A 57,671-nucleotide genomic window follows, 5' to 3' on the forward strand; every position below is an offset into this window, starting at 1 on the left:
CAACTGAGCTAGTGTCGCATCAACAACGTTTCCGTCGTTCAGGGCTGCGAATTATAAGAGCATTTTTTTGTGATGCAAGTCCTTCGTTCAAAAAAACTTTATTTTTTTACTAACAGATGAAAAAGCAAGCAAAACGCTCATTAATTACAACAATTTGGATCGCAGCCTTAACAGTTAGATCTTAAAGATCGTTTCGCGGTAGTACTTTAGCTCGGCAATCGACTCACGGATATCATCCAATGCCAGATGCGTGCCCTGCTTCGAAAAACCGTCTAACACTTCTGGTTTCCAGCGGCGAGTCAGTTCTTTTAGTGTACTCACGTCCAAATAGCGGTAATGGAAGTATTCTTCCAGCTCTGGCATATGCTTGTACAAGAAACGACGATCCTGACCAATGCTATTACCACAAATTGGAGAAACACCCTTTGGCACCCATTCCTCAAGAAACTTGATGGTCTGCACAACGGCATCTTGTTCAGAGACATCACTGTTACGAACACGTTCAACCAAGCCACTTGCAGTGTGCGTATTGGTGCACCAATCATCCATCTTCGCCAGTTCTTCTTCAGGCTGATGTACTGCTAGAACTGGGCCTTCAGCTAAAATATTTAACTCGCTATCCGTGACGATAGAGGCAATTTCGATGATTTTGTGCGTTTCAGGATCGAGGCCTGTCATCTCTAAATCCACCCAAATCAGGTTTTGATCGCTAAAGGACATGGTTACGCCGCCTATTTGTTTATCGATAAAAGAGGTACTATACCTGAAAATACTTGAAACACGATACTCACGAGTTTGAGCCGAAAGCGTGCTCAATCAACTGAGTTAACTCACATTAAGTACAAGATTGTGGCAAAAAAGAAAAAGTTAACCAAAGGTCAGGTGCGCCGCGTACGCAGCAACCAACAAAAACGCCTAAAGAAGCAAGAAGAGTCCATCCAATGGGATGAAACCATGCTAGGCGCAAGTAAACAGGGTCTCGTCATCACTCGTTTCGGTCAGCACGCTGACATCGAAGATCTAGAAACAGGTGAGGTGCAGCGCTGTAACCTTCGTCGTGGTATCGAATCACTGGTATCCGGCGATCGCGTACTTTGGCGTGAAGGGCTTGAATCAATGGCAGGTATTTCTGGCGTGGTTGAAGCCGTAGAACCTCGCACATCGATGCTAACTCGTCCTGACTACTACGATGGCTTGAAACCTGTCGCCGCTAACATCGACCAAATGGTGATCGTGTCTTCGGTTTTGCCAGAGCTTTCGCTCAACATCATTGACCGCTACTTGGTTGCATCAGAAACACTGAACATCGCACCGCTATTAGTACTCAACAAGATCGACCTACTTTCAGATGAAGATCGTGCAATGTACGAAGAGTGGCTAGAAGAATACAAACGTATTGGCTACAAAGTCCTGTTTGTGAGCAAGCTGTCAGGTGAAGGTATTGCCGAACTTGAAGAACAACTGCGTGATCGTATCAATATCTTCGTTGGTCAATCTGGCGTAGGTAAATCGAGCCTAGTAAACGCACTGATGCCAGAACTTGAGCAAGAAGTGGAAGAAGGCGAGATCTCTGAGAACTCTGGTTTGGGTCAGCATACAACTACAGCAGCTCGCTTGTACCACATCCCAACTGGTGGCGATCTGATTGACTCTCCAGGGGTACGTGAATTTGGTTTGTGGCACTTAGAAGCAGAAGAAGTGACCAAGGCGTTCGTTGAATTCCGCCCTTATCTTGGCGGTTGTAAGTTCCGCGACTGCAAACACCACGACGATCCAGGTTGTATCTTGCGTGAGGCCGTCGAAAAAGGCGAAGTGAGTGAAGTACGCTTTGAAAACTACCATCGCATCTTAGAAAGCATGAGTGAAAACAAGGCTAACCGTCAGTATTCACGCAGCAAGAAAGCAGATCTGTAGCTGAGTTGAGACTGCAACTGTGTAAGAAATCATCACCTAATACTGACAAGCAGATTAAATTTCAGTAACATCACGCGCCCTAAAGCGAGAATCTAACAGAAGTATCGGAATTAAAGATGGACAAGATTAAAGTTGGACTGCAGTACTGGATCCCACAACACGGGCTGACCCGCCTAGTGGGTAAACTGGCTTCAGCTAAGGCTGGCGGTCTAACAACAGCAATCATTCGCTGGTTTATCAAACAGTACAATGTGAACATGGATGAGGCGAAGCACTCCGATCCTAAGCACTTCAAAACCTTCAACGAATTCTTTGTGCGAGAGCTAAAAGAAGGCGCTCGTCCAATTGCAGAAGGCGAAGCAGTAATCACTCACCCTGCGGACGCATGCGTAAGCCAATTTGGCCCGATTGAAGATGGTCAGCTTATCCAAGCGAAAGGCCACAACTTCTCAGCACAAGAGCTACTAGGCGGCGATGCAAAACTGGCAGAAGAGTTCCAAGACGGCTCTTTCGCTACCTTGTACCTATCGCCTCGTGACTACCACCGTGTACACATGCCATGTAACGGTACGCTACGTCAGATGATTTACGTACCTGGTGATCTATTCTCGGTGAACCCGCTAACGGCAGAGAACGTTCCTAACCTATTCGCACGTAACGAGCGCGTAGTGTGCATCTTCGATACAGAGTTCGGCCCAATGGCACAAGTGCTGGTTGGCGCAACCATCGTTGGTAGTATCGAGCAAGTGTGGGCTGGTACCGTCACACCACCACGTGGTAGTTCAGTCTACAAGTGGGATTACCCTGCAGAAGGTGACAAAGCGGTTATCTTGAAGAAAGGCGAAGAAATGGGGCGCTTCAAGCTTGGCTCAACCGTTATCAACCTGTTTGCTAAAGATGCAATCGCATTCGATGAAAGCATGGAAAATGGCAAGCCAACCGTAATGGGCACACCTTACGCTCACCAGCAGTAAGCTTATTGCGAAAACTGATTTTAAAGCCTCCGCTCGCGGGGGCTTTTTATTGACCAAAAGCAAAATTCTGTTCAAAACTTAATCTCTGTTTTTCAAACTCATACCTGCCTCTAAGACCCTTAAAGAACAATCCATTACCCTACTGATAGGGATGATTGTTGAAAGGGGCGACTAATGCCAAAGATGAATATGAATACACTAGTAAAGCTACTGGTGTGTTTTTTAGTACCACTCGGCATTTTGATGATGCCTATAGATGCGATACCTATTGATGACCTCACTTTAATTCAGCATCGTCTACTGACAATTTTCCTTCTTGCGGCACTGCTTTGGGTTTTAGAGCCTGTTCCCGTATTTGCCACTTCGATTCTTATCATCGCTCTTGAATTGATCATGATATCGGACAAAGGCTTACATCTATTTCGCAACCCACCTCCGGGACACGATTTAGGTGAACTGATCGCGTATACAGACATCTTCTCTGCCTTTTCTTCTCCCATCATCATCCTTTTCATGGGCGGATTCGCACTCGCCATAGCGGCTTCCAAATACGAACTTGATAACAACCTTGCTCGTGTTTTGCTTAAACCATTTGGCTCTCAACCCAAGTTCATCATGTTGGGGTTAATGCTGATCACTGCTGTGTTTTCTATGTTTATGTCGAACACTGCAACTACCGTTATGATGCTGGCGTTACTTGGCCCTATTGTAGCTTCTGCACCAAAAGGTGATTTGGGGATAAAAGCGCTGGTCCTATGCATTCCTATCGCCGCCAATACAGGCGGCATCGCAACACCGATTGGTACGCCACCCAATGCAATAGCCTTGCAATATTTAACTGGAGAAAACGCCATTGATTTCCTTTCTTGGATGACAATGGGGTTACCTTTTGTATTGGTGCAACTCACCATCGCTTGGCTGCTACTGCAAAAGCTGTTTCCTTCCAGTGAACCAGAAATGAAGTTACGTCTGGACGGTACGTTTAAAAAGAGTTGGCGCGCTATTGTCGTGTATATCACGTTCGCAATGACCATCCTGTTATGGATGACAACCAAAGTGCACGGCATGAATACATATGTGGTCGCCATTATCCCACTCGCGGTGTTCACCTTAACGGGCATCATGGGCAAAGAAGAACTTAAGCTTATTAACTGGGATGTCTTGTGGTTGGTTGCCGGTGGTATCGCCATTGGTATTGCTTTAGACAAAACAGGCTTGGCAGAAGCGCTTGCCCATGCCATTGACTATGAAGCACTTTCACCATTTGCGGTAGTCGTATCTCTTTCTATCGTGTGCTGGTTAATGGCGAACTTTATGTCCAATACAGCCACAGCAAACTTGCTCATGCCAATTGCGGCTGCAATTGGGGTATCGATGCCAAGCTTAGCTTCTATTGGAGGGTTACAAGGACTGCTCGTTGTCGTCGCCTTCTCCGCATCTCTGGGTATGATTCTTCCTGTATCAACACCACCTAACTCATTGGCTTATTCGACAGGTTTAATCGAAAGCAAAGACATGGCGAAAGTTGGACTCATCATTGGCTTGATCGGTTTGCTTCTTGTTTATGGCGCCGTACTTGTTCTTACTTAATATCAATGGGGCAACACTAGAGATGTAGCGTTGCCCGTCAGTATTGCGGATGACTAAATTTGGATACAACATCACAGCAATCATTAATGAAGTAACCGTCAATATTAAATACATTTACAATCAACCTGTTGAATAAATATTCCCCTATTTATCTTAAGTTTATCCAGATCGCGTCGATAAAGTAGTCGTAGCCTTTCAGTACTAATCTGTACCTGAATCGTCTTAAGCAACCTATTGTCACCATCGGTGATGTCGATCTTTTTGTCTATTGAGAAGGTAAGACAATGAGAAGTTCCATAAAACTTAAAATTCAGATTGCAATCGCAGTCATTATTGCCATTGTTAGTGGCGTTCAAGCTTGGGTCTCCGTAAATCAGTTGCGTGATGAAACCACCTCGACACTGAGCAGAGAGATGGAAAACATCTCAGCATCAACCAATCGATACATCAGTGATTGGTTGGCGATTCGTAGTGAAATGATGCTAGCGAATGAAGATGTCATTCTCGATTCGACAGACGCAGATAGAGAGATGCTGTTAACCAAGCGAGCTGGGCAATTTCTCTCGGTTTATGCCGGTTTTTCTGATGGTTCAATTGCTTACGGTGATAAAACTGAATCGTGGCCAGCTGATTACGACCCACGAACTCGCCCTTGGTATAAAGATGCGATGGCAAAGTCTGGCTTAATCATCACAGAACCTTATCAAGATTTTGACGGCAGCATCGTTGTCAGCTTTGCCAAAGCCTTCAACCAAGGCAAGCAAGGTGTGTTAGCTGCCGATCTCGCGGTGACAGATATCATCGATGAAGTCCTAAATATTCAATTAGATAATGATGGATTTGCCTTTTTAGTCGATGGAAAAAATAACATCGTTGCTTACCAAGACGCCAAGCTAAGCCAGAAACCTTTAACGACGCTCAACCCTGAACTGAGTGCCGCTAGCATGAATAAACTGAGTCAAGACGCTCAGTTAGCGACCATCTCTTGGCCAAACCAAGGGGAAAAGCTCATTTACGTCGCCAAAGTGCCTAACACGGATTGGTCATTAGGTATTGTTGAAGATAAGCAAATGGCGTATGCCTCTGTTTCTGAGCAAGTGACGTTTACGGCTATCGCTTCTATCGTTCTTTACTTGATCATCGCAGCCATCAGCACCTACGTCATCACTCGCTTACTCAAGCCACTACAAACTCTCTCTACGGCTTTAGAGGAACTTTCTCAAGGGGAAGGTGACCTGACTCAGCGCATCAAGATTGAACGTATGGATGAGATTGGAGAACTGGCGACACACGTAAACCAATTTCTTGCTCAGATGCAAACCATGCTCAAAGGCATTGTGGAAAATAGTGAGCAGCTTTCAGCTCAAGCAAACCAAGCAAATGAACTCTCTGCAATGGCTGCTGGTCGAGTTGAACACCAGCAAAATGACGTCAACCAGATTGCAACCGCCATTCATGAAATGTCAGCAACCGCAGCAGAGGTGGCAAGCCATGCAGAACTCACTGCAAGTGCTTCTCAGAACTCGGCATCTGCATGCCAAGATGGGCAGAACGTGATCCAGAAAAACCGTGAAGCCATTGTAGAACTAGCAGAACAAGTAAGTGATGCCGCCAGCGTGATTTCAGAACTCGAGGCAAACACACAGAGCATCAACCAAATTCTATCTACTATTCAAGGTATTGCTGAACAAACAAACTTACTGGCACTTAACGCTGCCATTGAAGCTGCACGTGCCGGTGAGCAAGGCCGTGGTTTTGCTGTGGTTGCTGATGAGGTACGCGTACTTAGCCAGCGCACCCATGGTTCAACGGAAGAAATCCGCACCATGATCGAGACGTTGCAAGGTAATACCAAGCTAGCAGTAAACAGTATGCAAACCAGCACAAGTTTGGCAGACACCAGTGTGGACTATGCTCAACAAGCACACGACAGCTTGACTAGCATTACTAACTCAATTACTGAGATCAACGACATGGCAATGCAAATCGCAAGCGCCGCTGAAGAGCAGCGCGCGGTGAGTGAAGACATCAGTCGCAACACGCAAGGCATTAAAGACGATGCAGATATGATTGCCGAGCAATCACTTAAGAGCAGCGAAGGCGCACGCCAGATGTTCGACACCGCCAATACCATGCGTGAGAACATCAGTCGCTTCAAAGTGTAACCCCCCTCAAAAGCAGCTCAATGAGCTGCTTTTTTTATGCCACAAAGATACGCTTTTAGATCTTTATAGATTCGTGCATATTAAAGCCTCTCCCCTGCTCAACAAGGATGTCTCGCAATCATGGGTTATGAATGGCTGGCGTTATGCGCCACTTTCCTATGGGCTGTTTCTAGCCTAATTTCTGTTGTTCCCGCTCAGCATCTCGGTGCGTTTGCTTATAGCCGTTGGCGTATGGGTTGTACCGCAGTGATTCTCTCAACGATGGCGTGGATAACGGGTGGCTGGCTCAGTGTCTCAACAGAACACGTAACACCGATGATGGCATCCGGTCTGATTGGTATTTTTATTGGCGATACAGCGCTGTTCGCTTGCTTGAACCGCATGGGACCACGCCAAGCAGGTTTACTGTTTTCTTGTCACGCCGTATTCTCCGCCCTCCTAGGGTACTTCCTATTTAGCGAAAGCATGACGGGGATAGAGCTTATTGGTGCTGCCTTAGTGTTCAGCGGCGTAGTGATGGCAATTTTCTATGGCCGACGCGGGCAAGCCAGCAATGCACTGGAAACAATCAAGGGCAACGTTTGGATTGGTGTTGGACTGGGTTTAACTGCTGCAATCTGTCAGGCACTTGGCGGCATTATTGCCAAACCAGTAATGCAAACCAGTGTCGACCCGATTGCCGCTTCTGCAATTCGTATGATCAGTGCTTTCGTCGCACACTGCATACTCTTGGTGATTGGCGTTAAAGTTGCACGTGCAACGCAAACCATCACCTGGAAAGTATTTGGCATCACCGCATTAAACGGCTTTTTAGCGATGGCAATTGGTATGACGTTGATTCTGTACGCGCTGCGTGAAGGTAATGTGGGTATGGTGGCTCTGCTTTCTTCAACAACGCCGATCATGTTGCTGCCACTACTGTGGGTTTACACCAAGAAACGCCCCAATCGCTTTGCTTGGCTAGGGGCTGCCTTAGCGGTTATAGGTACTGGAATCCTTGTGCAGTAGTCGAGCTCAATAGCTCAAAACTGATCGAGCACAGAATTACAGACATAAAAAAGCCCGAGTCGAACTCGGGCTTTTATCATTCTGAATCGTCAGTTAATTACTTAACTAGCACTTCACCAGACATTTCTGCAGGGATTTCTAGACCTGCAAGAGAAAGCATTGTTGGTGCAAGATCAGACAGTTTACCGCCTTCTTTGAACTCAACCGCTTTGTCACCTACGTAGATTAGAGGTACTGGTAGGTTAGTGTGAGCAGTGTGAACGCCGCCAGTTTCTGGGTCGATCATCATCTCTGCGTTACCGTGGTCCGCAGTGATCAGTAGCTGACCACCCACTTCTTTGATTGCTTCAACCACTTTACCAACGCTTTCGTCTAGTGCTTCGATAGCTTGCTCAGCCGCTTCGTAAACACCAGTGTGACCAACCATATCTGCGTTCGGGTAGTTACAGATGATAGTGTCGTACTTACCAGACTTGATAGCCGCAACCATCTTCTCTGTTAGCTCTGGAGAGCTCATTTCTGGCTGCATGTCGTAAGTTGCTACTTTTGGAGAAGCAACAAGTTGACGCTCTTCGCCTTCGAATTCGTTCTCAATACCACCGTTGAAGAAGAAGGTTACGTGTGCGTATTTCTCTGTTTCAGAGATACGTAGCTGAGTTTGACCTTGCTTAGATAGCCACTCACCATAAGTGTTTTCTAGAGACGCAGGCGGGAATGCGATAGCTAGAGGGATATCAGCTGCGTATTGAGTCAGCATCACGAAGTTGATTGCTGGGAATACAGCGCGCTCGAAGCCGTCAAATGCAGGAACGAATGCACGAGTGATTTGACGTGCACGGTCAGCACGGTAGTTCATGAAGATAACTGCATCGCCATCTTGCATGATTGCGTCTTCTTGACCTTCCGCTTTGATAGCTGTTGCTTTAACGAATTCGTCGTTTTCTTCACGAGCGTAAGCCGCTTCTAGACCTGCAACTGCCGTTTCTGCTGTGAACTCAGCTTTCGCTTGAGTTAGAAGATCGTAAGCAACTTGAACGCGATCCCAGTTGTTGTCACGGTCCATTGCGTAGTAACGACCCACTAGAGAAGCAACGCGACCTTTACCTAGTTTCGCAAATAGGTCTTGGAAACGTTTTAGTGAATTTTCAGCACTACGTGGTGGCGTATCACGGCCGTCTAGGAAGCAGTGTAGGTAGATTTTCTCAGCGCCACGAGCTGCTGCCATTTCAACCGCTGCGTAGATGTGATCTTCGTGAGAGTGAACACCACCAGGAGACATAAGACCCATGATGTGTACAGCTTTCTCAGCTTTTACTGCAGAGTCGATAGCTTCAACTAGTGCCGCTGTCTCAGCGAACTCACCGTCAGCGATAGACTTAGTGATACGAGTTAGATCTTGGTATACAACGCGACCTGCACCGATGTTGGTATGACCAACTTCTGAGTTACCCATTTGGCCATCAGGTAGACCAACGTCCATACCTGAAGCAGAGATTAGAGTGTTAGGGTTGTTCGCAATCAGTGCATCCATTACTGGTGTTTTAGCATTTGCAATTGCGTTACTTGCTGTGTCTTCACGGTAACCGTAACCGTCAAGGATAACTAGAGCCAATGGCTTCTTAGCAGACATAGTGATGACCTCATCAAATTTAAGTAACTTTCGGTGTAGAGCTTCGTTGCTCCATCTAACCTTGAAACAAAACTAGCGTAATTTTACTACACTTTTTAACCAAAACTGTAGGTTAAGATCAAATAATGTTTGCGATTTATTGTTGCTATCTTACAAGTTAGCAAGCAATCCAACCTAGTCAGCAAACGTGTTCCACAAGCATAGTCACTTTCAAGACGCTTTGTACCACCACCGAAATACTTTGGTGAAAAACTTTTTGTTGTGACCCATTGTGCGCCTTTTCGACCAGAAGTGAAGTCAATTACGCCGATTGAATTGATAGGAGGAAGTGATAATAAGATTGCATGAATGACAAGTTTGGAAGAGCTCACCGGAAGCGATTAGATCTCAATTATTCGTTAGAAAATTTTAACCCTCTCGCCTAAGACGACTATCCCCGCTATACTCCTGCTTTATTTTTCCGCCAACAGTGCAAGAGCTCAAGACATGCAAGAGTACATTGATTTTTTCCAACAGAACATGATTCTATCTTTGGTTTGGGTAGGTCTTCTTGTCGCATTTATCATGAACATCGTGAAATCAGCGACGGCTGCATATAAAGAAGTGAACGTAAACCAACTGACTCACCTAATGAACCGTGAAAACGGTGTAGTAGTGGATATCCGCTCTAAAGATGAGTTCAAACAGGGTCATATCACCGACGCACTTCACATTTTACCATCAGACATCAAAGCTGGTAACTTCGGTAGCCTTGAAAACCGTAAATCAGACCCAATCATTGTGGTATGCAAAACGGGTCAAACCGCTCAAGAAAGCGCAAACCTACTAGCGAAAGCTGGCTTTGAAAATGTAAGCCTACTGAAAAATGGCCTGATTGCGTGGAGTGAAGCAAACCTACCTCTAGTACGTGGTAAGAAATAACCTTCAAGCCCTGACAGGTATAAACTGAGTAAATAGAGAGCAGTTGAAGCACTAAGTTGTGATGCCTTGCACGTAATACGCGCTTCATCTAGTCATATTAGATTTGCTCAGTTAGTCTCAAGACATATTTAAGGGTTTAGAGGTATCTAGGCCCAACAAACGATTATTTAAGGATTTAAAAATGGCTGAAGCAGCACCACAAGAAGCACAACAAAACTTCGCAATTCAACGTATCTTCCTAAAAGATGTATCTTTCGAAGCACCTAACTCTCCAGTTATCTTCCAAAAAGAGTGGAACCCAGACGTTAAACTGGATCTAGACACTCAAAGCCGTGAGCTAGGTGAAGGCGTTTACGAAGTAATCCTACGTCTAACAGTAACAGTGAAGAACGAAGAAGAAACAGCATTCCTATGTGAAGTTCAACAAGGTGGTATCTTCACTGCGGACAAGATGGAAGCAGGTCAACTAGCTCATTGCCTAGGCGCATTCTGCCCTAACATCCTATTCCCATACGCTCGTGAAACTATCTCAAGCCTAGTTGTAAAAGGTACGTTCCCTCAACTGAACCTAGCGCCAGTTAACTTCGATGCGCTATTCATGAACTACCTACAGCAGCAAGCTCAGCAAGGCGAAGGCGAAGCTCAAGCGTAATTTAAACCGTTCTTGACGCACGACGGCAACGTGGTGTGGGACAATGTAAAAAGCGAAATCAAAATGCACAAAGCGTCCATCAGAAAGATGCATTGTGCATTTTTTGTTTCTGCCTTGTAATTAGGTGCGAATCGGCGCCATTTACAGGTGGTAATTACTTGATTTGGTATTATCATTCAGAAAAAACAACGATCAGGCGGTAGCATGACACAAGCAAATACGAACAATGCCTACGGTAAAGACATTACGATGACAGTGATTGGCGCTGGCTCTTACGGTACATCTCTAGCGATTTCTCTCGCTCGTAACGGTGCAAATGTGATCCTTTGGGGTCATGAGCAAGAGCATATGGCTCGTCTTGAGGCAGATCGCGCTAACCATGAATTCTTACCAGGTATCGACTTTCCTGAAAGCTTGATTGTTGAATCCGATCTAGAGAAAGCGGTTCAAGCAAGCCGTGATCTACTCGTTGTTGTTCCAAGCCATGTATTTGGAATTGTGCTAAACAGCCTTAAACCATTCCTACGTGAAGACTCTCGTATTTGTTGGGCAACCAAAGGCCTAGAACCAGAAACCGGCCGCCTTCTAAAAGAAGTCGCATTTGATGTGATTGGCGAAAACTACTCTCTAGCCGTTTTATCGGGACCTACCTTTGCAAAAGAACTCGCAATGGGTATGCCAACCGCTATCTCAGTGGCTTCTCCCGACGCTGGCTTTGTTGCCGACCTACAAGAGAAAATCCACTGTAGTAAAACTTTCCGCGTATACGCAAACAACGACTTTATCGGCATGCAACTTGGTGGCGCGGTGAAAAACGTTATCGCGATTGGTGCAGGCATGTCCGACGGTATTGGCTTTGGTGCCAACGCTCGTACTGCATTGATCACCCGTGGCTTAGCAGAAATGAGCCGCCTTGGCGCAGCGCTTGGCGCTCAACCAGAAACCTTTATGGGGATGGCAGGACTGGGCGATCTAGTCTTAACTTGTACAGATAACCAATCACGTAACCGTCGCTTTGGTTTAGCATTGGGACAAGGCAAGGATGTCGACACCGCTCAGGAAGAAATCGGTCAGGTAGTTGAAGGCTACCGAAACACCAAAGAGGTGTGGATGCTTTCCCAACGTATGGGCGTTGAGATGCCAATTGTTGACCAAATTTATCAAGTATTGTATCAAGGAAAAGATGCACACCTGGCAGCACAAGATTTACTTGCGCGTGACAAAAAATCAGAGGGAAAGTAGCACTCTAGCTCCCCTTTTTCCTCAGGAGAGGAAGGATAATAAAGTCGTAATAACACTGTCGGGACAAGGAAGAACCACTCAGGATATTGAGAATGAAGCACTGCGAAAAACAAAAAGTTTGGAATAAGATAGTATCTGAAGCCCGTGAGATGTCAGAACAAGAGCCAATGCTGGCCAGTTTCTACCACGCAACCATCATCAAACATGATAGTTTGTGTGCGGCGTTAAGTTATATCTTAGCCAACAAGTTAAACACCGCGTCTATGCCAGCCATGGCTGTTCGGGAAGTAGTGGAAGAAGCATTTGCTGCAGACCCTACCATCACCGATGGTGCCGCTTGTGACATTTGTGCCACGGTTAATCGCGACCCAGCTGTTTCAATGTACTCAATGCCACTACTATACCTAAAGGGCTACCACGCTCTACAGGGTTACCGAGTGGCAAACTGGCTGTGGAAGCAAGGCCGTCACGCTCTTGCGACTTATCTACAAAACCAGATTTCTGTAGCATGTCAGGTGGATATTCACCCTGCAGCGCGCATTGGTAGTGGTATCATGCTAGACCATGCGACCGGCATTGTGATTGGTGAAACGGCCGTTGTCGAAAACGACGTATCTATTCTGCAAGATGTCACCCTAGGTGGTACCGGTAAAGAATGCGGTGACCGTCACCCGAAAATTCGCGAAGGCGTAATGATCGGCGCTGGAGCAAAAATTCTTGGCAACATTGAAGTGGGCGAAGGCGCAAAAATTGGCTCCTGCTCTGTCGTGCTGCAACCCGTACCACCGCATACAACAGTAGCAGGTGTTCCCGCAAAAATTGTCGGTCGTCCAAAAACGGACAAACCTTCATTAGACATGGATCAGGGCTTCAATGGCAAATCGCAGAGCTTTATTCATGGAGACGGTATTTAAACACCTCTCGACTTTTTCTTAATGTTAGTGTGGTAGGTTGTAATCAAGTGAAAGAACGTAATTCTGTTGTCACCCGCTCTGCGGTTATTTTAGCTTGCGCATTATCTGCCACACTCTCCAGCTCAACTTTTGCAGCGAGCCAGCAAGAGTTAAAGGGCGTAAAAAGCGAAATTAATCGTCAACAACAGTCACTTACCTCCCAAGAAAAAAAGCTGAATGACTTACAAAAGTCATTAAAAGATCAAGAGCTTGGTATATCAAAGCTTGAGCGAGATATTAAACAAACGAAATCGGAACTCGCAAAAGCAGATCAAAATATCAATAAATTGGAAGAGAAGATTTCTCTACAAGAAGCGCAACGCCAAGCCCAAGAAGAACAACTCAAACAGCTGATTCAAACCTACTACGTCACTGAACGAGCTAAAGCTAATGGTCACCTTTTAAATGAAGGCATTGAAGAAGACCGCATTAGTCAGTATTTCCAACACCTTGCTAAAGCTCGTTCAGAAGTCATTGATGCGATAAGCAAAATTACAGAAGAGTTGGCACACAATAGAAATCAGCTTGAGCTTGAAAAAACGCAAATTGAGAACTTGTTGAAACAACAATCTCAAAAGCGTGCGTCATTAGCCTCAACACAATCCAACCGAAAAAAAACGTTGGGGAACATTCAAAAGAACATCAAAGACGACAAGCGTTACTTGGCTGAACTGCAACGCAACGAAACCCGATTGAAAGCAGAAATAGCAAAGGCTGCCAAACGCAACGCCGTCCCGATGGATGGTATTGCTAAGCAAAGAGGCAAGCTACCGTGGCCTCTCAAAGGACGTGTTTTGCATAGCTTCGGTACCAAGCAAACAGGTCAAGTAAACTGGAAAGGCATGGTGTTATCTGCCAGCTACGGCCAGCAAGTGAAAGCGGTCTATTCAGGTACCGTGGTATTTGCCGAATACCTACGCGGTTACGGTCTAGTGGTACTTCTCGACCACGGCAAGGGTGACATGACGCTATATGGCTACAACCAAGCTCTGACTAAGAAAGAGGGCGATAAGGTTACTGCTGGCGAAGTGATAGCTCTCGCGGGGGATACCGGTGGTCAAGACAGAGCTTCACTCTACTTCGAAATCCGCCGGAACAGCGAAGCGCAAAATCCAAAATCTTGGTTAAAACGTTTATAACTACCGTTTGTCATTGCAGTTTATGAACCAATAATTAAAAACAAAGGAGCCAATCGGCTCCTTTGTTGTATTCACATTTAGAAAAACGCTAGGCGTAATACGTCTCTACTGCGTCGATAAAGGCACTGACATCACATTTACTTAACGCATTGATACCCGCTGCAGCTTCTCGGCCGCCACCAGTTGGGAACTGCCCACACACAGCCACGGCACCTTGCTTGTTATTCAACGGTGCGCGAAGAGAAACCGTGTAAGTGCCATCTGTATTTTCAGTTAATACCGCATGCGCAGAGTCTGGGGTTTGGTTTGCAAGCCAGTTGCCATAAACGCCACTGATTCGGCGTGATGCCGCGTTGTTTGGCAATTCAAACAGCTTGAGCTTAGCGCTTTCATGAGTTGCCGGAATCGCTAATGCCGCGTCCATATCTTGCTGATAAGCCGATTGCAATTGGTAGTAAGGTGAGGCTTTATCTGCAATCACATCGAATGGTGACACGTATTGCTTCAACGCTTGGTACAAATCGGCAGGATGAAAGTGGAGGTCATCAACTTTAGAGCCGTAGCCGTTGTAGTTAATCAATGTACCCAGCTCTTTTAACTGCACTTTTTGCTCTGCACTGAGTCCAACTTTATCTGCCAGCGCATCGGCTCTAGCAATCAAGTTATCGCCATAAGCGGCAGTGATTGCCCATAAATGGAAGCGACCATCTAATAATTGGTCAACAATCAAAGCAGTACAAATATTGGCATCAAGATCGATGTGCGCATCCAAATTACCATGCTGAGGTATCTCTCCCGCTTTGTGGTGATCTGCATAAAACACGTGTGCGCCTTGAGCTAAAGCTTGCTCTAGACCAGCCATGTTCTTTTCCATTGAAATGTCCAACACTGTCAGCTCATCGCCCGCTTGCACTTCCACTTTTTCCACCAGCTTGATGTCGCGCTTAACGCCCGTCACCAACTCAGCGTCGATTGGATCGGCTAAACGCAGTTGCAGTAATGCGATGATGCCGTCAGCATCGCCATTAAAAATGTCGTAGTTCATTGGACGATAATTCCTGTATCGAGAGTCATACCCAAGGGATGGTTTGGGCGTGCATGAATCCTATTGTGCGAAATGAGCACAGCAAGTCAACTCGAGGAGGGAGCTGAAAATGAGAGCTGCGCTCTAAACTTTAAGCGTAGAACCATACTCTCATTTTCTAGATTTAATAAGGAGGGAAAATAGTATTAACTGTGCAGTCGGCTCACCGCTTCTTCAAGCAGCAGTAGTTGTTCCATACCCTGCTCGGTCGCCACAGGCTTAACCACGTTAAGCATTTGCAGCATGCCCTGTTTTACCATTTGCTCGGTGATTTCGGTCTTTGGAGACATTGCCGATTGGTAAGCTAACCAACTACACGCAATAAGGTGCAGCGTGCATACCAGTGACTTCAACTGTTCTTGGTCAACATTCAGCAGCTTTAACGCCACAAACTCTTGCATGATCGCAATCAGGTTTGCTTGCAGCTTCTCTTGAACATCCATGTATTCATCATGTAACTGTTCATCTCGAGACAGAATTTCTGGTAAGTTTGCGTAGAAAAAACGGTACTTCCACATCAAAGTGAAGATCGAGTCGAGGTAGCTTTTCAGCATGGTCAGACTTTCTTGAGAACCTTGGATTGGAGTAAATCGTTCTAGTAGCTCTGCAGAATAAAGTGCAAAGATCTCGCGTACGATTTCTTGTTTATTACGGAAATGGTAGTAGAGATTGCCTGGACTAATTTCAATATGGTCAGCAATGTGATTCGTCGTAATATTGCGCTCACCATGTTGATTAAACAACTCCAGTGCGGCATAGACAATTTTGTCGCGCGTTTTCATGGTTATCGTATTCCCTCTTCATTAACCTTTCGAGTATAGCGACTTCACTTTGGTAGGTCGATAGAGGGCAAAAATACAGCAACATAGCAGACCAGTTATACGCCAACAGCGCTTCTATTTTCGGCCTGCTATGAGCAATAACACTAAGCGATTGGGAATGGGAAAGCCGTCACTTGGTCAATATGATCACAACCCAATGCCAGCATGATCAAGCGGTCAACCCCCAGGGCTACACCAGCGCAATCTGGCAAGCCAGCTTCTAATGCACCAATCAAATGGTAATCGATCGGCTGTGGTTTCAAGCCCATTTCCAGACGCTTAGCGTTATCTTGTTCAAAGCGCGCCAATTGCTCTTTCGGGTTGTCCAACTCATGGAAACCGTTCGCCAGCTCAATGCCTTTGAAGTACACCTCGAAGCGATCCGCCACTCGGTTGTCTTGCGGATTGATCTTTGCCAGCGCCGCTTGCGATGCAGGGAAGTCATAAACAAACGCCGGAACTTGCTGACCAATCTTGGCTTCGACACCAATGCTGAACAACAATTGCAGCAAAGTATCACGGTCTTCTTCAGGCTCGGCAATATCACTCAGCCCTAGTTTAGCCGCCACCGCTTTTAGCTCTTGCATTGAACCTTCTAGTGGACACACGCCGAGCACATCAATAAAGGCTTGCTGGTAAGTCATGCGCTCGGCTGCGCCGCACTTCAATACCAGTTGTAGCAGGTCATCCATTTCGTCCATCAGCTTGTGGTGATCAAAGCCGATGCGGTACCACTCCAACATGGTGAATTCAGGATTGTGGTGACGACCATTCTCTTCATTACGAAACGCTTTGTTGATTTGGTAGATACAACCACTGCCTGCCGCTAGTAAGCGCTTCATATGGAATTCAGGGCTAGTCATAAAGAACAACTTGCTGCCATCGGCATAGCCTGGGCCAACAAACTCGGTCTGGAAGGTATGCAAATGAATGTCGGTCACGGTGGCGTGACTCATGGCTGGCGTGTCGACTTCCATCACCTGTCGCTCGGCAAAGAATTGACGAATAGCGGTGATCAACGCGGCACGTTGACGAAGTTGTTCCATAGAAGCAGTAGGTTGCCAGGTCGTTTGCATAACAAGACTCTCAATACATAAGTGAGCGAGGAAAATAGCAATTTTGTCACGCTTTGCCTAGCTCGGCGAGGGGGGATTCATCTTAATTGTATTGGTCTAAATACGAATAAAACTCGATCAGAATTGAAGCAAGCATTCCACGTTCTACAGTACAAAAAACACTCACAACTTACCCTATTATCAATGAGGGTAATGTCGTGCAACACCTGTGTAACATTGAGCAGCTTTACGTTTATCCCTCAACTGTTTCGTGCCGTGATAGCAGTCACATAACCTAGAATTTCTATGCTCTCGTGTGCATTACCGGAGAAAAAACCCAAATACATCAATTTTTCTGCCATAAGGCTCCCCTACACTAACCCTACTACTTTTGAGGGATAGCCTAAAAACGGTGCCCTCACACTCACAATAACAAGCGGATTTCCGCAATCACACACTGGAGGATAACTGTGCAAACTATCACCACAGATATCGCAGTCATCGGCGCAGGCGGCGCTGGTCTTCGTACTGCTATTGCAGCGGCTGAAGCAAACCCGGACTTAGAAGTAGCGCTTATTTCTAAAGTTTACCCAATGCGCTCCCATACGGTTGCTGCAGAAGGTGGCTCAGCAGCAGTTATCAAGGATGAAGATAGCTTAGACAACCACTTCAACGACACTGTTGGCGGTGGTGACTGGCTATGTGAACAGGACGTTGTTGAATACTTTGTAGAGAACGCGACTCGCGAAATGATCCAAATGGAGCAATGGGGTTGCCCATGGAGTCGTAAAGAGAACGGTGAAGTCAACGTACGCCGCTTTGGTGGTATGAAGGTTGAACGTACTTGGTTCGCTGCAGATAAAACTGGCTTCCACATGCTTCACACGCTATTCCAGACGTCGATGAAGTACGACAACATCAAGCGCTTTGATGAGTACTTTGTTGTCGACTTGCTTGTTGATGAAGGTGAAGTACAAGGTCTGATTGCAATCCACATGTCTGAAGGTGAACTAGTTACGATTAAAGCGAAGTCTGTCGTACTAGCAACAGGTGGCGCAGGTCGCGTTTACCACTGTAACACCAACGGCGGTATCGTAACGGGCGACGGCATGGCTATGGCTTACCGTCACGGCGTTCCTCTACGTGATATGGAATTCGTTCAGTACCACCCAACAGGTCTTCCTGGCACGGGTATCCTAATGACTGAAGGTTGTCGTGGTGAAGGCGGTATCATCGTCAATAAAGACGGCTACCGTTACCTACAAGACTACGGCATGGGCCCAGAAACTCCAGTGGGTCAACCTAAGAACAAATACATGGAACTAGGTCCTCGCGACAAAGTTTCTCAAGCTTTCTGGCACGAACAACAGAAAGGCAACACCATCAAACACCCTCTTGGTGATGTGGTGCATCTAGACCTTCGCCACCTAGGTGAAGAGTACCTACAAGAGCGTCTACCGTTCATCTGTGAGCTAGCGAAAGCTTACGTGAACGTTGACCCTGCAAAAGAGCCAATTCCAATTCGTCCAACGGTTCACTACACCATGGGTGGTATTGAAACCAACGGTGAATGTGAAACTCGCATTAAAGGTCTATTCGCGGTTGGCGAATGTGCGTCTGTTGGTCTGCACGGTGCAAACCGTCTAGGTTCTAACTCGCTGGCTGAGTTCGTGGTATTTGGTCGCGTTGCGGGTGAACAAGCGGTGAAACGTGCTGCAGAATTCAAAGGCTGGAATGAAGAGTCTATCGCGACTCAGGTGAAAGCAGTTGAAGACCGCATTGCCGCTCTAATGAACCAAGAAGGTGATGAAAACTGGGCAGATATCCGTACTGAAATGGGTCACACCATGGAAGCAGGTTGTGGTATCTACCGCCAAGAAGACTTGATGCAAGCTACCATCGAGAAAATCACTGAGCTGAAAGAGCGTTACAAGAAAATCAGCATCAAAGACAAAGGCAAAGTGTTCAACACTGACCTTCTATACGCTATCGAAGTGGGTTACGGCCTAGAAGTCGCAGAAGCGATGGTTCACTCTGCAATCCTACGTAAAGAATCTCGTGGTGCGCACCAACGTCTAGACGACGGTTGTACAGAACGTGACGACGTGAACTTCCTGAAACACTCGCTTGCTTTCTTCAAAGAAGATGCAGCACCAAGCATCGACTACAGCAACGTGAAGATCACTAAATCTCAGCCTAAAGCGCGCCTATACGGTGAAGCGGCAGAAAAAGCAGCAGCAGCTGAAAAAGCCGCTGAAGCAGAAGCGAAGAGCGCAGAGGAGCAAGCATAATGTCAGCAAACCGCATTCAAAAAGTAGACATTCTGCGTTACGACCCTGAGAAGGACGCGGAACCATACAAACAAACATTCGAAGTTCCATTTGATGAAACCATGTCCGTACTTGATGCACTTGGTTACATCAAAGATCACCTAGACAAAGATCTGTCTTACCGCTGGTCTTGTCGTATGGCGATCTGTGGTTCTTGCGGCATCATGGTAAACAACGTGCCTAAGCTCGCTTGTAAGAGCTTCCTACGTGATTACCCGAATGGCGTAACTATCGAGCCACTAGCAAACTTCCCAATCGAGAAAGACTTGATCGTTGATATGACGCCGTTCATTGAGCGCCTAGAAGCCATCAAGCCTTACATCATTGGCAACGACCGCAAACCAGAAGACGGCACAAACCTACAAACACCAGAGCAAATGGCGAAATACAAGCAGTTTGCTGGCTGTATCAACTGTGGCCTGTGCTACGCCGCGTGTCCTCAGTTCGGTTTGAACCCTGAGTTCATCGGCCCTGCAGCACTGACTCTGGCACACCGTTACAACCTAGACAGCCGTGACAACGGTAAAGCCGAGCGTATGAAGCTGATCAACGGCGAAAACGGCGCTTGGGGTTGTACGTTTGTTGGTTACTGTTCTGAAGTTTGTCCGAAGAGCGTAGATCCTGCAGCGGCAGTAAACCAAGGCAAAGTGGAGTCTTCTATGGACTTCGTGATTGCGATGTTGAAACCTGATGGTTCACCAAAGAAAGTGGAGGCATAAGGATGAGCAACCGTAAACCTTACGTTCGCGAAATAAAACGCACATGGTGGAAGAACCATCCTTTCTACCGCTTCTACATGGTACGTGAAGCAACGGTGCTTCCTCTGATCCTATTCACTATCTTCCTAACAGTCGGCCTAGGCTCATTAGTGAAAGGGCCTGAAGCTTGGCAAAGTTGGTTGGAGTTCATGGCGAACCCTATCGTAGTAGCAATCAACATCGTTGCTCTACTAGGTAGCCTGGTCCACGCACAAACCTTCTTCAGCATGATGCCACAGGTAATGCCAATTCGTCTGAAAGGCAAACCAGTGGACAAGAAAATCATCGTTCTGACTCAGTGGGCAGCGGTCGCGTTCATCTCACTGATCGTTCTCATCGTGGTGTAAGGAGCTTTAGTAATGAAACCGAATTATAGTGTTAACACAGCACCAAAGCGTTCTGATGAGCCAATTTGGTGGGGTCTATTTGGTGCCGGTGGTACTTGGTTTGCGATGATCACGCCAATCACCGTACTTGTTCTTGGTATCCTAGTACCACTAGGCATCATTGATGCAGAAGCAATGAGCTACGAGCGCGTATCTGAGTTTGCGACTAGCATCATTGGTGCACTGTTCATCATCGGTACACTAGCGCTGCCAATGTGGCATGCGATGCACCGTGTACACCACGGCATGCACGACCTAAAATTCCACACTGGTGTGGTAGGTAAGATCGCATGTTACGCGTTTGCAGGCCTTATCTCTGCACTAGCCGTTATCTTTATCTTCATGATCTAAGAATCTGAAGAAAATGAAAAAAGCTGGCACCTAGCCAGCTTTTTTATTGCCTGTAACTCGTGTTTGAATGCCAAGCGCTACTCAATAAAGGTCGCGATTTCATCCAGTGACTTTTTGTGCATCGCATGCTCTGGAATGGTCGCATCTTCTTCCGGATAGCCCGTCACAATCAACATATATGGACGGTCGACATCATTGTCTCGCCCACAAATCTTGCTCAAGAAACTCATCGGCTTTGGCGTGTGAGTCAGTGTCCCGAGCCCTGCATTGTGCAGTGCTTGAAGCAAAAAGCCTGTGGCAATCCCTACTGACTCGTGCACGTAATAATTGGTTTGCTCCCCATCGTTACTCATGCCGCCCTTCTTCTGCGAAAACACCGCGATCAACCACGGTGCTTTTTCTAGATAGGGCTTGCTGGCATTGGTACCTAGAGGTTTCAGTGCATCTAGCCATTCTTGCCCTGCTCTCCCTTCATAGAAAGAACGCTCTAACTCTTCGGCGGCTTGGCGGATCTGGCCTTTCACTTCCACACTATTAATCGCAACAAAATGCCAAGGCTGATGGTTTGCCCCACTCGGAGCTGTACCTGCCGCTCGAATACAGTGCTCAATGACTTCTTTCGCCACTGGGCGGTCGGAGAAGCTACGAATCGAATGACGGCGTTGAAGTTGCTCAAGATTATGTACAGCTCTTGCTGCCATTTCTTGCGGAGGATATTCCACAAAGTCGATGAGTGGATGATGTTGTTCTTGAGTCGACATAGTGCTTCCTTGCGCTTGTTGGGTGTTGATTCACTATAGCCACAAATTTCACCCTCGCCTTTTTATCTTCATAAAATCAATGTGATATTGAGATAAAGCGCAAATATTCAGCCGTATTTCACCAACAAAAAAGAGAGGCTGATAACACGTATCAGCCTCTGCATTACTCTGATTTGTACAGCTACCAGAGCTTTTGGTCACCCATGATCTTATTGCTGTGTGACCTTCTTGGTTTGGTCCATTAAGCCCAATGCACCAAAGCCAGTAATGACATCGAGGTTAGTTTTCAGACCTGTCGCTTCCCCACCACCGATGTAGTTTTGTGGCATCTGAACTTGGAAGTTTTGCAGGTTGTTGTACAGCGAGTTCGCCACATCTCGGTTCAACTCTGCCAAGTACACTTCTCGGTTTGCACCTAGTGCTGCGTACTTAGCTTTCAAGACTTCCGCTTCTGCGCGGCCTTTTTCCAAAATCGCTTTTGCTTCGAATTCTGCTGATAAAGCATTGGCTTTTTGAATCGCTAAGTTCGCTTCTGCAATCGCTAACTCTTTCTCTTTTTCCACCTCAGCCAATCGCTTGGTTTTCTCAACCTCGACGATTTCACGCTCCGCAATTTGACGTGCAACTTCGACTTCTTTTTGCTGTGCGATGATCGCAAGCTCTTTACTACGTTGAGCATCTTGTACTTCACGGGTACGTTGAATCTCTTTACGTAACTGCTCAGTCTCTGCTTGTGCTTTGGAGGTCTCTTGCTCCTGAATCGCACGGATACGGTCTGCTACTAAACGCTTTTTATCTGCGAGCAATTGATCAAGCTGCTTCTCTGGTTGCGGGTCACCGATGGTCACCTGCGTCACTTGAATACCGTATTGCTGTAGCGGGTTATCCTGACGGATTGGTTGGCCAGTGTTGTCCACGACTGGAACCGTCTTCCAAACCAGTTGGTTAGTGCGTTGCAGTTGGTTCGCATTCGACTGATTCGCACCAACTGGAGCAAGATCTAACTCTTCCACTTCTACCTGACGACGCTCAGTCAGATAAATGCCTTCACGCAGTTGGTCTCCTAATTTGGATTTGAACTGGTTCAAGCCGCCTTGGAAAAACTCTTCTCCCGTGTATTGAGTCGCGGTAATCACCGTCACGTTACGTGCGTTCTTTACTAACAATGCATCGATTAGGTTGCTGTTGTTGCGGAACTCTTTATGCATCTTCTTAACCGCTTCTGGGTCATTGCTGAGCTTGAAGCGGAATGTCACTGGGATCTGACCAATGTAGGTATCGGCAAAGCGAACCTGCACCGCATCAAGACGTTGATAAAAATCCTCGCCCTTGCTGTTACCAAATGACACGGTGATCACTTGGTCATACTTGGTGATCTTGGACAAAAACGGCATACGAAAGTGAATGCCAGGCTCCGTGAACACGTCTAATTCACCGGTGATGTTGTTCTGGTGTACGTAGCTGTAACCTGCATCGGTCATTAGCACTGAGCTATTAATCGTTAAGCCAATTGCCAGCAGCGGGATACCAAATACGGCTGCTTTCAATCCTTTATGTAGTAACTGACGTCTCTCTTCCACTTTTAAACCTCGTCCTAAGCCTCTGCTTTCCATTTTGTTCTCCTTTTTGGATTGTCATTGAGTTAAATCGATAAAAATCAAATTGATATGCAACTCGCCGACAACGAGGACTAATGTATCAAATTGTGACATTAAGAAATAATCGAAAGATTCATGAAATAAATAAGTTTTTTACGAATAATACAAAATCATCAGAAATTTGCGGAAGATATCGATGTTTTGCACAGAGGCATCAAAGAGAGGAAAATGACGGGCAATAAAAAAGGCCGCCAAAGCGACCTTTTCCATATGATACGTTTGGGTGAAATTACTTCACACGACCTACGTATTCACCTGTACGAGTGTCAACTTTGATCACTTCGCCAATTGCGATGAATAGTGGAACACGAACAACAGCGCCAGTTGCTAGTGTAGCTGGTTTACCACCAGTACCTTGAGTATCACCTTTCAGACCTGGATCTGTATCTGTAACTTCTAGCTCAACGAAGTTTGGTGGCGTAACCGTAATTGGGTTACCGTTCCAAAGTGTGATCATGCAAGTGTTGTTTTCTACCAACCATTTAGCGTTTTCGCCAACCGCTTTCGCGTCTGCAGCGATCTGCTCGAAAGTTTCGTTGTTCATAAAGTGGTAGAATTCGCCGTCTGAATATAGATAATCTAGATCGATATCCATTACGTCTGCCACTTCACAAGTGTCACCAGACTTGAATGTTTTCTCTAGCACTTTACCAGAAAGAAGTTTACGAATTTTAACGCGGTTGAACGCTTGGCCTTTACCTGGTTTAACGTATTCGTTTTCCAGGATTACACAAGGCTCGTTATCAAGCATTAACTTAAGGCCGCCTTTAAATTCATTGGTGCTAACTGTAGCCATTTTGTCCTCTTACATTCTTAGAGCTAAATTCAATGCCGCACATAATAACCCGAAAAGTCGAATCTGTTGAGCAAAACTGGCTCAAACAGTTAGCGAATGGGATCTCTGATCCTGCAAAACTGCTAGAAATGTTGGAAATTGATCCATCGCCATGGCAAGACGGGTTTGCTGCGCGCAAGCTGTTTGCACAGCGTGTACCGCAAAGTTTTGTCGATAGGATGGAAAAAGGCAATCCTTACGATCCACTTTTACGCCAAGTATTACCTTTGAGTGCTGAGTTTGAAGTACATGACGGTTATTCCAATGACCCATTGGACGAGCAAGATAATGACATCCCCGGACTACTGCATAAATACCACAATCGCGCTTTGATGATCGTGAAAGGTGGCTGCGCCGTAAACTGCCGATATTGCTTCCGTCGCCACTTCCCTTATCAAGAGAATAAAAGTGGTAAACAAGCTTGGAGCAAATGCCTAGAATACATGGCGCAAAGGCCTGAGTTAAACGAAGTGATCTTCTCCGGCGGTGATCCACTAATGGCCAAAGACGATGAGATTCACTGGCTATTGGAGCACATCGCACAAATCCCACATATCAAACGCCTACGTATTCACAGTCGTTTGCCTGTCGTGATCCCTGCTCGTATTACTGACGAATTGTGCCAGCTACTTCGTGCTTCTCGCCTACAGATCGTCTTGGTGACTCACATCAATCACGCCAACGAAATCAACGCTGAGTTTTCTGCTCAAATAGCCAAGTTAAAGCAAGCTGGTGTGACTTTGCTTAACCAAGGTGTATTACTGAAAGGTGTCAATGACAGTGTAAAAGCACAAGTTGCCCTCAATGAAGCCTTGTTTGACAGTGGCATTTTGCCGTATTACCTGCACGTCTTGGATAAAGTACAGGGCGCTGCGCACTTCTTTGTTTCTGATGACAAAGCTAAAGAAATCATGCGCGGTGTCATTACACGTGTTTCTGGTTACTTGGTCCCTAAGCTAGCCCGAGAAATCGGCGGCCGCCCAAGTAAAACGCCACTGGATTTGCACTTAGAGTAGCGTGTTGCTCGTATAGGAATTTATCGTAACAAGTAAAAGCTTTTGTTCGATCGGACGGTCTTATCTATGCATACTCCGACAATCTTGGAGGTTAAGATGCAAGCAACTTTTGAACAATTATTCGATCTTGGCCCATTCAGCTGGCCAGCGTTAGCCTGTTGCGCCATCAACGGCTTAATGATCGGTATAGAGCGCCAAACTCGTGGTAAGCCTGTTGGTATTCGAACCGCAATTCTCGTCATCTCTGGTACTTACCTGTTTATGTCGATGGCGGTTTCACTCTCGCCAAACACTCTCGATCAAGCTCGCGTACTTGGCCAGATCATCACTGGCGTTGGCTTCTTAGGTGCAGGGGTGATGATGACGCAAGACGGCAAAATCCACGGCGTGACTTCCGCGGCAGTGATTTGGGTCTTGGCGGGGCTAGGGTTGATGATTGGCTTGGGCTACTTATCGCAATCGATCATCATTACCGTGTTGGCGCTGACCGTATTACTTGGCGTAGATAGAGCAGAAAACCGTGTTAAAGCGCTACGTCGTGGCGTACACCAGAAAATGCAGCAACGAAAAACGCCTACGCGTTTAATCAAATAAACAACACTATAAAAAAGACCCCGACATCATGCCGGGGTCTTTTTGTATCTGGTATTTATCGTAAGAGATCGCTTAATTTATTTCGCGAAGTTTACGATTGGGAAACACTTGAAGAAACCGTTGTCTGCACAGTTTAGAAGACCAATTTGAACACCGTCGATTTGGTCAGTCATGTTGAAGAAACCTAGCTGGAAGTTAGATTTTTTAGAGATACTTGCCAGACCGATATCTGCCATTGTGTAACCTTCAGAGTAGTTCACAGCACTCCAGTTCAAACCTTCAACGTTGTTGGTTACGTTTACCGCGCCTAGGTTAAGACCGGTTGTTTGGCCTTGGTTCCAGTTGAATAGACCTAGAGAAACACCTTTCATTTCTTGGTTTACTTTAGACGCGCCAAAGAAAAGGCCGAAGTTAACACCCGTTGTGCGGTCTGTTTCAGACATACCAAGTAGAGAGAAGTCGACACCTTTCACTTCGTTCACTTGACCGTGAAGAACCGCAAGACGAACACCACCAACAGAAGAGTTAGAAGGTGCGTTAGTGTTATCGATAGTCGAGAACATAACTGGCGTGCTGTCAGCAAGAGCAACAGGTGAAGCAATAGCGGCTGCAACAGCCAATGACGTCATAAGCTTTTTCATTTTCATCTCCATGGGGAATAGTTATTTTACAACATAGTGTAATGTACAAATTTTGCGCCATTTCAATTCAATAAATGTTAGCTGGAAGTCATATTTAACTCTCTGACAAATAAAGCAATTAATTCATCATAATTATTTATCTGCATTTTCCCTGACGATTTACGCACAATACCCGCACAATTGCGTATTTTTATATCAACTTACCCCATTCTATTGCTCAGAATAAGTTAAGGAACTCAATGCCATATAGGAGCTAAAAATAAAGATTAATCTCCTCAAACGCCTGCTTTTTCTTGCGCCAAAAACAGCAGATACAAAAAAGCCGAGGCATCCACCTCGGCTTATCGAACTTTATTGGTAGTCTAGCTCAACGCTCTATGGCTTTAGAACAAGGAGAGCACGCGCAGTTTACGCTAGTAAATGAGCATGCTCGACGCCGTTATCAAGCCTTAGAGCAAAGAGATAGGCTGGCTATTACATCATGCCACCCATACCACCCATACCGCCCATACCACCCATGTCAGGCATACCTGCGCCGTCTTTTTGTGGTAGGTCAGTAACCATCGCTTCAGTTGTGATCATTAGACCCGCTACTGATGCTGCGAATTGTAGTGCGCTACGAGTTACTTTAGTTGGGTCTAGGATACCCATCTCTAGCATGTCGCCGTATTCGCCTGTCGCTGCGTTGTAGCCGTAAGAACCTTCACCCGCTTTCACGTTGTTCGCTACTACTGACTCTTCGTCACCTGCGTTCTTCGTGATTTGACGGATTGGCGCTTCCATTGCACGTAGTGCAACGCGGATACCAACGTTTTGCTCTTCGTTGTCGCCTTCTAGGTCAACAATCTTAGATGCTGCACGGATTAGCGCTACACCACCACCAGCAACAACGCCTTCTTCAACCGCTGCACGAGTCGCGTGTAGTGCGTCTTCTACGCGGTCTTTCTTCTCTTTCATTTCAACTTCAGTTGCTGCACCAACTTTGATCACTGCAACACCGCCTGCTAGCTTAGCAACGCGCTCTTGTAGTTTCTCTTTGTCGTAGTCTGAAGTTGCATCTTCGATTTGCTGACGGATTTGAGCAACACGACCTTGGATCATTGCTTCTTCACCCACGCCATCGATGATGGTTGTGTTTTCTTTTGTGATTGCAACGCGCTTCGCTTGACCTAGGTCTTCTAGTGCTACTTTTTCTAGCTCTAGACCAACTTCTTCAGAAATCACGATACCGCCCGTTAGGATAGCGATGTCTTGTAGCATTGCTTTACGACGGTCACCGAAACCAGGCGCTTTTACTGCTGCAACTTTCACGATGCCGCGCATGTTGTTCACAACTAGTGTTGCTAGTGCTTCACCTTCTACGTCTTCAGCGATGATCAGTAGCGGACGAGATGCTTTTGCTACTGCTTCTAGTGCTGGAAGAAGTTCACGGATGTTCGATACTTTCTTATCGATCAGAAGGATGAATGGGTTTTCTAGATCAACAGAACCTGCTTCTTGGTTGTTGATGAAGTAAGGAGATAGGTAACCGCGGTCGAACTGCATACCTTCTACTACGTCTAGCTCGTCTTGTAGTGCTTGACCTTCTTCAACAGTGATAACACCGTCGCGGCCAACTTTTTCCATTGCTTCAGCAATGATGTTACCTACGCTTGAGTCAGAGTTCGCTGAGATAGTACCAACCTGTGCGATTGCTTTAGTGTCGTTACACTCAACAGAAAGCTCTTTTAGTTGCTCAACCGCTGCGATAACTGCTTTGTCGATACCGCGCTTAAGGTCCATTGGGTTCATACCCGCCGCAACTGCTTTTAGACCTTCGTTTACGATTGCTTGCGCTAGTACGGTTGCTGTTGTTGTACCGTCACCCGCTGCGTCGTTTGCTTTAGACGCAACTTCTTTAACCATTTGTGCGCCCATGTTCTGGAATTTGTCTTCCAGTTCAATTTCACGCGCTACTGATACACCATCTTTAGTGATTGTCGGTGCACCAAAAGATTTGTCTAGAACTACGTTACGACCTTTAGGACCCAGTGTTACTTTTACTGCGTCAGCTAGAACGTTTACGCCTTCTAGCATTTTAACTCGTGCGTCATTACCAAATTTAACGTCTTTAGCAGCCATCTTTAGTTTCCTTTTCTAAATTCTTAAATTTTGATTAGTATTTGAATCTGAGCAAAAAATTACTCAATGATTGCTATTACTCAACGATCGCCATGATGTCGTTTTCAGACATTACTAGCACTTCTTTACCGTCGATTTTTTCAGTCTTAGTGCCGTAGCCTTCAGCGAAGATAACGGTATCACCAACTTTAACGTCCAATGGCAGCACTGTGCCGTTTTCTAGGATGCGGCCTTTACCTACAGCTAGAACAACACCACGTGTCGATTTTTCCGCAGCAGAACCAGTTAGAACGATGCCACCCGCTGACTTTGATTCAACTTCTTTACGTTCTACGATAACTCGGTCATGTAATGGACGAATGTTCATCGGTCGTCTCTCCTGAAAGTTTCCATGTTTATTTGATAATTGCCCGCATAGGGCACGTGATCACTATATAAGGGGCAAACCCAACGATCCCAAGGGGTAGACGTGATTTTTTTGTGACTTAGTTAAAATAACCAACAGTCAGGCAACGGTTTGCGTGCGAAATGCTCACTCGCCGAGGCAACGGCTTTCTTGTATCCTTGCACTTCCCTCACCAGATAGACGTCAAAAATGCTGGAAAAGAACAAGCCGGACAATCAGGCCCAAGACAAACATGGTTTGCTGACCGCGCCCATTCCCGACACATTACGCAAAATGACCATCCCGATGACGATGGGCATGATCGCGATTTTGATGTTTAACTTGGTCGATACCTTTTTCATCTCGCTATTGGGTACCGAAGCGCTGGCGGCGATCAGTTATACCTTCCCAGTGACCTTTGCAGTGAACTGCATCACCATGGGGATTGGGATGGGTCTGTCGACCAATATCGGCCGCTTACTTGGCCAAGGGCAATCTTCCCAAGCCGCTCGTTTTACCAGTCATGGCTTACTGCTTGCCGTTGCTCTAGTCACTATCGCTTCGACATTGGGCTTCTTTACTATCGAACCTTTGTTTAGCTTCCTAGGCGCAAAAGAAGACTCCATCCCACTGATTGAGCAGTATATGCAGGTTTGGTATTTGACCATTCCTCTATTAGTGATTCCAATGGCGGGCAACAGCGCCATTCGAGCCACAGGTGACACCAAAACTCCAGCTAAGATCATGATGCTCGCAGGGCTTATTAACGGCATTCTCGACCCTTTGCTAATCTTTGGCTATGGCCCTTTCCCTGAGCTCGGTATTCAAGGCGCTGCGATTGCCAGTGCATTCAGTTGGTTTGGTGCGTTGTGCGGTTCTTTCTATGTACTGATCAAACGCGAAAAGCTGCTTGCCGCGCCGCAATGGTCGCTCATCAAACAAGACTGGCAGCAAACGCTCAAGATAGGCACACCCGCCGCTCTCTCGAATGCGATGACGCCACTCTCTGGCGCGATTCTGATGATGATACTTTCCAATCACGGTACCGCAGCGGTGGCAGCTTATGGCGCAGCGCAGCGTATTGAGTCAATCTTGATTCTGGTGTTGATGTCGCTGACCTCTGCACTTACCCCGTTTATGGCGCAAAACTTTGGGGCCAATAACCCTGCTCGCGCATTTTCAGGCTGGTTCCTCAGCATGCGCTTTGCGGTGGTGTTTCAAGGTTTTATCTTCTTGATGATGGTGCCTCTTAGCATTCCTCTTGCTGCACTGTTCTCCCAAGAAGCGGCAGTAAAAGACTTGCTGTGGCATTACCTATTAGTCGTGCCATTTAGCTATGGTTTCCAAGGCATTGTGATGATGTTAGTCAGTGGCTATAACGCGATGCACAAGCCGCTGCGAGCCTTCCAATGGAGCTTTATGCGCTTATTTGTCTTCACTCTGCCCGCGGCGTGGATTGGCAGTCAGCTTTATAGCATCGAAGGCTTGTTTATTGGCATTGCTCTGGGTAACACACTAGGTGGCTTACTAGGTTATCTATTTGCCCTGCGCGAGCGTCGTATGACATTAGCAGAGCACGCGAGCTCTTAGTTCCACATAACGCTAGTCTCAATCTCAGACGGATTTCAGCTCAGACAAGTTTCAGATAATAAAAAACCGCGGATAACCGCGGTTTTTTTGATTTTGACTTTATCAAGCGAGCTTAGAATAGCTCTTCAGCAACTTGGTATAGGTCGTTGCGTACTGGACGCTTCATGTTCTCGATTGCATCGATGATGTCGTGGTGAACCAGTTGCTCTTTCACGATACCAACACAACGGCCGCCGTGGCCTTCCATTAGTAGGTGAACGGCGTAGTTACCCATGCGAGATGCTAGAACACGGTCGAATGCTGTTGGACGACCACCACGCTGGATGTGACCAAGAACCGTTGCGCGAGTCTCACGACCAGTTGCCGCTTCAATCTCTTTCGCTAGTTCGTTCGCATCCATCATCAGCTCAGTTAGTGCGATGATTGCGTGCTTCTTACCTTTCGAGATACCGTCTTGGATGTTACCAATCAGCTTCTCTTTATCTAGGCCAGTTTCTGGAGTAATGATGTACTCACAGCCACCTGCGATTGCAGACATCAGAGTTAGGTCACCACAGTGACGACCCATGATTTCTACGATAGAAATACGCTGGTGAGAAGAAGACGTGTCACGTAGACGGTCGATAGCATCGATAACTGTGTTTAGTGCTGTTAGGTAACCGATTGTGTAATCTGTACCTGCGATATCGTTATCGATTGTGCCTGGTAGACCGATACATGGGTAGCCCATTTCAGTCAGTTTCTTAGCACCCATGTAAGAGCCGTCACCACCGATAACAACTAGTGCATCGATGCCGTGCTTTTTAAGGTTCTCAATCGCTTGTTCACGTACTGCTACTTCCTTGAATTCAGGGAAACGTGCAGAGCCTAAGAATGTACCACCCTTGTTGATCACATCAGAAACGCTAGAACGATCTAGCTTTTCAATGCGGTCTTCGTATAGACCTAGGTAGCCATCGTAAACACCGTAAACTTCCAATCCCTCAGATAGTGCTGTACGAACTACGCCGCGTACTGCAGCGTTCATACCAGGTGCGTCACCGCCACTTGTTAAAACACCGATCTTCTTAATCATGCTCACCCTCGATCTTTGGCAATCAATTTATTTAATTTTCTTCTAGGCCCCTTGTTACCAAGCAACCTGCATAATCCAGAACTGTGCGTTATGTTACATTTCCTCTACAGGAATACCAATGAAAACACACTTTTTTATGTAACTTTTCTACTTATGTAAGAGTATTACAGTTTCTCTTTGCAACTTCGTTGATTCACATCAGGATCACGATTCTTAATAAGTAGTGATGGAAAGATAGTCAATAAGCGCTTGGTTGTCGTCAGACTTAGCCCGATTTTTCGACCGTTACCAATCTTGCGCTTTTTGTTCTTTCTCTGGCCCAAACACCACCGACAACGGATCTTGGTGGATCAATACATCCGCTTCAGGAAACAGTTCAAGCAAATTATCTTCAACTTTATCCGCAATATGATGAGCTTCAATCAAGCGTAAATTGTCATCTAGCTCCAAATGCAGCTGGATAAATCGTGTTGGGCCTGACATACGTGTACGCAGTTGATGCACTCCCAATACGCCTTCCACTTTCAAGCATTCTTGACGAATTTGATCCAACTCTTCATCAGGCAGTTTTCTATCCAGTAAGGTCTGAATCGCCTCGCTAACCATCTTGAAGGCGCTGTATAAAATGAAGATGCCAATACCAATCGCAAATACCGCATCAGCTTGGGTGACACCAAAGTAACTCAAGCCTAATGCCACCATAATGGCACCATTCATATACAAGTCAGTTTGGTAGTGCAGAGAGTCTGCTGCGATCGCCTGACTGCCTGTCATGCGTACAACATGCTTTTGGAACATCACAAGTCCAAAGGTCACCACCATGGCGAAAAGAGAGACGTAAACACCGAGCTCTGGGGAATTGAGTTCATGCGGGCGGAAGAAACGTTCGATACCATTTAGGATCAGGAATACCGCAGAACCAGAGATAAACATGGCTTGCGCCAAAGCGGCCAACGACTCGGCTTTACCGTGACCAAAAGTGTGTTCTCTGTCAGCCGGTTGCAGGGAATAGCGCACCACAATAAGATTTACCACCGAAGCGGCGATATCCAACATCGAGTCAATTAAAGAGGCAAGTAAACTGACCGATCCCGTCACCCACCAAGTGATGACTTTAACAATCAAAAGAAGTGTCGCAACGATGGTAGCCGTCCAGGCAGCCGTCGTGACTAAGCGTGCATATTGCTGTTTCATAATCAAAGAGTTAACTCATACCGTATTTTGAGTATACCTTGAGAATCATGTAATGAGTATGAAATCGCCAAGATCAAAAAGAGGCAGCACTCTGGCTACCTCTTTAATTTTATCGATCAGCAATTAGCTTTCGTGGTGCTTTTTCATGCGTTTTTGCATCTTCTCTCCACACTCTTGTTGGCGCTCTTTCTGTAGCTCAACGTATTTTGTTTTTTGCTCAGGAGTCAGAACACTCAGCATTTGATGTTTCTTCTCTAGCATCTTAACGCGACGCTCAGTCTGCTTCTCAACCATCTCTTTTGCTAGATCGTTTGCCGCAGCTTCATCGAAGTTATCAGCCAGTAGTAGTGCTTGTACTTTGTCGTGGTGAGCTTGACGCTCTGCCATGCGAGCTTCGTGACCGTCAGCAAATTTTGCTTTCATTTCTGCTTTGTTTGCTTCACGCATTTCTTTTAATTGGTCTTTTTGTGCATCCGTCAGGTCTAGTTGACGCATGATGCCACGGTCCATACCCATGCCGCACTCACCGCGATGACCTTTGTGGTCTTTACCGCCAAATGCGAATGCACTCGCTGTACCTAGAGTTAGAGGTAGAACAACAGCCGCTAGTACTAATTTCTTTGCAGTTTTCATAATACGATTCCTTACACAGGTTAGTGATTCTTCTGAGCTGTTCTCACAGCGCTTGAGTGTAGAATACGACCTGCTAGGTAAAGCGACGTATAGAGACCGTAAAGAATCGTAAAGAGTGATTTTTACACTCATTGTTGCTCTTCATTACCATGTAATATTAAAGCGACCACGAATGATAAATAGGTACTCAAATGGCAAACATTCTTTTGATTGATGACGATACCGAGCTAACCAGCCTACTTAAGGAAGTGCTGAGCTTCGAAGGTTTTAATGTCAGCGAAGCCAACGATGGAGAAGCAGGACTCGCCGCTGTTCATGATGGGATCGACCTCATCTTACTCGATGTCATGATGCCAAAACTCAATGGAATGGAAACCTTAAAGCGCCTGCGTGAAAACTGGGAAACACCCGTGCTAATGCTGACAGCCAAAGGTGAAGAGATAGATCGTGTGATCGGTTTGGAGCTAGGGGCGGACGACTATCTGCCTAAGCCATTTAGTGACCGCGAACTACTAGCGCGTATTCGTGCCATCTTGCGTCGTACCAGCAGCACTCAGAAAAGCGGCAAAAACGGCGACTGCATTGAGTACCAAGAAATCAAACTCTACCCAGGTAAACAAGAAGCCTATTGTGAAGAGGTTCTGCTGGATTTAACCACCACAGAATTTGCCTTGCTGACTCACTTTGTACAGAACCCAGGACAAGTACTCACTAAAGAAACATTGAGTCTTGACGTACTTGGCAAGCGCCTCGCGGCCTTTGACCGCGCGATCGATATGCACGTGTCCAATCTACGTAAAAAACTGCCAGATCAAAGCAACGGTAAGCCACGCATTAAAACCCTACGTGGGCGCGGCTACATGTTGATTGAGGAGGATTAATGCGAGCACCACGCTTCAAACTGCCGAAGATAAACAGCTTGTATGGACGCATCTTTGCCATCTTTTGGTTCACTATGTTTTTGGTTCTGATGGCTGTGCTGTCATTACCCCACCTTGATCCACGGAAAGCACGCGACATTCCAAAAGAGCATTATCAACGTATGCTAGAAATACGTGACGGCATTGAGAAGAAGTATCGCAATCAAGATAACCTTGGCAAGATTCTCTTTAGCGTTGACGGACAACGAAGAAGCAAACACGATCCGCGTCCGCGCATCTTCTTTTCAGATCACGAGGGCAATGTACTAAGCACCTCGAGTCACAAAGACTTTAAGCTGCGCGCACTGCAAAACTTTGTCACCAGCATTGAAGATCAATCACAACCGAAACAAAAACTCTACGGCCGTTACATGATTGCGGGCCCTGTGCCGATCAAAATCGCCAATTCTGACCTACTGATGTACGTCGGTTTTAAGTGGAACGAGCCACCACCAATCATGCTGCGCCTGTTCGATCACCCATTGCAATTACTCCTCGCCGTCATGTTGGCGAGTACACCGTTATTGCTATGGTTAGCGTGGGCATTGAGCCAACCAGCTCGACGATTGGAAACCGCGGCACAACGCGTTGCTAAAGGTGAATTTGTCATCGACCCAAATCTGGAAAAAGGCACCACCGAGTTTCGCCAAGCAGGTACCAGCTTTAACCAAATGGTTGAGGCGGTGAATCAAATGATTTCTGGTCAGCAGCGTTTGCTCTCGGATATTTCTCACGAGCTGCGCTCTCCACTCACTCGCCTGCGTATGGCAAGTGCGTTGGCGACGCGTAAACAAGGTGAAAGCCCAGAGCTGACTCGTATTGATACCGAAGCCCAGCGCTTAGAACAGATGATTGCCGAACTGCTTGAGCTATCACGTATGCAAGTGAACAGTCACATGACGCGTGAGACTCAGCCAATTGCCAGCTTATGGGAAGAGATCATCAAAGACGCGCAGTTCGAAGCCGAACAGATGGGTAAAAGCCTCAGCTACTCTGCCTTGCCTGATCGCAGTATCTCGGGGAACCCTAAATTGTTGATGAGCGCAGTAGAGAACATCATCCGCAATGCGATTTACTACGGTAAAGACGAAGTGAAGATAGACATTCAGGATTCATTCGACACTCTCAGCATTGTGGTCGATGACAATGGTGAAGGCGTACCAGACGAAGAACTGGAAGCAATTTTCCGCCCGTTCTATCGGGTATCGACCGCGCGCGATCGCCATTCGGGAGGCACTGGCTTAGGCTTAACCATTACCGAAAGTGCTATCCGCCAGCACAGTGGCGTGATTGTCGCGAGTCGTAGTCCGCTCGGTGGTTTACGTGTCACCATTACCCTGCCATTGATCAGTGCGGGCAAATAACCCCACAAAGATCAAAGTTGATAATGATTTTCATTAACATTAAAGTAAATCCTCCATAAAGGAGGATTTACAATGTCGCACATTTTCCCAGAGCTTCCGTACGAATACGATGCGTTAGAGCCGTACATCGATGCGAAAACCATGGAAGTTCACTACAGCAAACATCATAAAACTTATTACGATAAATTCATGGCTGCCACAAAGGGTAGCGCTCTCGAGACCCAAAGCCTCGATGACATCTTCGCTTGCATTTCTCAACACAGCCCAGCAATTCGCAACAACGGTGGCGGCTATTACAACCACATCATTTACTGGAACTGCATGTCACCAGATGGTGGCGGTGAACCTCAAGGTGACCTAGCACAAGCCATCAACGACAAGTTTGGCAACTTCGAGACATTCAAAGACGAGTTCGCACAAGCAGCTATCAATACTTTTGGCTCTGGCTTCGCTTGGCTAATCGTAAAGGATGGGGAGATTCACATTACCTCCACCAGCAACCAAGACAACCCATTGATGGACGTTGCCGCACAACAAGGAGAGCCTATCCTAGCACTGGATGTATGGGAGCACGCTTACTACATCAGCTACCAAAACCGTCGCCCTGAATACATCGACGCATGGTGGAATGTAGTGAACTGGCGCGCGGTAGAAGAGAACTATGCTCACGCATTAGGTTAACTCTATTTCACGAGCGGGCGACAAGGTTCACCGAAATGCCCTCTTCTATACCCTGTCATTGTGCTGAATCTCGCTTCTCATGGTGACTTGGGTATATACTGCTCGCCTGTTTTTACCAATCTAATTCAATACCATGTTTGATATCGCTCTATACGAACCAGAAATCGCGCCGAACACCGGCAACATCATTCGCCTGTGTGCTAACTGTGGTGCGAATCTCCACCTGATTGAGCCACTAGGTTTTGATCTTGAAGAGAAGAAAGTCCGCCGCGCAGGTTTGGATTACCATGATTTGGCTCGCGTGACGCGTCATAAAGATTATCAAGCATTCTTGGCGTACTTAGAGAAAGAGAAACAAGGCAACTACCGCCTGTTTGCATGCACGACAAAAACCACTGGTCATCACGTGGATGCGAAGTACCAAGAAGGTGACGTGCTGATGTTTGGCCCAGAAACGCGTGGCTTACCAGCAGAAGTGATTGAAAGTTTGCCAATGGAGCAGCGTATCCGCATTCCAATGATGCCGGACGCACGCAGCCTAAACCTATCTAACGCCGTTGCTATCATTGCGTTTGAGGCATGGCGTCAAATGGGTTTTGAAGGCGCAATGTAAACGCACCAAACTACAGATACTAAAAAGGGCGCTGCATGCGCCCTTTTGTTTTTCTTACTGAGTGAATCAGTTGAGCTTGTTACGATCATCGTCGTCTTTACGCTCGTACTCACCTTCGAAGGTGTTGCCGTTATCCGATTGAGAATCAAATGGGTCACGACGGAATGGGTCTTGCTCAAATGGACCTTGATTTGAGAAGCCACCTTGGAAGCCGCCACCGTTCATAGTCTTCACCACCATCTTGCTCATTAGGTATTTGGCAATTGCCGCTCGCGGTGCTGGCAACAACACCAACATACCCAATGCGTCAGTCATGAAACCTGGTGTTAACAGCAATACGCCTGCAACTGCCAGCATCACACCTTCAAAAATCTGTTGAGCCGGAAGCTCACCTTGCTCTAAGCGCCCTTGCACTGACATCAATGTCTGGATGCCTTGGCTACGCACCAAAGACGCACCAACAAATGCAGTAATCAATACTAAAGCAATCGTAGGCCAGAGACCTAAGAAGCCTCCCACCTGAATAAATAGGCCGATTTCGATGATCGGGACGAAAATAAACGCCAATAATAAGATAGGAAACACATGCCCTCCTTTGTTGATTTCAGTGTAATGGCAAAAGCCTACTAAGCTCAAACGAATCGTTGTAAAAAAGCGTGTTCATACTAGGGAGAATGCGTTGTGCCAAAAACGCCCTTTGAATAAAGGTGCATATACAAAAATTGGTCGTTGAAAAGTGCTATTTTCGAACTCTTAAAATCCAACTTTGTCCAGCAAATTAGACTACCCATTAAGGGTTATTAATAACTCGTTCATACTTTGCAAAATATTGACGCATCAAAAGCGAAAAAGGTGATCTAGTTACTATTTTTATGCGCTAGGTACAGTATTATGTGCCACATAAGTCAGGACGGATTTTCCAGCCAAAAATTCTGATGAATGGATTCTAGATTGCAGAAATGGCTAATAAATAACTTTATTATCAGAATTATCATCTAAGGATCCTGTTATGGCTACTCTATCTGATGCTCCAAAAACAGCAAACCAAGCCACTCGTATCGAAGAAGATCTATTAGGTCAACGTCATGTTCCAGCTGATGCTTACTACGGCATCCACACTCTTCGCGCTATCGAAAACTTCAATATTTCAAGCACTACCATCTCTGACGTACCGGAGTTTGTACGCGGTATGGTAATGACGAAGAAAGCTGCTGCATTAGCAAACAAAGAGCTAGGTGCGATTCCAAAAGACGTTGCTAACTACATCCTAGAAGCGTGTGATTTGATCCTTGAAACAGGTAAGTGCATGGATCAGTTCCCTTCAGACGTATTCCAAGGCGGTGCGGGCACCTCAGTGAACATGAACACCAACGAAGTTATCGCGAACGTTGCACTTGAACTGATGGGCAAGGAAAAAGGCCAATATGAGTTCATCAACCCGAACGATCACGTAAACAAGAGCCAATCAACGAACTGTGCATACCCAACGGGTTTCCGTATCGCGGTTTACAACAGTGTTCATCAGTTGATGGAAGCGATCGAATACCTAAAAGGTGCATTCGAGCTTAAAGCACAAGAATTCAAAGACGTGTTGAAGATGGGCCGTACTCAGCTTCAAGACGCGGTTCCTATGACTGTGGGTCAAGAGTTCCACGCTTGGGCGGTTACGTTAAACGAAGAGATTCGTGCCCTAGACTACACATCTAAGCTACTACTAGAAATCAACCTAGGTGCTACTGCAATCGGTACTGGCCTAAACGCGCCTACGGGTTACCAAGCGCTAGCAGTAAAACACCTAGCAGAAGTAACAGGTGTTGAAGTGGTTGCCGCAGAAGACCTAATCGAAGCAACCTCTGACTGTGGTGCTTACGTAATGACGCACGGTGCACTAAAACGCCTAGCAGTGAAGCTATCGAAGATCTGTAACGACCTTCGTCTACTTTCTTCTGGTCCACGTGCAGGTCTAAACGAGCTGAACCTACCAGAAATGCAAGCAGGCTCTTCAATCATGCCAGCTAAAGTAAACCCAGTTATCCCAGAAGTAGTGAACCAAGTTTGCTTCAAAGTTCTAGGTAACGACAACACGGTTTCTTTCGCAGCAGAAGGTGGTCAGCTACAACTTAACGTAATGGAACCAGTTATCGCACAAAGCGTGTTTGAGTCTATCTCTCTACTACACAACGCGTGTGTGAACCTACGTGATAAATGTATCGATGGCATTACTGTGAACAAAGAAGTTTGTGAGAACTACGTTTACAACTCTATCGGTATCGTAACTTACCTAAACCCATACATCGGTCACCACGAGGGCGATATTGTTGGTAAGATCTGTGCAGAAACAGGTAAGAGTGTACGTGATGTGGTTCTAGAACGCGGTTTATTAACTGCTGAAGAGCTAGATGACATCTTATCAGTTGAAAACTTCATGCATCCGACTTATAAAGCGAAACGCTACGAGTAATCGCATGTTTAAGGGGTCCCAAACGGGGCCCTTTTTTAGGCTTTTATACGGTTAACCACACTTTTATTAAGCTTTTTATTACCGTAAGCCGAACAGGTTCTGATTCTCTGAACATTTACTCCTGTTCCTGAGTGTTCAAAAAATCAGAATCAATAAAAAACTAAAAGAGGTATCAATATGGTAATGGTCGAACTATTCGTGGTTCTGCTCTTCATTTATTTGGGGGCGAGAATTGGTGGTATCGGCATTGGTTTTGCTGGTGGTGCCGGGGTAATTGCGTTGTCTCTCATCCTGGGCGTTCCAACAAGCCAAGCTTACATACCTGTCGACGTAATCCTGATCATCATGTCTGTAATCACCGCTATCGCAGCAATGCAAGTCGCAGGTGGTTTGGACTGGATGGTACAGGTTGCAGAAGACTTTTTACGTAAGCATCCCGAACGCATCACTTTCTACGCGCCTATCGTGACATTCCTAATGACACTGATGGCGGGTACTGGTCATACGGCATTCTCTACCCTACCTGTAATTGCAGAAGTAGCGAAAGGTCAAGGCGTTCGTCCTTCTCGTCCACTGTCTATCGCGGTAGTGGCATCGCAAATCGCTATCACAGCATCGCCAATCTCAGCGGCAGTGGTGGCTTTCGCGGCAATGCTTCACCCGTTCGGCGTAGACTACCTAACGCTACTAGCGGTATGTATCCCAACAACCTTCATCGCTTGTATGATCGGTGCATTTGTTGCGAACTTCATGGGCTGTGAACTAAAAGACGATCCTGAATACCAACATCGTCTAGAGAACGGCCTAATCAAGCTAAGCACAGAATCTAAACGTGAGATCCTACCAACAGCGAAGAAAGCAACGTTCATCTTCCTTGGCGCGATCGCATTCGTAGTGTGTTACGCCGCGGCAATTTCCGGCTCTGTCGGTCTTATCGAGAACCCAGCGCTTGGTCGTAACGAAGCAATCATGACAGTAATGCTAGCAGCCGCAGCGGCTATCGTAATGAGCTGTAAAATCGACGCTGGTAAAATCCCAGCAGCGGCAACATTCCGCTCTGGTATGACAGCGTGTGTGTGTGTTCTTGGTGTGGCATGGCTAGGTTCTACATTCGTTAACGCGCACGTTGACGGCATCAAAGAAGTGGCTGGTGCGCTACTGTCTGACTACCCATGGATGCTAGCACTTGTTCTATTCTTCGCTTCAATGCTGCTTTACTCGCAAGGTGCAACGACTGTTGCGCTGATGCCAGCAGCACTAGCAATCGGTGTAGCACCACTTACCGCGGTTGCGTCTTTCGCAGCAGTAAGTGCGCTATTCGTACTACCAACTTACCCAACACTACTTGCTGCGGTTGAGATGGACGACACGGGCTCGACTCGCATCGGTAAGTACGTATTCAACCACCCGTTCTTCGTACCAGGTGTAGCAACTATCGCTTCAGCGGTAGCACTTGGCTTCGCATTCGGTGGTCTACTGATCTAGTAGAAACAGAGTCTTACTCGGGGAGCTTCGGCTCCCTTTTTTATTGCCTGAGACTCACGTTTTTGCTTAACAAATCTTCACTTCCATGAAACTTATTGGCTAGCCAGCAGGTCTGATTGAGTTACACTAACGGCAATTATCTAAGATGAATTGAACCTTTTATGCGTGCATTACTCTCCGTCTTACTCTTAGGGCTTATTACTTTTTCTGCGCCATCCATGGCCTTGTTTGGTAACGACCAGTTTGGTAACGACCAAAACAATGCCTTTGGCAGCAGCAACGATTCTTTTGTGCCTGTCGATCAGGCTTTCCCGTTCAACTACTACCAACAAGACGGCAAGCTGATGCTCGATTGGCAGGTACGTGAAGGCTACTACCTGTATCAAGAACGCTTGTCGATAGCAGGCGAAAATGTCGCGTTAGGCGACTTACAAATGGAGGAAGGCACACCGCATAAAGATGAGTTCTTTGGTGACGTGCATATCTACACTCAACCACTGTTTGTTAACGTGCCAATGCATAACTGGCAAGACGGCGCTCGCGTCGTGGTGCAGTACCAAGGCTGTGCCAAAGCAGGCTTCTGTTACCCACCAGAAACTCGCGTGATTCCTATCAGTGCGTTTACTTCATCGAACTCAGGCTCAACCACGTCGACGACTGCACCAAAAGCAGAGCAAGCACCAACGGTAACGCCACCAGCGGCGCAATCATCTACGTCTAGCGACACATCATCGGCTCCAGTAACACAGCAAGATAGCCTTGCCGCAAACCTAGCTGATAACTGGTGGACGCCACTTCTGTTCTTGGCGCTTGGTGTGGGCTTGGCGTTTACACCATGTGTACTGCCGATGTACCCAATCCTGACCAGTATCGTGCTTGGTAGTGGAAAACTAAGCCAACGCCGCGCACTAGGCTTGTCGTTTGTTTATGTGCAAGGCATGGCGCTGACTTACACCCTACTCGGTCTTGTGGTGGCCTCTGCGGGCATGCAGTTCCAAGCAGCGATGCAACACCCTTATGTGTTGATTGGTTTGAGTGTGTTATTCGTGGCGCTGGCACTATCTATGTTTGGCGTTTATAACCTGCAATTGCCAAGCGGCGTGCAAACGTGGTTAAACAACCTCAGCAACAAACAACAAGGTGGTAGCAGCGCAGGCGTGTTCGCCATGGGCGCGATTTCAGGTTTGGTGTGTTCACCATGTACCACGGCACCTCTGTCCGGCGCACTACTTTACGTGGCACAAAGTGGTGACTTACTCACCGGTGGTATCGCACTTTACGCACTGGCGATGGGTATGGGCATTCCACTGATTCTTGTTGCTGTATTCGGCAACAAACTTCTGCCAAAAGCAGGTGGTTGGATGGATCGCGTTAAGACCCTATTCGGCTTTGTTCTGCTGGCTGCGCCTATCTTCCTACTTGAGCGCATCATGCCAGAGGTGTGGGCAACCGCACTATGGTCAGCACTAGGTATCGCGGCTTTTGGTTGGCTATACCACATCAAAAACAGCCTAGAGTTTGGCGGTTGGAAGCAAAGCACAGTAGGCATCATCGCAGTACTAGGTCTGTTTGCTTCTGCTCAACCGGCGTTGAACTTCTGGTTTGGTGACAACACGACAACGCAAGCTCAGCAAGCAACGGTGAGCTTTACTCGCATTACTAACGTGGCAGAGCTTGAGGCAGCACTTGCTCAAGCTAAACAAGCAGGCAAACCAGTGATGCTCGACTTCTACGCTGACTGGTGTGTGGCATGTAAAGAGTTTGAGAAGTACACCTTCCATGACCCAAGTGTCGAAGCTAAGCTGCAAGACTTCGTTCTACTGCAGGCGGACGTGACCAAGAACCAAGTGCAAGACATCGAGCTGCTTAAACATATGAATGTACTTGGTTTACCAACCATTGAGTTCTGGGATGCTAACGGCGAACATGTTTCAAACGCTCGTTTAACTGGTTTTATGCAAGCCGAACCTTTCTTAAAGCACATCAACCGATTCTGATTGTGAATCATTCAAACGCCAGTGATTTTTCACTGGCGTTTTTTATTGTCTTAATAAATTCGAGAAACTTGCGTTTATATGCAATTTTTCTAATAAAAGTCGATTTGGTTCAGACTTTTAGCGGATAAACATTGTCCACATTCTTAAAGGTGGACAATAATTCCATTAACGAAATAGTCAAAAGTGTTTAACGTCATGGATTCGACCTACACCATAATCATCGCAGATGATCACCCCCTATTCCGCAATGCCTTGTTCCAATCGGTACACATGGCCGTGAGTGGGGCCAACCTTCTTGAAGCGGATACGCTAGATGCTCTACTCGCGTTGCTGGAAAAAGAAGAAGAGCCAGATTTGGTGTTATTGGACCTAAAGATGCCAGGCGCGAATGGCATGTCGGGGTTGATTCACCTTCGAGCCGAGTACCCAGATATTCCGGTGGTGGTCGTTTCTGCAAGTGAAGAGCCAAGCGTGGTCACGCAAGTGAAAAGCCATGGTGCATTCGGCTTTATTCCGAAATCCAGCGACATGCGTGAGCTGGTCAACGCCCTCAACCAGGTTCTCAATGGTGACCCATACTTCCCGGAAGGCTTGATCACCAATAACGCAGCTTGTAATGACTTGGCAGAAAAAATTGCCGCTCTTACCCCTCAGCAATACAAAGTGTTGGGCATGCTTTCCGATGGCTTACTCAACAAACAAATCGCTTACGAGCTCAATGTCTCAGAGGCCACCATCAAAGCGCACATGACGGCAATTTTCCGCAAGCTGGGCGTGAAGAACCGCACTCAAGCCGTCATCCTACTGCAGCAAATGGAACCCGAGCAGTAATGTGTTAGTAAATATATCTAATTCACATTTATATGACGCAAAAAGAACAACAGACGTTAAAATAAACAGGCTGCACTATGTAGCCTTTTCATCCCTCTGTTAAACCGCTAACTCTGGGAGGTCATACTTTGCTAAGTATTCTCGTCACTCAATTCGTTGTACTCTGGGCCGTCATTGACCCGATTGGTTCAGTCCCCGTTTATCTATCACAAACTCAACACCTCACGGCAAAACAGCGTCGTCTCGTCGCGTTAAAAGCCATCGCCATTTCGATGGGTGTGTTGCTGTTTTTTCTTATTGCCGGTCAGTTATTACTGGAAGCGATGCAAATCCCATTACCTGCCTTCCAAGCCGCTGGTGGTTTAGTGTTATTGCTGTTTGCACTATCGATGATCTTCGGTGAAAGCAAGCCAGAACAAGAACAAAAACTGGGTGAAGAAGTCAGCCACTCCGATCTTGCTGACTTAGCCGTTTACCCTCTCGCTATTCCCTCAATTGCATCACCAGGTGCCATGATGGCTATCGTGATGCTCACCGACAACAACCGTTACTCTTTTGTTGATCAGGCGACGACTGCTGGTGTCATGATGGCGGTGTTGCTGGTCACCCTCTTCTTGTTGCTGGGTGCAAACACAATTCAAAAAGTGATTGGAAACGTGGGTGCTGCCATCATCAGCCGCGTGATGGGCCTTATCCTTGCTGCCGTTGCATTGAATAATTTGCTACTTGGTATAAAAGATTTTTATGTTAATTGATAAAACTCTTAGACCTTTGGCTAATTTAACATCAAATTAACATCACACTTTTATTCCTGCTTCCTCTCAAACGCCCTAAAAACGGGCGTTTTTGCTTTTTGGCGTCCCGACTAAAGTTGAAAAGAGTTCTTGCCAACACCTTGCTAATGTACATGTTGAAACATTTTTTTAACAACAATACCAATCGTAAGGAGACGGCAATGGCATTTGAAAGCGAAGAAAGAGCCAAAGCCTACTGGGACAAGAACGTGAAGCTCATGATTACTCTAATGGTCATCTGGTTCGTAGTGTCTTTCGGCTGCGGCATTTTATTTGTCGACGTACTTAATCAATTTCAATTAGGTGGATACAAACTAGGATTCTGGTTTGCTCAACAAGGCTCCATCTATGCCTTCCTAGGTATTATTTTCTACTACGCGTGGAAAATGCGCCAAATCGACCGTGAATTCGGCGTAGATGAGTAAGGAGTAACTCAGATGGATTTGAAAACTATTACCTATCTGGTGGTTGGCGCGACGTTCGTCCTCTACATCGGTATTGCGATTTGGGCTCGTGCGGGCTCAACCAAAGAATTCTATGTAGCAGGCGGCGGTGTCAACCCTATCGCTAACGGCATGGCAACCGCAGCAGACTGGATGTCAGCGGCATCGTTCATCTCAATGGCAGGCTTGATTGCCTTCATGGGTTACGGCGGCTCGGTATTCCTGATGGGCTGGACAGGCGGTTACGTACTACTGGCACTTCTGCTTGCACCATACCTACGTAAGTTCGGTAAGTTTACTGTGCCAGAATTCGTAGGTGAGCGCTTCTACTCTAACGCAGCGCGTATCGTAGCGGTTGTGTGTCTTATCATCGCATCGGTGACTTACGTTATCGGTCAGATGAAAGGCGTGGGCGTGGCGTTTGGTCGTTTCCTAGAAGTGGATTACTCAACAGGTCTACTGATCGGTATGTGTATCGTATTCATGTACGCCGTAATGGGTGGCATGAAAGGCATTACCTACACGCAGATTGCTCAATATTGCGTACTCATTCTTGCTTACACTATTCCTGCAATCTTTATCTCTCTGCAACTAACAGGTAACCCACTACCACAGATCGGCTTAGGCAGTACCATCCAAGGCACCGATGTCTATCTACTCGATAGGCTCGACCAAGTGGTCACCGAGCTCGGCTTCAGTGAATACACCACCCAAGTTCGTGGCGACACACTAAACATGTTCGTGTACACCATGTCATTGATGATCGGTACGGCAGGTCTACCACACGTAATCATCCGTTTCTTTACCGTACCTAAGGTTCGTGATGCACGTACATCAGCTGGTTGGGCGCTAGTTTTCATCGCTATCCTTTACACAACAGCACCTGCAGTATCTGCTATGGCGCGTCTAAACCTAATGGATACCGTTAACCCAGCTCCGGGTCAGCACCTTGCTTATGATGAGCGTCCTGACTGGTTCAAGAACTGGGAGAAAACAGGTCTACTAGGCTTTGATGATAAGAACGGCGACGGTCTGATTGAGTACACATCAAACCCAGCAACCAATGAGCTGAAAGTTGACCGTGACATCATGGTACTAGCAAACCCAGAGATTGCTAAGCTACCTAACTGGGTTATCGCACTTGTCGCAGCAGGTGGTCTGGCGGCAGCACTATCGACGGCTGCAGGTCTACTACTGGCGATTTCGTCCGCAATATCTCATGACTTAATCAAAGGTGTGATAAATCCGAACATATCCGAGAAGAAAGAGCTGCTCGCGAGCCGAATCTCCATGGCAGTCGCCATCGCAGTCGCCGGTTACTTAGGCTTGAATCCGCCAGGGTTTGCAGCCGGTACGGTAGCGCTCGCCTTCGGTCTGGCGGCATCCTCCATCTTCCCTGCGTTGATGATGGGTATCTTCAGTAAGAGCATCAACAAAGAAGGCGCAATCGCAGGTATGATTGCAGGTATCAGTATCACGCTATTCTACGTATTCCAGCACAAAGGCATCCTATTTGTTGCTGACTGGACTTACCTACAAAGCTGGGGTCAGAACTGGTTCCTAGGCATCGAACCAAACGCATTTGGTGCAATTGGCGCTGTGTTCAACTTCATCGTGGCATTCGCTGTATCGAAAGTAACGGCAGAAACACCACAAGAAGTAAAAGACCTAGTCGAGCACGTACGTGTACCAGCAGGCGCTGGCGGTGCGGTAGACCACTAAAATATAACGCAAACCACAAAAGCCCCGCTTGGGGCTTTTTTATTCGCTAGATTAGGTTAATTTAACCTTATGAAGTTGTAGCAAGGAAGCCAACATGTTCAAAAACAAGCACTTTATTATCGCTCTGTTGATCGCCCCAATTCTTTCTTTGATCGCTTATTTCGGTACAGACATGGCTCTGAGTGAAAAGCCTCATGCCGCTAAAGAAGGGGAAAGCTACAAACTGGCCAGTAAGTCGAATTGCCGTTATACCAGTGGCTTGTGTGATATGGAGAATGGTGACTTTAAAGTGAAGTTTCGCTCAGAAAAGCTGACGCAAGATAGCCTAGAGTTGTCTTTACATGCGGCTTATCCACTGGAAGGGGTGAAGCTTTCAGTCGTGGATAGCCAAGAGCAAAACGCACAGCCAATTGACATGACACCAGCGGATCAAGCCGGACAAAACTGGACCATCACTTTGCCTAAGCCTGCATCAGCCGAGAGTTGGTTACGTGTTGCGATTCAATCTGAAGGCACACTCTACTACGGTGAAACGCAAACAGCATTTGTGAAATACGAGACTTTGTTTACGGACAAATAACTTACCTGCTCCATAAGGCTTGAAGACGCATTTGAGCCGACCTTATCTCGCGAAAGAATACCGAGCTTAATTGTAGGGATTGAGCTCTCCCACTTCAGCCGATACTGAGTCCGAGTATCGGCTTTTTTTGTTGTGTTATTTCCTCAAAAAAGCTGTGGTTGCTAATCGACAATTAATTGATAATAATTATCATTATCTTAAATATCGAGGTAACTATGGACAGCAGCCAAGCCATCTACAACGCCTTTTTTAAAGCGCAAGACCGATTCCTTCATGTGTATGCGCCAAGCGGCTTCGAACCTGATGTGATTCATGATTACATCCATTGGGGCATGGTGCTGTCGTCCATCTACGATCACGATGCAGAGCACGAAAACCTGTTGCTGTGCGAACTGTATTTGCGTCAGGTTTACTTCCATCTACTTGATGCCATTCAAAACCCTGCTCGTAGCCGCATCTTCCGCCGAGTTTGCCTCGATTCCATTCACACTCCGCTACTTTGTCTCAAACGTTACTACTACCAATTTGAGGATGGCGATGTGAAATTTCTCTCATTACAACAACAATTACGTCTGATACAGACGCCACTCGATTAAACAAAAGGAACCTACCATGACCACGGAATTCCGTATCGAAGCAGACAGCATGGGCGAAGTCAAAGTCCCAGCCAACGCTTTGTATCAAGCCCAAACTCAACGCGCTGTCGATAACTTTGCTTTTAGCAAGCACACTATGCCGACTGGCTTTATCCAAGCACTAGCGCACATCAAACAAACCGCTGCGCTCACCAATGCTCAACTTGGCTTGCTAGAAGGTGATATTGCCAATGCCATCGCCGATGCTGCGCAAGCAATCATTGATGGTAAACACCTCGACCAATTCCCTATCGATGTATTCCAAACCGGCTCGGGCACCAGCTCAAACATGAATGCCAACGAAGTGATTGCAACATTAGCGTCTGAGCACCTAGGCGGAACGGTCAATCCAAATGATCACGTCAACATGGGTCAAAGCAGTAACGACGTAGTGCCTACAGCGATTCAAGTCAGCTCTGCAATTGCGATTGAAAAACAGCTACTGCCTGCATTGTCTCACTTAAGTGAAACACTAGAGACTAAGCAGCAAGCACTAAAAGATGTGGTGAAAACAGGTCGCACGCACCTCATGGATGCGATGCCAATTACCTTCGCCCAAGAGCTTGGCGGCTGGCAGTTCCAAATTGAGCATGCTAAGCAAGCCATTGAGCAAACACTGCCAGCAGTGAAAGCGTTAGCCCAAGGTGGAACAGCGGTGGGCACAGGGATCAACGCCGATCCGCGCTTCGCCGATCTTTTTGCTGATAACTTAGCGCAATCAACGCGCATCGAGTTTGCTTCAAGCAAAAACTTCTTTTTCAATCTCAGCAGTCAGGATGCGATCGTTGCCCTATCGGGACAGCTCAAAACAGCAGCAGTTGCGATCATGAAGATCTCAAACGATCTTCGCTGGATGAACTCAGGTCCACTCGCAGGCCTAGGTGAAATCGAACTGCAAGGTTTGCAACCGGGCTCTTCCATCATGCCAGGCAAAGTGAACCCAGTGATTCCAGAAGCAGCTGCTATGGCGTCTGCCCAAGTGATTGGTAACGACGCGACCATTACCGTTGCCGGTCAATCGGGTAACTTCCAGCTAAACGTGATGCTGCCAGTGATTGCTCACAATGTACTAGAAAGCATTGAACTGCTGTCGAACAGCGCCGTAGCTTTGGCAGACAAAGCCATCGCGACGTTTGAAGTGCGCCAAGACAACCTTGATGTGGCACTGGCGAAGAACCCGATTCTGGTCACCGCACTTAACCCTGTGATTGGCTACCTAAAAGCAGCCGAAGTAGCGAAGAAAGCCTACAAACAAGGTCGCGCTATCATTGATGTCGCGGAAGAAGAAACGGACTTAGATCGTACCACATTAGAAAGATTGCTCGATCCAGCCAAACTGACTCAAGGCGGCGTTGCAGAATAAGCCACCGACCGATCACCCCCTTAAAGCAAAAGACCTCCAATCGGAGGTCTTTTTTTCTAGGCGACTCGATTGAGCACCGAACGTAGTTTCAAAGGTTTTACAGGTTTGGCGATAAAACTAAACCCATTGGCTTTAATGCCTTCCATCATGTCATCGGTTCGATCGGCACTGATGATCACCCCTTCAAAACGGTTACCCAGACGCAAGCGGCATTGCTGCAACACTTCTAATCCTGTTCGACCATTGTCTAAACGATAATCGGAGAAAATTACATCTGGCAGCCAATCGTCTTCGATAGCTTTCAGACTCTCAACGATGTCAGTCGCAATGCGAATATCACACCCCCAGCGTGAGAGTAAATTTTCCATTCCGACCAGAATATCCGGCTCGTTATCAACACATAGGACACGAATATGGCTTAAATCGGATTGTGCACTCTTCACCGCTTTAACCGCCGGAATATGTAACTTCTCTGCTTTATCTAAGGTAATCGAGAACACACTGCCTTTACCAAACCAAGAACGCATCGAGATTTCATGCCCCAGCACTTGAGCAATACCTTTCGAGATGGCTAAGCCTAGCCCCAAACCTTGATCAGAACGAACTTGAGTACCGCGATTAAACTCTTCGAAGATCTCTTGTTGCTTCTCCTCTTCGATCCCCATACCGTTATCCCATACATCGATACGCACTCGCCCTTGTACGCGGCGTACACCGAGCGCCACTTTGCCATTCGGGCTATAACGGAACGCATTGGTAAGGAAGTTCTGCACAACACGGCGCAGCAATTTCGGGTCGGATTTCACCATCAAAGACGATGGGATCATGGTGAACTCAATACCTTGTTGTTTCGCCAGCGCACTGAATTCCGCATTCAAGTTTGCCAATACATCATTAACCGCAAAGCCATGCACATTGACGTCTAGCTTGCCCGATTCCAAACGCGAAATATCCAGCAAATCACCAATCAAATCTTCTGCTGCACCTAATGCACTCTCAATGTGGGTCGACAGCTTTTGGGTTTCACTGTCTTTGGCAACTTCCGACAACGAAGAAGCAAACAGACGTGCGGCGTTCAGCGGCTGCATCAAGTCATGGCTCACCGCCGCTAAGAAGCGCGACTTAGACTGTGACTCATGCTCAGAACGTTGCGTCGCTGCCACCAGCTGTTTGTTCAATTGTTCCAACTCACGAGTACGAGCACGAACGCGCTCTTCTAGTGTCTCATTAGCGTCTTTCAGAGCTTGCTCCGCATCGCGGAAAACGGTGATATCGGTAAAGCTCATAACGAAACCGCCACCGGGCATTGGGTTACCTTGCACTTCAATTACGCGACCATCTGGACGCACACGGGAAGAGGTATGTCGCGTGCCTTGTTCAAGGTGATAAACACGGCGACGAACGTGATCTTCGGGGTCACCCGGACCACACAGACCCTGCTCAGCATTATGACGAATGACTTCAGCAATCGGACGCCCGACCTGAATCAACCCCGGCGGGAAGACAAACAACTCAAGGTAACGCTGGTTCCACGCCACCAACCTCAATTGTTTGTCGACAACCGCGATACCTTGTCCAATATGTTCAATCGCCCCTTGCAGCAAACCACGGCTAAAATCGTACAGCTCAGAGGCTTCATCAACAATAGTCGCCACCTCCTCAAGTTGCATGTTTCTGCCCTGCAACGCAGAAGTAAGTACTAACTTAGCAGAAGAGGCACCAAACACACCGGCAAGTACGCGCTCAGTATGTCGAATCAAGGTAGAGGGGGCTTGTTGGTTAGGAAGTAGCTCTTCTCGTTGCTGACTCCAATAGGTTTGGAAGGCAGATTTCACTCGCGTGCGTCCGACAAATCGAGAGGCTAGCATCTCTAGCTCACTAACCGTGACGCGGCTTTGGTACAAGCTGATATTTTCACTCTCAGGCAAAGGTGTGCCAACGAATGATGCCGATTGTAGGCGTTCACTTATGCTTGGCCGCGTGGCTAGCGATACGGCGACAAAACATGCGGTATTCGCCACCACGCTGAGGATCATGCCCCAATCAGAAACGGCAATGCCAAAGCCTGCCAATAAATCAGGTGGTGTGATAAGCCAAATTAGTAAGTTATTGGTTGCATCGCCCGCTAGCATGTCGGTTTGGCTCATTAAAGTAATCAACCAAATTGTGAAACCCACCAGCAAACCAACATACACGCCCTTTTTGTTGCCCTGACGCCAGTACATGCCGCCAATCAAAGATGGAGCAAACTGGGTAATCGCTGCAAACGAGAGAAACCCTATTGCGGAGAGTGAGTGAATACTATCTAAAGCCTGATAAAAGCCCCATGCGCCAATCAAAAGAAGCAGAATAAGCCCACGACGTATACGTAACAGCAACGTAGAAAAGTGGTGATGATTGCGTTTTGATAACTTCATCCGGCGCAGAATCAGCGGCATCACCAAATCGTTCGATACCATGATTGCTAAGGCAATGGTCGAGACGATAACCATACCACTTGCCGCCGAAGTACCACCCAAGAAAGCCAGCAACGCAATGTCATTTGCACCCACCGCCATCGGCACACTTATCACGTAGGTATCAGCAGGACTGCCACTCAACAGGCTTTGTCCTACCCACGCGATCGGCAAAACAAAGATGCCCATCAGAATCAGATACAGTGGGAATAGCCAACGGGCAACATGTAGGTCTTGCGCGCGTTCATTCTCAACCACCATGGTATGAAACTGACGTGGCAAACAGACAATCGCCAACATGGTCAGAATGGTATGAATCAACAAAGTCGGAATATTTGGCGACTCATAGGTTTCAGATGCGATATCAGCGAGATGGAAGCTCTCGGTATCCATCGCGAGCCAAACAATAAACACGCCCACCACCAAGAACGCCACCAGCTTGAGCACAGATTCAAACGCAATCGCCATCATCATGCCGCGGTGGTGTTCGGTGTTATCGATATGGCGCGTACCAAACAGCATGGTGAAGATCGCCATCGCCCCCACCACAAACCAAGACACACTGTAGTTTTGATAACTGAGATCAGAAGCCAAATCTGGCGCAATGATTTCTAATCCCATGGTGATGCCACGCAGCTGCAAAGCGATATACGGCAGAATACCCGCCACGGCAATTAAGGTAACAGCCACCGCCAAACCTTGCGATTTACCATAGCGGGCAGCAATGAAGTCAGCGATTGAGGTGATGTGCTCACGCTTGGCAATCAGTATAAGCCGAGCGAGAACGCGCCAGCCGATGGTAAACACGATTATCGGCGCAATGTAGATGGGTAAGAAGGACCAAGGATTATTGCTCGCCTGTCCAACCGTGCCGTAGAAGGTCCACGACGTACAGTAGACCGCAATCGACAAACTGTAGATCCATGGTCGCCAACGCGCTAACCATCTCTTTTGTTTGTCACCATACCAAGCGATTAAAAACAGGATTCCCAAATACGCCAAAGAAACGGGAATCACTAGCCATCCTTGCATTCGATATCCTTTCTTGCCTTTCTTGCCGTTTTTAAAGCAAGAGAATAAAAAAACCTCTCCATAAGGGAGAGGTTTCATTTAACACTGCTTTCACAACAGAGACAAAGGTTAGTTTTTAATCTCTGTCACAGAAGCTTAATTCTGTGCTTCAGGTGCATTGGCTGATAGGTCTACCACATTACTTTCATCATTTTGAGGCTCAACTTTGATGAACAACGCAACAAAACCCATCGCAGCCATCAACCAGAAGATACTCGCCCCCCAGTGCTCGTAACCCCAACCACTGATCACCGTCATTAGTGCGATAAACGCACCAAGTGGAATCGCATTGTACAACGCCTGCAATGCCACCATCTTGTTCTCTGCTGAGTTCTGGATGTATTGAATTGCGGCAATGTGTGCCATCGCAAACGTCACACCGTGAAGCATTTGCACGACCACTAATGCGAATATAGAAGTCGTCGTGGCTGTCATGCCCCAACGCAGCATCACACCACCGGCAGCAATCACAAACAGAGTGCGCAAAGACCAGCCAGCGAATAGACGCTTACTCAGAGCAAACACGGCAACTTCAGCTGCCACACCTAAGCTCCACAAGTAACCAATCACATCTTCAGAATGACCTGCAGCTTTCCAGTGAATGGCACTAAAACCATAGTACGCCGCATGACTACCTTGTATTAACGCCACCAGCACAAGAAACTTGACCACAGGTTTATCAGTAAGTAGTGCTGATAGCTTCGGACGTTCAGCATGCTGGTCACCGCGGGTCACAGGCATTGGGTTGGTATTACGCATAACAAACAATAGCGAGATGAATACCCCGGCCATTGCCGTATAGAGAATCATATCAGAGCCAAATTCTGCCACTAAATACCCAACCACCGTTGAGCCAGCAATAAAAGCAATAGAGCCCCACAAGCGGGTACGACCGTAATCGAGCATCTTCAAACGCGCATAGTAGTTTGCCATGGCATCAGATAAAGGCACCACAGGACCACAACACAAGTTAAACAAGACAGTGGCGAGTGCCATTAACCAGAAGTTGCCGCCGGTGAAAAAGTGGAAGCCAACAAAAATAAGGGCAGCAAAACTTAACCAGCGTAGCGCTGGCATGATGTGTTCAACCTTATGTAAACGTGGCGTAATGACCATATTCGCCACACAACGTGTCGCTAAGCCCAACCCGACTAATAGACCGATGTCTGTCGGAGAAACGCCCTGCTCTTTAAACCACAATGACCAAAATGGCAGATACACGCCATACGCAAAAAAGAATCCGAGAAAGTACTGGGAAATCCAGCCATACGGAGAGGGTTTCAACATCACAGATATCCTAAAAACGACAAAACTAAAGACTTCCACCACGTAAACGTTTGGGACGCGGAATTATGGATCGCAATGCGTAATAGAAAAAGGGAAGAATCGGCAACTTACCGTTTCCTCTATGGTACAGGCTCTCGAAATGCAAAATTAGATTGTGACGATTTAGACCAAAGTCGTCTGGCTTCGGCAGGGAAATTTGTCAGACTTAGAATGTGTTCCCACCAAATTTAGGTGCTCTCATGCCTGACAAATTTAATATGCAATCTCCACCGTTCGATCGCCTGACCGACGCACAGCAAAATCGACTGCGCTCATCTCTAGATGTGGCGTATTACCGAACGCGAGATGTCATCTTAGCTTGTGGGCAAGACAACCCTCATCTGCACGTACTGATTAAAGGCGCGGTAGAAGAGCGCTCAAAAGATCAAGACGAAGTGTTTGCTCACTACGCCAACGACGACATGTTTGATGTGCGTTCGTTATTCGAAGGAAGCGTCCGCCATCAGTATGTAGCACTGGAAGATACCCTGTCGTACTTGCTGCCCAAAGACGTATTTCTTGAGCTGTATAACGAGAACGGACAGTTCGCCGCCTACTTCGATAACAACTTATCGAAACGCCAAGCCCTCATTGAAGCGGCTCAGCAGCAGCAAAACCTTGCGGAGTTCATTCTGACTAAAGTCGATAGCAGCATCTATCATCCACCAATGCTATTGGCACCTGATATGCCAATTAATCAGGTCACCAAAACACTCAAGGACAATGGCATCGATGCTGCTTTGGTTCAGCTTAGCCAAGAGGACCCGCGCTTAGATCAATATCCATCGGCGCATCCCTACGCGATAGTGACTCGAACCAATATGCTTCATGCCGTGATGCTTGACGGCCACCCACTCGATACGCCAGTGAGTGAGATTGCTACCTTCCCTGTTTATCACGTGGATGATGGTGACTTCTTGTTTAACGCCATGATCACCATGACACGCAATCGCATGAAACGTCTAATGGTGTGCGAAGGCAATCAAGCGGTCGGTATGTTGGATATGACGCAAATCCTCAGTGCGTTTTCCACTCACTCACACGTACTGACACTCAGTATTGCACGAGCCAGTAGCGTGGAAGAGTTAGCCCTTGCTTCCAATCGACAGCGTCAGTTGGTGGATAGCTTGCTGACCAATGGTATCCGCACTCGCTTCATCATGGAGCTGATATCCGCCGTAAACGAACAAATCATCGAAAAAGCGTTTGAGCTTGTGGTGCCACCAGCACTGCACGATCACTGCTGTTTGATTGTGCTTGGCTCGGAAGGTCGTGGAGAACAAATCCTCAAAACCGATCAAGACAATGCGCTGATCATCCAAGATGGGTTGGAATGGGAACATTGCTCCGAAGTCATGCAAACCCTCACCCACACCTTGCAGCAACTGGGCTACCCACTCTGCCCAGGCAAAGTCATGGTTAACAATCCGAAGTGGGTTCGAACGCAGCAAGAGTGGATCAAAACTATCGATGGTTGGATTGCTAAAGCGCAGCCTGAACAAATCATGGATTTAGCCATCTTCAGCGACGCTCATGCGGTCGCAGGCAATCGAGAGCTGCTCACGCCTATCGCCGAGCACCTGAGAGACAGCATGGAAGATCGCATGTTGATTCTGTCCGATTTCACTCGCCCTGCTCTGCAATTTTCCGTGCCTCTTACTCTGTTTGGTAACGTAAAAAGTGCTAAGGACGGGCTGGATATCAAGCGTGGCGGCATCTTCCCTATCGTGCATGGCATTCGCACTTTGGCATTGGAATACGCGATTGAAGAGAAGAACACCTTCGAGCGTATCGAAGCACTGAGAAACAAACGCATCTTAGAACCAGAAACCGCAGATAACCTCAATGAGGCGCTAAAGCTGTTCTTTAAGATCCGTTTGAACCAGCAATTGAATAAGCAAGCAGCATTGAACAACATCGACATCAAACAGTTAGACAGAACAGAGCGAGATCTGCTGCGCCACAGCTTACACGTAGTGAAGAAGTTTAAGCAGTTCTTAGGCTTCCATTATCAAATCCGTGATTAGAGTCTTTTAGGCAAGTAAGGCGAGAGGTAACAGGGATGAATTGGCTTCAAAGGAAATACTGGCATTACAAGCTGAAAGGCTCACCTTATCAGCCACTGTTCTGTTCACCGCAAAAAGGCGAATTTGTCTCTCTCGATTGCGAAACCACCAGCTTGGATCCAAATCGTGCCGAGCTGGTCACCATCGCTGCGACCAAAATCATCGATAATCGCATCATCACCAGTAAACCGTTCGAAGTTCGACTACGCGCCCCGCAATCACTCGATTCAGGTTCAGTGAAAATTCACCATATCCGCCACCAAGATTTGGTGGATGGCATCAGCGAAAAAGAAGCACTCATCAAGCTGCTCGACTTTATCGGCAATCGTCCTTTAGTCGGCTACCACATTCGCTATGACAAAAAGATCCTCGACCTCGCCTGTCTGAGGCATTTAGGTTTTCCACTGCCCAACCCATTAATCGAGGTTAGCCAGATTTATCACGATAAGCTCGAACGTCATTTGCCTAACGCCTACTTCGACTTAAGTCTTGATGCAATTTGTAAGCACCTTGAACTGCCGATTCAAGACAAACACGATGCCCTGCAAGACGCAAAATCCGCCGCTTTAGTGTATGTACGCCTGACCAAAGGTGATTTACCTAACCTGAGCGTACCGTATACCTAATAGGTTTAAGACTCAGCTTTCGATCCACCTCCCACATTCGCTTTAAATTCAGCAATATCGCGGCGCATTCCTCACTCTCATCCTAAAGTCTAATTGTGGAAATACGCGCTGTGACTGACAGTTATATGCACAGCAACGTTCTTGATGAATCACAGACTAAAGAACGGAAACAGCCCTACAAAAGACGAAGGTCGAGAATTAAAGGCACAAGGAGAGAAGCCATGAGCGAAGCCCACGTTTATCCGGTAAAAGAAAATATTAAAAACCATACGCATGCGGATAATGACACTTACCTAGCCATGTATCAGCAGTCGGTAAGCGACCCTGAAGGCTTCTGGAGCGAACACGGTAAAGTTGTCGATTGGATTAAGCCATTCACTCAAGTTAAAAACACCTCTTTCGATACTGGTCACGTCGACATTCGTTGGTTCGAAGACGGTACGCTGAACGTATCTGCAAACTGTATTGACCGTCACCTTGCCGAGCGTGGCGATGAAGTCGCGATCATCTGGGAAGGCGATGATCCTGCCGACGACAAAACCCTCACATTCAATGAACTGCACAAAGAAGTGTGTAAGTTCTCTAACGCACTAAAAGAGCAAGGCGTACACAAAGGCGACGTGGTTTGTCTTTACATGCCAATGGTGCCAGAAGCGGCTATCGCAATGCTGGCATGTACCCGTATTGGTGCGGTTCATACCGTGGTATTTGGTGGCTTCTCGCCAGAAGCCCTGTCCGGTCGTATCATCGACTCAGATGCT

51 protein-coding genes (1 of these 51 running past the window's edge) are annotated in these 57,671 nt (G+C 46.9%); 34 read left to right on the plus strand and 17 right to left on the minus strand.

From position 1 onward, the window contains the following. Positions 1-174 precede the first annotated feature (174 nt). On the minus strand, positions 175-720 hold the full coding sequence (gene orn / locus KIV41_RS22400; RefSeq protein ID WP_285337715.1) for an oligoribonuclease: 546 nt from the start codon (positions 718-720) through the stop codon (positions 175-177). 129 nt (positions 721-849) lie between these two features. On the opposite strand from orn, the gene rsgA reads away from it, so the two are divergent. From rsgA to KIV41_RS22425, 5 genes are all read left to right on the plus strand, one after another. Further along, positions 850-1,914: a small ribosomal subunit biogenesis GTPase RsgA gene (rsgA, locus tag KIV41_RS22405; RefSeq protein WP_285337716.1), complete on the plus strand. Its 1,065-nt coding sequence runs from the start codon at positions 850-852 to the stop codon at positions 1,912-1,914. Positions 1,915-2,030: 116 nt separating this feature from the next. Beyond that, positions 2,031-2,888: an archaetidylserine decarboxylase gene (gene asd, locus KIV41_RS22410; protein ID WP_282067023.1), complete on the plus strand. Its 858-nt coding sequence runs from the start codon at positions 2,031-2,033 to the stop codon at positions 2,886-2,888. 174 nt (positions 2,889-3,062) lie between these two features. Continuing rightward, a complete protein-coding gene (locus KIV41_RS22415; RefSeq protein ID WP_285337717.1) occupies positions 3,063-4,478 on the plus strand; it encodes an SLC13 family permease in 1,416 nt (471 codons plus the stop codon). A 284-nt stretch (positions 4,479-4,762) separates the two neighbouring features. Then, positions 4,763-6,643: a methyl-accepting chemotaxis protein gene (locus KIV41_RS22420; protein ID WP_038884091.1), complete on the plus strand. Its 1,881-nt coding sequence runs from the start codon at positions 4,763-4,765 to the stop codon at positions 6,641-6,643. Positions 6,644-6,763: 120 nt separating this feature from the next. Next, positions 6,764-7,651, plus strand: coding sequence for a DMT family transporter (locus KIV41_RS22425; RefSeq protein ID WP_285337718.1), 888 nt, complete (start codon positions 6,764-6,766; stop codon positions 7,649-7,651). 97 nt (positions 7,652-7,748) lie between these two features. Here the strand turns inward: KIV41_RS22425 and gpmM are convergent, their stop codons facing one another. Then, positions 7,749-9,281 (minus strand): 2,3-bisphosphoglycerate-independent phosphoglycerate mutase, encoded by a 1,533-nt coding sequence (gpmM, locus tag KIV41_RS22430; RefSeq protein WP_285337719.1) that lies wholly within the window; start codon positions 9,279-9,281, stop codon positions 7,749-7,751. Between the two features lie 486 nt (positions 9,282-9,767). Between gpmM and KIV41_RS22435 the strand changes: the two genes are divergently transcribed. The 5 genes from KIV41_RS22435 (at position 9,768) to KIV41_RS22455 (ending at position 14,188) form a co-directional block, all read left to right on the plus strand. Continuing rightward, positions 9,768-10,202 carry a rhodanese-like domain-containing protein gene (locus KIV41_RS22435; RefSeq protein ID WP_010444044.1) on the plus strand — a complete coding sequence of 145 codons (435 nt, stop codon included), beginning with the start codon at positions 9,768-9,770 and terminating at the stop codon, positions 10,200-10,202. A gap of 181 nt (positions 10,203-10,383) precedes the next feature. After that, positions 10,384-10,854, plus strand: a complete 471-nt coding sequence (gene secB / locus KIV41_RS22440; RefSeq protein ID WP_010444047.1) for a protein-export chaperone SecB — start codon at positions 10,384-10,386, stop codon at positions 10,852-10,854. Between the two features lie 204 nt (positions 10,855-11,058). Beyond that, complete coding sequence (gene gpsA / locus KIV41_RS22445; RefSeq protein ID WP_038884094.1) at positions 11,059-12,096, plus strand: NAD(P)H-dependent glycerol-3-phosphate dehydrogenase; 1,038 nt, start codon at positions 11,059-11,061, stop codon at positions 12,094-12,096. Between the two features lie 92 nt (positions 12,097-12,188). Further along, positions 12,189-13,010 carry a serine O-acetyltransferase gene (cysE, locus tag KIV41_RS22450; protein WP_038884095.1) on the plus strand — a complete coding sequence of 274 codons (822 nt, stop codon included), beginning with the start codon at positions 12,189-12,191 and terminating at the stop codon, positions 13,008-13,010. 47 nt (positions 13,011-13,057) lie between these two features. Further along, on the plus strand, positions 13,058-14,188 hold the full coding sequence (locus KIV41_RS22455; RefSeq protein ID WP_010444053.1) for a murein hydrolase activator EnvC: 1,131 nt from the start codon (positions 13,058-13,060) through the stop codon (positions 14,186-14,188). Positions 14,189-14,276: 88 nt separating this feature from the next. On the opposite strand, the gene KIV41_RS22460 is transcribed toward KIV41_RS22455, so the two are convergent. The 3 genes from KIV41_RS22460 to epmA all read right to left on the minus strand — a co-directional run bounded on the left by KIV41_RS22460 (position 14,277) and on the right by epmA (position 17,169). Next, on the minus strand, positions 14,277-15,233 hold the full coding sequence (locus tag KIV41_RS22460) for a DHH family phosphoesterase (protein ID WP_285337720.1): 957 nt from the start codon (positions 15,231-15,233) through the stop codon (positions 14,277-14,279). Positions 15,234-15,418: 185 nt separating this feature from the next. Next, a complete protein-coding gene (locus KIV41_RS22465; protein ID WP_010444056.1) occupies positions 15,419-16,054 on the minus strand; it encodes a TetR/AcrR family transcriptional regulator in 636 nt (211 codons plus the stop codon). A 143-nt stretch (positions 16,055-16,197) separates the two neighbouring features. Then, positions 16,198-17,169, minus strand: a complete 972-nt coding sequence (gene epmA, locus KIV41_RS22470; RefSeq protein WP_005440485.1) for an elongation factor P--(R)-beta-lysine ligase — start codon at positions 17,167-17,169, stop codon at positions 16,198-16,200. A 449-nt stretch (positions 17,170-17,618) separates the two neighbouring features. On the opposite strand from epmA, the gene frdA reads away from it, so the two are divergent. Genes frdA through frdD form a run of 4 tightly spaced genes read left to right on the plus strand, consistent with a single transcriptional unit; the run spans position 17,619 to position 20,973 of the window. Next, complete coding sequence (gene frdA / locus KIV41_RS22475; RefSeq protein WP_180824421.1) at positions 17,619-19,439, plus strand: fumarate reductase (quinol) flavoprotein subunit; 1,821 nt, start codon at positions 17,619-17,621, stop codon at positions 19,437-19,439. Continuing rightward, positions 19,439-20,197 carry a succinate dehydrogenase/fumarate reductase iron-sulfur subunit gene (locus KIV41_RS22480; protein WP_010444063.1) on the plus strand — a complete coding sequence of 253 codons (759 nt, stop codon included), beginning with the start codon at positions 19,439-19,441 and terminating at the stop codon, positions 20,195-20,197. The genes frdA and KIV41_RS22480 overlap by 1 nt, the downstream gene beginning before the upstream one ends. 2 nt (positions 20,198-20,199) lie before the next feature. Beyond that, positions 20,200-20,583, plus strand: coding sequence for a fumarate reductase subunit FrdC (gene frdC, locus KIV41_RS22485; protein WP_285337722.1), 384 nt, complete (start codon positions 20,200-20,202; stop codon positions 20,581-20,583). 12 nt (positions 20,584-20,595) lie between these two features. After that, complete coding sequence (frdD, locus tag KIV41_RS22490) at positions 20,596-20,973, plus strand: fumarate reductase subunit FrdD (protein ID WP_009707853.1); 378 nt, start codon at positions 20,596-20,598, stop codon at positions 20,971-20,973. A 77-nt stretch (positions 20,974-21,050) separates the two neighbouring features. Here frdD and KIV41_RS22495 read toward each other — a convergent pair whose 3' ends face one another. From KIV41_RS22495 to efp, 3 genes are all read right to left on the minus strand, one after another. Further along, positions 21,051-21,734: a nitroreductase family protein gene (locus KIV41_RS22495; protein ID WP_038884102.1), complete on the minus strand. Its 684-nt coding sequence runs from the start codon at positions 21,732-21,734 to the stop codon at positions 21,051-21,053. Positions 21,735-21,943: 209 nt separating this feature from the next. Further along, positions 21,944-23,347, minus strand: coding sequence for an SPFH domain-containing protein (locus KIV41_RS22500; RefSeq protein WP_285337723.1), 1,404 nt, complete (start codon positions 23,345-23,347; stop codon positions 21,944-21,946). A gap of 274 nt (positions 23,348-23,621) precedes the next feature. After that, entirely contained in the window at positions 23,622-24,188 is a 567-nt protein-coding gene (efp, locus tag KIV41_RS22505) for an elongation factor P (RefSeq protein ID WP_005456976.1), read from the minus strand. Positions 24,189-24,220: 32 nt separating this feature from the next. On the opposite strand from efp, the gene epmB reads away from it, so the two are divergent. Both epmB and KIV41_RS22515 read left to right on the plus strand, forming a co-directional pair. Next, positions 24,221-25,243, plus strand: a complete 1,023-nt coding sequence (gene epmB, locus KIV41_RS22510; protein ID WP_285337724.1) for an EF-P beta-lysylation protein EpmB — start codon at positions 24,221-24,223, stop codon at positions 25,241-25,243. A 96-nt stretch (positions 25,244-25,339) separates the two neighbouring features. Then, positions 25,340-25,837 carry an MgtC/SapB family protein gene (locus KIV41_RS22515; protein WP_038884106.1) on the plus strand — a complete coding sequence of 166 codons (498 nt, stop codon included), beginning with the start codon at positions 25,340-25,342 and terminating at the stop codon, positions 25,835-25,837. A gap of 77 nt (positions 25,838-25,914) precedes the next feature. On the opposite strand, the gene KIV41_RS22520 is transcribed toward KIV41_RS22515, so the two are convergent. From KIV41_RS22520 to KIV41_RS22530, 3 genes are all read right to left on the minus strand, one after another. Further along, positions 25,915-26,478, minus strand: a complete 564-nt coding sequence (locus KIV41_RS22520; protein WP_005425048.1) for a VC2662 family protein — start codon at positions 26,476-26,478, stop codon at positions 25,915-25,917. A 474-nt stretch (positions 26,479-26,952) separates the two neighbouring features. Next, on the minus strand, positions 26,953-28,599 hold the full coding sequence (groL, locus tag KIV41_RS22525; protein ID WP_005440463.1) for a chaperonin GroEL: 1,647 nt from the start codon (positions 28,597-28,599) through the stop codon (positions 26,953-26,955). A 76-nt stretch (positions 28,600-28,675) separates the two neighbouring features. Continuing rightward, entirely contained in the window at positions 28,676-28,966 is a 291-nt protein-coding gene (locus tag KIV41_RS22530; protein WP_005381516.1) for a co-chaperone GroES, read from the minus strand. Positions 28,967-29,194: 228 nt separating this feature from the next. Here KIV41_RS22530 and KIV41_RS22535 point away from each other — a divergent pair, with 228 nt between their 5' ends. Then, the gene (locus KIV41_RS22535; RefSeq protein ID WP_045391457.1) at positions 29,195-30,574 is read left to right on the plus strand and encodes an MATE family efflux transporter; all 1,380 of its coding nucleotides are present in this window, start codon (positions 29,195-29,197) and stop codon (positions 30,572-30,574) included. 112 nt (positions 30,575-30,686) lie between these two features. Here the strand turns inward: KIV41_RS22535 and pfkA are convergent, their stop codons facing one another. The 3 genes from pfkA to KIV41_RS22550 form a co-directional block, all read right to left on the minus strand. Beyond that, the gene (pfkA, locus tag KIV41_RS22540; protein WP_010444110.1) at positions 30,687-31,649 is read right to left on the minus strand and encodes a 6-phosphofructokinase; all 963 of its coding nucleotides are present in this window, start codon (positions 31,647-31,649) and stop codon (positions 30,687-30,689) included. Between the two features lie 285 nt (positions 31,650-31,934). Beyond that, the gene (gene fieF, locus KIV41_RS22545; protein ID WP_010444112.1) at positions 31,935-32,843 is read right to left on the minus strand and encodes a CDF family cation-efflux transporter FieF; all 909 of its coding nucleotides are present in this window, start codon (positions 32,841-32,843) and stop codon (positions 31,935-31,937) included. A 123-nt stretch (positions 32,844-32,966) separates the two neighbouring features. After that, a complete protein-coding gene (locus tag KIV41_RS22550) occupies positions 32,967-33,476 on the minus strand; it encodes a CpxP family protein (protein WP_045391460.1) in 510 nt (169 codons plus the stop codon). 191 nt (positions 33,477-33,667) lie between these two features. Here KIV41_RS22550 and KIV41_RS22555 point away from each other — a divergent pair, with 191 nt between their 5' ends. The 4 genes from KIV41_RS22555 (at position 33,668) to trmL (ending at position 37,054) form a co-directional block, all read left to right on the plus strand. After that, positions 33,668-34,357 carry a response regulator gene (locus KIV41_RS22555; RefSeq protein ID WP_010444116.1) on the plus strand — a complete coding sequence of 230 codons (690 nt, stop codon included), beginning with the start codon at positions 33,668-33,670 and terminating at the stop codon, positions 34,355-34,357. Then, positions 34,357-35,760 (plus strand): envelope stress sensor histidine kinase CpxA, encoded by a 1,404-nt coding sequence (cpxA, locus tag KIV41_RS22560; protein ID WP_252041289.1) that lies wholly within the window; start codon positions 34,357-34,359, stop codon positions 35,758-35,760. The genes KIV41_RS22555 and cpxA overlap by 1 nt, the downstream gene beginning before the upstream one ends. 72 nt (positions 35,761-35,832) lie before the next feature. Beyond that, positions 35,833-36,441, plus strand: coding sequence for a superoxide dismutase (locus KIV41_RS22565; protein ID WP_045391470.1), 609 nt, complete (start codon positions 35,833-35,835; stop codon positions 36,439-36,441). Between the two features lie 133 nt (positions 36,442-36,574). Then, positions 36,575-37,054, plus strand: coding sequence for a tRNA (uridine(34)/cytosine(34)/5-carboxymethylaminomethyluridine(34)-2'-O)-methyltransferase TrmL (gene trmL, locus KIV41_RS22570; RefSeq protein WP_050910905.1), 480 nt, complete (start codon positions 36,575-36,577; stop codon positions 37,052-37,054). Positions 37,055-37,120: 66 nt separating this feature from the next. Here the strand turns inward: trmL and KIV41_RS22575 are convergent, their stop codons facing one another. Further along, a complete protein-coding gene (locus KIV41_RS22575) occupies positions 37,121-37,639 on the minus strand; it encodes an FxsA family protein (protein WP_047517337.1) in 519 nt (172 codons plus the stop codon). Between the two features lie 424 nt (positions 37,640-38,063). Between KIV41_RS22575 and aspA the strand changes: the two genes are divergently transcribed. The 10 genes from aspA to KIV41_RS22625 all read left to right on the plus strand — a co-directional run bounded on the left by aspA (position 38,064) and on the right by KIV41_RS22625 (position 49,365). Next, positions 38,064-39,515: an aspartate ammonia-lyase gene (aspA, locus tag KIV41_RS22580; RefSeq protein ID WP_005428778.1), complete on the plus strand. Its 1,452-nt coding sequence runs from the start codon at positions 38,064-38,066 to the stop codon at positions 39,513-39,515. 177 nt (positions 39,516-39,692) lie between these two features. Next, positions 39,693-41,000, plus strand: coding sequence for an anaerobic C4-dicarboxylate transporter (locus tag KIV41_RS22585; protein ID WP_010444131.1), 1,308 nt, complete (start codon positions 39,693-39,695; stop codon positions 40,998-41,000). A 161-nt stretch (positions 41,001-41,161) separates the two neighbouring features. After that, the gene (locus KIV41_RS22590; RefSeq protein ID WP_285337725.1) at positions 41,162-42,997 is read left to right on the plus strand and encodes a protein-disulfide reductase DsbD; all 1,836 of its coding nucleotides are present in this window, start codon (positions 41,162-41,164) and stop codon (positions 42,995-42,997) included. A 195-nt stretch (positions 42,998-43,192) separates the two neighbouring features. Continuing rightward, complete coding sequence (locus tag KIV41_RS22595) at positions 43,193-43,828, plus strand: response regulator transcription factor (RefSeq protein ID WP_010444135.1); 636 nt, start codon at positions 43,193-43,195, stop codon at positions 43,826-43,828. A gap of 128 nt (positions 43,829-43,956) precedes the next feature. Further along, the gene (locus tag KIV41_RS22600) at positions 43,957-44,583 is read left to right on the plus strand and encodes a MarC family protein (RefSeq protein WP_171358952.1); all 627 of its coding nucleotides are present in this window, start codon (positions 43,957-43,959) and stop codon (positions 44,581-44,583) included. 200 nt (positions 44,584-44,783) lie between these two features. Beyond that, positions 44,784-45,047, plus strand: coding sequence for a DUF4212 domain-containing protein (locus KIV41_RS22605; RefSeq protein ID WP_005448273.1), 264 nt, complete (start codon positions 44,784-44,786; stop codon positions 45,045-45,047). Between the two features lie 12 nt (positions 45,048-45,059). Beyond that, a complete protein-coding gene (locus KIV41_RS22610; RefSeq protein ID WP_005448271.1) occupies positions 45,060-46,787 on the plus strand; it encodes a sodium:solute symporter family protein in 1,728 nt (575 codons plus the stop codon). 94 nt (positions 46,788-46,881) lie between these two features. Next, a complete protein-coding gene (locus KIV41_RS22615) occupies positions 46,882-47,367 on the plus strand; it encodes a hypothetical protein (protein ID WP_038896825.1) in 486 nt (161 codons plus the stop codon). Positions 47,368-47,582: 215 nt separating this feature from the next. Further along, the gene (locus tag KIV41_RS22620) at positions 47,583-47,963 is read left to right on the plus strand and encodes a hypothetical protein (protein ID WP_252041295.1); all 381 of its coding nucleotides are present in this window, start codon (positions 47,583-47,585) and stop codon (positions 47,961-47,963) included. A 16-nt stretch (positions 47,964-47,979) separates the two neighbouring features. Beyond that, a complete protein-coding gene (locus KIV41_RS22625; RefSeq protein WP_252041297.1) occupies positions 47,980-49,365 on the plus strand; it encodes a lyase family protein in 1,386 nt (461 codons plus the stop codon). A 56-nt stretch (positions 49,366-49,421) separates the two neighbouring features. Here the strand turns inward: KIV41_RS22625 and KIV41_RS22630 are convergent, their stop codons facing one another. Further along, a complete protein-coding gene (locus KIV41_RS22630; RefSeq protein ID WP_285337726.1) occupies positions 49,422-52,853 on the minus strand; it encodes a PAS domain-containing hybrid sensor histidine kinase/response regulator in 3,432 nt (1,143 codons plus the stop codon). A gap of 135 nt (positions 52,854-52,988) precedes the next feature. After that, on the minus strand, positions 52,989-54,179 hold the full coding sequence (locus KIV41_RS22635; protein WP_010444143.1) for a 3-phenylpropionate MFS transporter: 1,191 nt from the start codon (positions 54,177-54,179) through the stop codon (positions 52,989-52,991). Between the two features lie 239 nt (positions 54,180-54,418). Here KIV41_RS22635 and KIV41_RS22640 point away from each other — a divergent pair, with 239 nt between their 5' ends. The 3 genes from KIV41_RS22640 to acs all read left to right on the plus strand — a co-directional run. Beyond that, positions 54,419-56,245, plus strand: coding sequence for a DUF294 nucleotidyltransferase-like domain-containing protein (locus KIV41_RS22640; protein ID WP_182027050.1), 1,827 nt, complete (start codon positions 54,419-54,421; stop codon positions 56,243-56,245). A 35-nt stretch (positions 56,246-56,280) separates the two neighbouring features. After that, complete coding sequence (locus KIV41_RS22645; RefSeq protein ID WP_138941630.1) at positions 56,281-56,910, plus strand: 3'-5' exonuclease; 630 nt, start codon at positions 56,281-56,283, stop codon at positions 56,908-56,910. Positions 56,911-57,131: 221 nt separating this feature from the next. Beyond that, positions 57,132-57,671, plus strand: partial view of an acetate--CoA ligase gene (gene acs, locus KIV41_RS22650; RefSeq protein ID WP_285337727.1) — the start only. Its footprint extends 1,413 nt past the window's final position; only the first 540 of its 1,953 coding nucleotides appear in the window; it begins with the start codon at positions 57,132-57,134; the stop codon falls past the right edge of the window.

This window comes from Vibrio sp. D401a (assembly GCF_030248515.1).
Lineage (GTDB): Bacteria > Pseudomonadota > Gammaproteobacteria > Enterobacterales > Vibrionaceae > Vibrio > Vibrio rotiferianus.

Coding starts and splice junctions, on each gene's coding strand:
- cpxA (WP_252041289.1), top strand. CDS start 34,357: ATGCGAGCACCACGCTTCAAACTGCCGAAGATAAACAGCTTGTATGGA.
- KIV41_RS22435 (WP_010444044.1), top strand. CDS start 9,768: ATGCAAGAGTACATTGATTTTTTCCAACAGAACATGATTCTATCTTTG.
- epmB (WP_285337724.1), top strand. CDS start 24,221: ATGCCGCACATAATAACCCGAAAAGTCGAATCTGTTGAGCAAAACTGG.
- frdC (WP_285337722.1), top strand. CDS start 20,200: ATGAGCAACCGTAAACCTTACGTTCGCGAAATAAAACGCACATGGTGG.
- KIV41_RS22620 (WP_252041295.1), top strand. CDS start 47,583: ATGGACAGCAGCCAAGCCATCTACAACGCCTTTTTTAAAGCGCAAGAC.
- KIV41_RS22640 (WP_182027050.1), top strand. CDS start 54,419: ATGCCTGACAAATTTAATATGCAATCTCCACCGTTCGATCGCCTGACC.
- KIV41_RS22420 (WP_038884091.1), top strand. CDS start 4,763: ATGAGAAGTTCCATAAAACTTAAAATTCAGATTGCAATCGCAGTCATT.
- KIV41_RS22515 (WP_038884106.1), top strand. CDS start 25,340: ATGCAAGCAACTTTTGAACAATTATTCGATCTTGGCCCATTCAGCTGG.
- KIV41_RS22495 (WP_038884102.1), bottom strand. CDS start 21,734: ATGTCGACTCAAGAACAACATCATCCACTCATCGACTTTGTGGAATAT.
- cysE (WP_038884095.1), top strand. CDS start 12,189: ATGAAGCACTGCGAAAAACAAAAAGTTTGGAATAAGATAGTATCTGAA.
- aspA (WP_005428778.1), top strand. CDS start 38,064: ATGGCTACTCTATCTGATGCTCCAAAAACAGCAAACCAAGCCACTCGT.
- pfkA (WP_010444110.1), bottom strand. CDS start 31,649: ATGATTAAGAAGATCGGTGTTTTAACAAGTGGCGGTGACGCACCTGGT.
- KIV41_RS22630 (WP_285337726.1), bottom strand. CDS start 52,853: ATGCAAGGATGGCTAGTGATTCCCGTTTCTTTGGCGTATTTGGGAATC.
- KIV41_RS22520 (WP_005425048.1), bottom strand. CDS start 26,478: ATGAAAAAGCTTATGACGTCATTGGCTGTTGCAGCCGCTATTGCTTCA.
- KIV41_RS22415 (WP_285337717.1), top strand. CDS start 3,063: ATGCCAAAGATGAATATGAATACACTAGTAAAGCTACTGGTGTGTTTT.
- KIV41_RS22595 (WP_010444135.1), top strand. CDS start 43,193: ATGGATTCGACCTACACCATAATCATCGCAGATGATCACCCCCTATTC.
- secB (WP_010444047.1), top strand. CDS start 10,384: ATGGCTGAAGCAGCACCACAAGAAGCACAACAAAACTTCGCAATTCAA.
- KIV41_RS22610 (WP_005448271.1), top strand. CDS start 45,060: ATGGATTTGAAAACTATTACCTATCTGGTGGTTGGCGCGACGTTCGTC.
- KIV41_RS22535 (WP_045391457.1), top strand. CDS start 29,195: ATGCTGGAAAAGAACAAGCCGGACAATCAGGCCCAAGACAAACATGGT.
- KIV41_RS22555 (WP_010444116.1), top strand. CDS start 33,668: ATGGCAAACATTCTTTTGATTGATGACGATACCGAGCTAACCAGCCTA.
- orn (WP_285337715.1), bottom strand. CDS start 720: ATGTCCTTTAGCGATCAAAACCTGATTTGGGTGGATTTAGAGATGACA.
- KIV41_RS22590 (WP_285337725.1), top strand. CDS start 41,162: ATGCGTGCATTACTCTCCGTCTTACTCTTAGGGCTTATTACTTTTTCT.
- efp (WP_005456976.1), bottom strand. CDS start 24,188: ATGGCTACAGTTAGCACCAATGAATTTAAAGGCGGCCTTAAGTTAATG.
- groL (WP_005440463.1), bottom strand. CDS start 28,599: ATGGCTGCTAAAGACGTTAAATTTGGTAATGACGCACGAGTTAAAATG.
- KIV41_RS22425 (WP_285337718.1), top strand. CDS start 6,764: ATGGGTTATGAATGGCTGGCGTTATGCGCCACTTTCCTATGGGCTGTT.
- KIV41_RS22565 (WP_045391470.1), top strand. CDS start 35,833: ATGTCGCACATTTTCCCAGAGCTTCCGTACGAATACGATGCGTTAGAG.
- trmL (WP_050910905.1), top strand. CDS start 36,575: ATGTTTGATATCGCTCTATACGAACCAGAAATCGCGCCGAACACCGGC.
- KIV41_RS22625 (WP_252041297.1), top strand. CDS start 47,980: ATGACCACGGAATTCCGTATCGAAGCAGACAGCATGGGCGAAGTCAAA.
- KIV41_RS22615 (WP_038896825.1), top strand. CDS start 46,882: ATGTTCAAAAACAAGCACTTTATTATCGCTCTGTTGATCGCCCCAATT.
- KIV41_RS22645 (WP_138941630.1), top strand. CDS start 56,281: ATGAATTGGCTTCAAAGGAAATACTGGCATTACAAGCTGAAAGGCTCA.
- KIV41_RS22480 (WP_010444063.1), top strand. CDS start 19,439: ATGTCAGCAAACCGCATTCAAAAAGTAGACATTCTGCGTTACGACCCT.
- asd (WP_282067023.1), top strand. CDS start 2,031: ATGGACAAGATTAAAGTTGGACTGCAGTACTGGATCCCACAACACGGG.
- KIV41_RS22585 (WP_010444131.1), top strand. CDS start 39,693: ATGGTAATGGTCGAACTATTCGTGGTTCTGCTCTTCATTTATTTGGGG.
- KIV41_RS22635 (WP_010444143.1), bottom strand. CDS start 54,179: ATGTTGAAACCCTCTCCGTATGGCTGGATTTCCCAGTACTTTCTCGGA.
- fieF (WP_010444112.1), bottom strand. CDS start 32,843: ATGAAACAGCAATATGCACGCTTAGTCACGACGGCTGCCTGGACGGCT.
- KIV41_RS22460 (WP_285337720.1), bottom strand. CDS start 15,233: ATGAACTACGACATTTTTAATGGCGATGCTGACGGCATCATCGCATTA.
- KIV41_RS22550 (WP_045391460.1), bottom strand. CDS start 33,476: ATGAAAACTGCAAAGAAATTAGTACTAGCGGCTGTTGTTCTACCTCTA.
- gpsA (WP_038884094.1), top strand. CDS start 11,059: ATGACACAAGCAAATACGAACAATGCCTACGGTAAAGACATTACGATG.
- frdD (WP_009707853.1), top strand. CDS start 20,596: ATGAAACCGAATTATAGTGTTAACACAGCACCAAAGCGTTCTGATGAG.
- KIV41_RS22530 (WP_005381516.1), bottom strand. CDS start 28,966: ATGAACATTCGTCCATTACATGACCGAGTTATCGTAGAACGTAAAGAA.
- KIV41_RS22500 (WP_285337723.1), bottom strand. CDS start 23,347: ATGGAAAGCAGAGGCTTAGGACGAGGTTTAAAAGTGGAAGAGAGACGT.
- epmA (WP_005440485.1), bottom strand. CDS start 17,169: ATGCAAACGACCTGGCAACCTACTGCTTCTATGGAACAACTTCGTCAA.
- gpmM (WP_285337719.1), bottom strand. CDS start 9,281: ATGTCTGCTAAGAAGCCATTGGCTCTAGTTATCCTTGACGGTTACGGT.
- KIV41_RS22605 (WP_005448273.1), top strand. CDS start 44,784: ATGGCATTTGAAAGCGAAGAAAGAGCCAAAGCCTACTGGGACAAGAAC.
- KIV41_RS22465 (WP_010444056.1), bottom strand. CDS start 16,054: ATGAAAACGCGCGACAAAATTGTCTATGCCGCACTGGAGTTGTTTAAT.